At 74.7% G+C, this 55,782-nt stretch carries 32 protein-coding genes and 2 rRNA genes (1 of these 34 only partly in view); 21 read left to right on the top strand and 13 right to left on the bottom strand.

Features of this window, described 5'->3' with window-relative positions; genetic code table 11:
* From HDA31_RS14700 to HDA31_RS14690, 3 genes are all read left to right on the top strand, one after another.
* Window positions 1-2,900, top strand: a 23S ribosomal RNA gene (locus HDA31_RS14700) (it extends 210 nt beyond the left edge of the window).
* A 76-nt stretch (window positions 2,901-2,976) separates the two neighbouring features.
* Window positions 2,977-3,093 (top strand): 5S ribosomal RNA (gene rrf, locus HDA31_RS14695).
* Between the two features lie 233 nt (window positions 3,094-3,326).
* Window positions 3,327-4,142 carry a hypothetical protein gene (locus tag HDA31_RS14690; protein WP_178065509.1) on the top strand — a complete coding sequence of 272 codons (816 nt, stop codon included), beginning with the start codon at window positions 3,327-3,329 and terminating at the stop codon, window positions 4,140-4,142.
* Here HDA31_RS14690 and HDA31_RS14685 read toward each other — a convergent pair.
* The gene (locus tag HDA31_RS14685) at window positions 4,139-4,759 is read right to left on the bottom strand and encodes an L-threonylcarbamoyladenylate synthase (RefSeq protein ID WP_074476488.1); all 621 of its coding nucleotides are present in this window, start codon (window positions 4,757-4,759) and stop codon (window positions 4,139-4,141) included. The two genes, HDA31_RS14690 and HDA31_RS14685, sit on opposite strands and share 4 nt — an antisense overlap.
* A gap of 85 nt (window positions 4,760-4,844) precedes the next feature.
* On the opposite strand from HDA31_RS14685, the gene HDA31_RS14680 reads away from it, so the two are divergent.
* Window positions 4,845-5,246, top strand: coding sequence for a hypothetical protein (locus tag HDA31_RS14680; protein ID WP_178065508.1), 402 nt, complete (start codon window positions 4,845-4,847; stop codon window positions 5,244-5,246).
* Window positions 5,247-5,300: 54 nt separating this feature from the next.
* Here HDA31_RS14680 and HDA31_RS14675 read toward each other — a convergent pair whose 3' ends face one another.
* From HDA31_RS14675 to HDA31_RS14660, 4 genes are read right to left on the bottom strand one after another with little or no spacing between them, the layout of a single operon-like run.
* Window positions 5,301-5,543 (bottom strand): acyl carrier protein, encoded by a 243-nt coding sequence (locus HDA31_RS14675; protein ID WP_178065507.1) that lies wholly within the window; start codon window positions 5,541-5,543, stop codon window positions 5,301-5,303.
* A complete protein-coding gene (locus tag HDA31_RS14670; protein WP_178065506.1) occupies window positions 5,543-8,665 on the bottom strand; it encodes a non-ribosomal peptide synthetase in 3,123 nt (1,040 codons plus the stop codon). The genes HDA31_RS14675 and HDA31_RS14670 overlap by 1 nt, the downstream gene beginning before the upstream one ends.
* Window positions 8,666-8,684: 19 nt before the next feature.
* On the bottom strand, window positions 8,685-10,190 hold the full coding sequence (locus tag HDA31_RS14665; protein ID WP_246383981.1) for a class I adenylate-forming enzyme family protein: 1,506 nt from the start codon (window positions 10,188-10,190) through the stop codon (window positions 8,685-8,687).
* Entirely contained in the window at window positions 10,187-15,868 is a 5,682-nt protein-coding gene (locus tag HDA31_RS14660; RefSeq protein WP_219824927.1) for a non-ribosomal peptide synthetase/MFS transporter, read from the bottom strand. The genes HDA31_RS14665 and HDA31_RS14660 overlap by 4 nt, the downstream gene beginning before the upstream one ends.
* Window positions 15,869-16,008: 140 nt before the next feature.
* On the opposite strand from HDA31_RS14660, the gene HDA31_RS14655 reads away from it, so the two are divergent.
* Window positions 16,009-18,849 (top strand): condensation domain-containing protein, encoded by a 2,841-nt coding sequence (locus tag HDA31_RS14655; RefSeq protein WP_178065505.1) that lies wholly within the window; start codon window positions 16,009-16,011, stop codon window positions 18,847-18,849.
* Between the two features lie 160 nt (window positions 18,850-19,009).
* Window positions 19,010-24,463: an ATP-binding protein gene (locus HDA31_RS14650; protein ID WP_178065504.1), complete on the top strand. Its 5,454-nt coding sequence runs from the start codon at window positions 19,010-19,012 to the stop codon at window positions 24,461-24,463.
* A gap of 66 nt (window positions 24,464-24,529) precedes the next feature.
* On the opposite strand, the gene HDA31_RS14645 is transcribed toward HDA31_RS14650, so the two are convergent.
* From HDA31_RS14645 to HDA31_RS14635, 3 genes are read right to left on the bottom strand one after another with little or no spacing between them, the layout of a single operon-like run.
* Window positions 24,530-24,994, bottom strand: coding sequence for a hypothetical protein (locus tag HDA31_RS14645; protein ID WP_074476481.1), 465 nt, complete (start codon window positions 24,992-24,994; stop codon window positions 24,530-24,532).
* Window positions 24,969-25,601 carry an RNA polymerase sigma factor gene (locus tag HDA31_RS14640; protein ID WP_178065503.1) on the bottom strand — a complete coding sequence of 211 codons (633 nt, stop codon included), beginning with the start codon at window positions 25,599-25,601 and terminating at the stop codon, window positions 24,969-24,971. The genes HDA31_RS14645 and HDA31_RS14640 overlap by 26 nt, the downstream gene beginning before the upstream one ends.
* A gap of 28 nt (window positions 25,602-25,629) precedes the next feature.
* Entirely contained in the window at window positions 25,630-26,931 is a 1,302-nt protein-coding gene (locus HDA31_RS14635; protein ID WP_178065502.1) for a S8 family peptidase, read from the bottom strand.
* Window positions 26,932-27,118: 187 nt separating this feature from the next.
* Here HDA31_RS14635 and HDA31_RS14630 point away from each other — a divergent pair, with 187 nt between their 5' ends.
* Window positions 27,119-29,728: a CHAT domain-containing protein gene (locus HDA31_RS14630; protein WP_178065501.1), complete on the top strand. Its 2,610-nt coding sequence runs from the start codon at window positions 27,119-27,121 to the stop codon at window positions 29,726-29,728.
* Between the two features lie 126 nt (window positions 29,729-29,854).
* Window positions 29,855-30,649, top strand: a complete 795-nt coding sequence (locus HDA31_RS14625) for a S1 family peptidase (protein WP_178065500.1) — start codon at window positions 29,855-29,857, stop codon at window positions 30,647-30,649.
* 62 nt (window positions 30,650-30,711) lie between these two features.
* Here HDA31_RS14625 and HDA31_RS14620 read toward each other — a convergent pair whose 3' ends face one another.
* Window positions 30,712-32,004 carry a YncE family protein gene (locus tag HDA31_RS14620; RefSeq protein WP_178065499.1) on the bottom strand — a complete coding sequence of 431 codons (1,293 nt, stop codon included), beginning with the start codon at window positions 32,002-32,004 and terminating at the stop codon, window positions 30,712-30,714.
* Between the two features lie 179 nt (window positions 32,005-32,183).
* Between HDA31_RS14620 and HDA31_RS14615 the strand changes: the two genes are divergently transcribed.
* Window positions 32,184-33,428 carry a PucR family transcriptional regulator gene (locus tag HDA31_RS14615; RefSeq protein WP_219824926.1) on the top strand — a complete coding sequence of 415 codons (1,245 nt, stop codon included), beginning with the start codon at window positions 32,184-32,186 and terminating at the stop codon, window positions 33,426-33,428.
* A gap of 79 nt (window positions 33,429-33,507) precedes the next feature.
* Here HDA31_RS14615 and HDA31_RS14610 read toward each other — a convergent pair whose 3' ends face one another.
* Together HDA31_RS14610 and HDA31_RS14605 are read right to left on the bottom strand one after the other, a co-directional pair.
* Window positions 33,508-34,074 carry a GNAT family N-acetyltransferase gene (locus HDA31_RS14610; RefSeq protein WP_178065498.1) on the bottom strand — a complete coding sequence of 189 codons (567 nt, stop codon included), beginning with the start codon at window positions 34,072-34,074 and terminating at the stop codon, window positions 33,508-33,510.
* A complete protein-coding gene (locus tag HDA31_RS14605; RefSeq protein ID WP_178065497.1) occupies window positions 34,071-36,206 on the bottom strand; it encodes a penicillin acylase family protein in 2,136 nt (711 codons plus the stop codon). Before HDA31_RS14605 ends, HDA31_RS14610 begins: the two co-directional genes overlap by 4 nt.
* A gap of 46 nt (window positions 36,207-36,252) precedes the next feature.
* On the opposite strand from HDA31_RS14605, the gene HDA31_RS14600 reads away from it, so the two are divergent.
* The 6 genes from HDA31_RS14600 (at window position 36,253) to HDA31_RS14575 (ending at window position 44,066) form a co-directional block, all read left to right on the top strand.
* Window positions 36,253-36,963 (top strand): siderophore-interacting protein, encoded by a 711-nt coding sequence (locus tag HDA31_RS14600; protein ID WP_074476473.1) that lies wholly within the window; start codon window positions 36,253-36,255, stop codon window positions 36,961-36,963.
* Window positions 36,960-38,219, top strand: coding sequence for an MFS transporter (locus HDA31_RS14595; protein WP_178065496.1), 1,260 nt, complete (start codon window positions 36,960-36,962; stop codon window positions 38,217-38,219). The genes HDA31_RS14600 and HDA31_RS14595 overlap by 4 nt, the downstream gene beginning before the upstream one ends.
* Entirely contained in the window at window positions 38,216-39,718 is a 1,503-nt protein-coding gene (locus HDA31_RS14590; protein WP_178065495.1) for an MFS transporter, read from the top strand. The genes HDA31_RS14595 and HDA31_RS14590 overlap by 4 nt, the downstream gene beginning before the upstream one ends.
* A 335-nt stretch (window positions 39,719-40,053) precedes the next feature.
* Entirely contained in the window at window positions 40,054-42,270 is a 2,217-nt protein-coding gene (locus HDA31_RS14585; RefSeq protein ID WP_178065494.1) for a carbohydrate-binding module family 20 domain-containing protein, read from the top strand.
* A 178-nt stretch (window positions 42,271-42,448) separates the two neighbouring features.
* Window positions 42,449-43,027, top strand: a complete 579-nt coding sequence (locus HDA31_RS14580) for a GNAT family N-acetyltransferase (RefSeq protein WP_178065493.1) — start codon at window positions 42,449-42,451, stop codon at window positions 43,025-43,027.
* A gap of 139 nt (window positions 43,028-43,166) precedes the next feature.
* The gene (locus HDA31_RS14575; RefSeq protein WP_178065492.1) at window positions 43,167-44,066 is read left to right on the top strand and encodes a siderophore-interacting protein; all 900 of its coding nucleotides are present in this window, start codon (window positions 43,167-43,169) and stop codon (window positions 44,064-44,066) included.
* Window positions 44,067-44,109: 43 nt separating this feature from the next.
* Here HDA31_RS14575 and HDA31_RS14570 read toward each other — a convergent pair whose 3' ends face one another.
* A complete protein-coding gene (locus HDA31_RS14570; protein ID WP_178065491.1) occupies window positions 44,110-45,717 on the bottom strand; it encodes an RICIN domain-containing protein in 1,608 nt (535 codons plus the stop codon).
* Window positions 45,718-46,011: 294 nt separating this feature from the next.
* Between HDA31_RS14570 and HDA31_RS14565 the strand changes: the two genes are divergently transcribed.
* Together HDA31_RS14565 and HDA31_RS32975 are read left to right on the top strand one after the other, a co-directional pair.
* Window positions 46,012-46,356, top strand: coding sequence for a CU044_2847 family protein (locus HDA31_RS14565; RefSeq protein ID WP_178065490.1), 345 nt, complete (start codon window positions 46,012-46,014; stop codon window positions 46,354-46,356).
* Complete coding sequence (locus HDA31_RS32975) at window positions 46,335-51,353, top strand: RelA/SpoT family protein (protein ID WP_178065489.1); 5,019 nt, start codon at window positions 46,335-46,337, stop codon at window positions 51,351-51,353. The genes HDA31_RS14565 and HDA31_RS32975 overlap by 22 nt, the downstream gene beginning before the upstream one ends.
* A gap of 27 nt (window positions 51,354-51,380) precedes the next feature.
* Here HDA31_RS32975 and HDA31_RS14555 read toward each other — a convergent pair whose 3' ends face one another.
* Window positions 51,381-51,881, bottom strand: a complete 501-nt coding sequence (locus HDA31_RS14555; protein ID WP_178065488.1) for a septum formation initiator — start codon at window positions 51,879-51,881, stop codon at window positions 51,381-51,383.
* 149 nt (window positions 51,882-52,030) lie between these two features.
* Here HDA31_RS14555 and HDA31_RS14550 point away from each other — a divergent pair.
* The 4 genes from HDA31_RS14550 to HDA31_RS14535 all read left to right on the top strand — a co-directional run bounded on the left by HDA31_RS14550 (window position 52,031) and on the right by HDA31_RS14535 (window position 55,461).
* Window positions 52,031-52,830, top strand: a protein-coding gene (locus HDA31_RS14550) for an IS5 family transposase (protein ID WP_219825130.1) whose coding sequence is annotated in 2 segments (ribosomal slippage) — window positions 52,031-52,367 and window positions 52,367-52,830 — 801 coding nt in all. Because the reading frame shifts where the segments join, the coding sequence is not laid out codon by codon here.
* A 50-nt stretch (window positions 52,831-52,880) separates the two neighbouring features.
* Entirely contained in the window at window positions 52,881-53,573 is a 693-nt protein-coding gene (locus HDA31_RS14545) for a response regulator transcription factor (protein ID WP_074476467.1), read from the top strand.
* Entirely contained in the window at window positions 53,570-54,850 is a 1,281-nt protein-coding gene (locus HDA31_RS14540) for a sensor histidine kinase (protein WP_178065486.1), read from the top strand. Before HDA31_RS14545 ends, HDA31_RS14540 begins: the two co-directional genes overlap by 4 nt.
* A 101-nt stretch (window positions 54,851-54,951) precedes the next feature.
* Window positions 54,952-55,461 (top strand): PepSY domain-containing protein, encoded by a 510-nt coding sequence (locus HDA31_RS14535; RefSeq protein WP_178065485.1) that lies wholly within the window; start codon window positions 54,952-54,954, stop codon window positions 55,459-55,461.
* Window positions 55,462-55,782: the final 321 nt, after the last annotated feature.

The following is a 55,782-nucleotide window of genomic DNA, read 5'->3' as shown; positions in this document are numbered from 1 at the left end:
CCCGTAGGAAGAGAAAACAATAGTGATTCCGTGAGTAGTGGCGAGCGAAAGCGGATTGAGGCTAAACCGGTTGCGTGTGATACCTGTCAGGGGTTGCGTGGTCGGGGTTGTGGGACCCTGCTACACGAGCTGACACTCGTGTGAGGAGTGATAAAGCCAGTGGATAGCCGAATGGTCTGGAATGGCTGACCGTAGACGGTGAGAGTCCGGTAGGTGAAATTTGCTGGTCTTCTGTGGGTGTTCCCGAGTAGCGGCGGACTCCTGTAATCTGCCGTGAATCTGCCAGGACCACCTGGTAAGCCTAAATACTTCCTGGTGACCGATAGCGGACGAGTACCGTGAGGGAATGGTGAAAAGTACCCCGGGAGGGGAGTGAAATAGTACCTGAAACCGTTCGCCTACAATCCGTCGGAGCCTTGCGGGGTGACGGCGTGCCTTTTGAAGAATGAGCCTGCGAGTTAGTGGCATGTGGCGAGGTTAACCCGTGTGGGGGAGCCGTAGCGAAAGCGAGTCTGAATAGGGCGTTTGAGTCGCATGCTCTAGACCCGAAGCGGAGTGATCTAGCCATGGGCAGGCTGAAGCGTGGGTAAGACTACGTGGAGGGCCGAACCCACCAACGTTGAAAAGTTGGGGGATGACCTGTGGTTAGGGGTGAAAGGCCAATCAAACTCCGTGATAGCTGGTTCTCCCCGAAATGCATTTAGGTGCAGCGTCGCGTGTTTCTTGCCGGAGGTAGAGCACTGGATGGTCTAGGGGGCCCACAAGCTTACTGAAATCAGCCAAACTCCGAATGCCGGTAAGTGAGAGCGCGGCAGTGAGACTGCGGGGGATAAGCTTCGTAGTCGAGAGGGAAACAGCCCAGATCACCAGCTAAGGCCCCTAAGCGTGTGCTAAGTGGAAAAGGATGTGGGGTCGCATAGACAACCAGGAGGTTGGCTTAGAAGCAGCCACCCTTTAAAGAGTGCGTAATAGCTCACTGGTCAAGTGGTTCCGCGCCGACAATGTAGCGGGGCTCAAGCACACCGCCGAAGCTGTGGCACTCACATGATACTTCGCCAGGCCTTGATGTCTGGTGCAGGTGTGTGGGTGGGTAGGGGAGCGTCGTGCCGGGGGTGAAGCAGCGGGGTGACCTAGTTGTGGACGCGGCACGAGTGAGAATGCAGGCATGAGTAGCGAAAGAAGGGTGAGAAACCCTTCCGCCGGATGACCAAGGGTTCCAGGGCCAGGCTAATCCGCCCTGGGTGAGTCGGGACCTAAGGCGAGGCCGAGAGGCGTAGTCGATGGACAACGGGTTGATATTCCCGTACCCGCGAAGGAGCGCCCGTGATGAACCTCGTTGTGCTAACCACCCAAACCGCTGAGGCCTTCGGGTCAAGGTTGGGGAGCGTGGGAACCTGGCGGGTAGTAGTCAAGCGATGGGGTGACGCAGGAAGGTAGCTGATCCCGGCCGGTGGTTGTGCCGGGGTAAGCGTGTAGGCCGTGTTGTAGGCAAATCCGCAACACATGTGGCTGAGACGTGATGCCGAGCCGATTCAGGTGAAGTCAGTGATCCTATGCTGCCGAGAAAAGCCTCTAGCGAGTTCCGAGCGGCCCGTACCCCAAACCGACACAGGTGGTCAGGTAGAGAATACCGAGGCGATCGGGCGAACTGTGGTTAAGGAACTCGGCAAATTGCCCCCGTAACTTAGGGAGAAGGGGGGCCGGAGACGTGAAGCCCCTTGCGGGTGGAGCGTTGTATGGCCGCAGAGAGCAGGGGGAAGCGACTGTTTACTAAAAACACAGGTCCATGCGAAGAAGTAATTCGATGTATATGGACTGACGCCTGCCCGGTGCTGGAACGTTAAGGGGACCTGTTAGCTCCTTTCGGGGGGCGAAGCGGAGAACTTAAGCGCCAGTAAACGGCGGTGGTAACTATAACCATCCTAAGGTAGCGAAATTCCTTGTCGGGTAAGTTCCGACCTGCACGAATGGCGTAACGACTTCCCCACTGTCTCAACCACAGGCCCGGCGAAATTGCATTACGAGTAAAGATGCTCGTTACGCGCGGCAGGACGGAAAGACCCCGGGACCTTTACTATAGCTTGACATTGGTATCTGAGTTAGCTTGTGTAGGATAGGTGGGAGCCGGTGAAGCCTATACGCCAGTATGGGTGGAGGCAATCTTGAAATACCACTCTGGTTGATTCGGGTATCTAACTTCGGGCCGTTATCCGGTTCAGGGACAGTGTCTGGTGGGTAGTTTAACTGGGGCGGTTGCCTCCTAAAGGGTAACGGAGGCGCCCAAAGGTTCCCTCAGCCTGGTTGGCAATCAGGTGTTGAGTGCAAGTGCACAAGGGGGCTTGACTGTGAGACTGACAGGTCGAGCAGGGACGAAAGTCGGGACTAGTGATCCGGCACTTGCGTGTGGAAGCGGTGTCGCTCAACGGATAAAAGGTACCCCGGGGATAACAGGCTGATCTTCCCCAAGAGTCCATATCGACGGGATGGTTTGGCACCTCGATGTCGGCTCGTCGCATCCTGGGGCTGTAGCAGGTCCCAAGGGTTGGGCTGTTCGCCCATTAAAGCGGTACGCGAGCTGGGTTTAGAACGTCGTGAGACAGTTCGGTCCCTATCCGCCGTGCGCGTAGGATACTTGAGAAGGGCTGTCCCTAGTACGAGAGGACCGGGACGGACGAACCTCTGGTGTGCCAGTTGTCCCGCCAGGGGCACGGCTGGTTGGCTACGTTCGGAAGGGATAACCGCTGAAAGCATCTAAGCGGGAAGCCTGCTTCAAGATGAGGTATCCCACCCACCTTTGGTGGGGTAAGGCCCCCAGCTAGACGACTGGGTTGATAGGCCGGAGATGTAAGCTCGGTAACGGGTTGAGTTGACCGGTACTAATAGGCCGAGGACTTGACTACGAAGCTGCTACGCGTCCACTGTGCAACTCTGAACAAACAGGCGGCCCTGGGTGGTTGTTTGATATGTTCATAGAGTTACGGCGGTCATGGCGGAGGGGAAACGCCCGGTTACATTCCGAACCCGGAAGCTAAGCCCTCCAGCGCCGATGGTACTGCACTCGGGAGGGTGTGGGAGAGTAGGACACCGCCGGACATTCTTTCGTTTCAGGGCCACCCCGATCCGGGGTGGCCCTGAAACGCATACTGGCCCGAACTGCGTTGGCGGGGTGTCGCGTACCCAGGGTGGCGCCGCGTGGGGAGTTGCGGTGTGTGCGGCGCTGTCCGGCAGCCGACAGCGACCGGTCCCGTCTCTGGGACTCTCCTCGACTAGGGTCGATGTCGCAACGATGAGTGTCGATGGCCGGCTTGTTGTGGAAGGGGCGCCACATGAGGTTCCGGTCATGGTTGTCCGCAGTGGTCCTGGCGGTGGGCCTGGTGCCCGTGAGCCCGCCCGCCCCTGCGGCGTCGGCCCAGCTCGACCCCGCGCCGTCGGTCACGGCGCGCCCGGCGACAGGGCTGTCGGCCTCGTCGGTCGTCAGGGTCACGGCGACCGGCCTGCCCAGGAAGACCGAGGTCGACATCGTCCAGTGCGACCAGGAAACCTACGACGACGACGGCAGTCGCATCGGCTGCCCGGTCGTGCACACGACGACCACCAGCCGCCTGGGGCGGATCTCGGAGCGGGCGAACGCCAGCACCAGGGTCTACCGCAGCCGCCCCTACGGCGACGACGAACCGGTCTACTGCCGCGCGGACATCTGCCGGTTCTTCGTCGAATGGGTCGTCGACGGTGTTCGGCAGTCGGTCGCCACCGCGCCCCTGGAGTTCACCGGCGACCCCGCCACCATCACCGCGACCCCGAACAGCGGCCTGGTCGACGGGCAACCGGTCGAGGTCGCCGGCACCGCGAAGGGCTCACCCAGCCGGTACGTGGCCATCATTCAGACCGCCTGCTTCGACATCATCCAGGGCAGCGGCTGCTACGACGACACGCCGTTGGCCGCGGTGCCGCTCACCGAGGACGACACGTTCACGGCGTCCGTGAACGTCCAGTACTGGCCCAGCTGCGCGCCGGATGACTTCATGACGACGTGCGAGCTGCACGTGGTGGTGTACGACGCGCAGGGGCAGCCCGACGGCTCGTTCGGCTCCGGCTGGTCCGGCCCACACCGCGCCTACCTCGGCTTCGCCCCGGTCGGCTAGGCGAAGCGGGACGGGTCCCCGGCGCCGACGCGGACGATCTCGGGTTCCCCGTCGGAGAAGTCCACCACCGTGGTGGGCTCGGTGCCGCAGTCGCCGGAGTCGACGACCGCGTCGACGACGTGGTCGAGGCGTTCCTTGATCTCCCAGCCCTGGGTCATCGGCTCGTCGTCGCCGGGCAGCAGCAGGGTGCTCGACAGCAGCGGTTCGCCCAGCTCGGTGAGCAGGGCCTGGGCGACGGTGTGCGCGGGGATGCGGACGCCGACGGTCTTCTTCTTCGGGTGCAGCAGCCGGCGCGGCACCTCCTTCGTGGCGGGCAGGATGAAGGTGTAGCTGCCGGGGGTCGCCGCCTTGACGGCCCGGAAGACGGCGTTGCCGAGGTGCACGAACTGGCCGAGCTGCGCGAAGTCGCGGCACACCAGGGTGAAGTGGTGGCCGCTGTCGAGGTGGCGGATCTCCCGGATCCGGTCCATGCCGTCCTTGTTGCCGAGCCGGCAGCCCAGGGCGAAGCAGGAGTCCGTGGGGTAGGCGATCAGCCCGTCCCGGCGGATGAGGTCGGCCACCTGGCCGATGGTGCGGGGCTGCGGGTTGTCCGGGTGCACGTCGAGGTACTTCGCCATGGCGGGAAGCTTAGGCCCCCGCCCCGACCTGTCGTCTTCCTGACAGTGTTCAAGAGACGTAAAAGTAGACGGCCATCGTTGTCCCATGGCCGTTCGATCGTTTCGTGGGGGCGGATACGGGGACCTGCTGGGTTCCCCGCCGATGCCCGGCCCCGTGCGGATCACCGTGCTCGTGTTCGCGGTCCTGACGCTGCTGTTCGCCCTGGCGACGGTGCACCGGCTGCTGGTACAGGACGGCTCGCTGGGCGCCGCGGTGTTCTTCGCCGCCATGGCGGCGGCCTGCGCGCTGGTGGCCGGCACCCTGGCGGCCCGCCGGCCGTGGGCGGCCTACCCGGCGTACGCGCTGTCCGGGCTGTTCGCCGCAGCCTCGCTGGGCCTCTTCGGCGCGATCACGATCGTCGGGCTGGGGCTGCTGGCCTGGGTCCTCTGGTCGCTCAACACACGGCCCGCGCGGGAGTGGTTGAGCGGGCGTCGCCGGCTGCGGTGACGCCGGCAGGGGTGGCGGTGGCGCGGCCCGGGGGGCGCCACCGCCACCCGACGTTCAGCCCCGCGCGACGATCGCCACCAGGTCGTCGACCGTGTCCACCCGCTGACCGGGCGCGGTCAGCTCCACCTCGACGCCGTACTCCAGCTCGAGGGCGTCGACGAGGCGCAGCAGGCCGAGGGAGTCGACGCCCAGGGCCGTCAGCGAGCCGCCGTCGAGCACGTCGACGGCGGACACGTCGCCCCCGGTGGCCTCGCTGACCATCGCGGCGATCCGGGTACGTGGGTCGGTGACGCCCATCAGGGCTCCTCTCGGGACTGGCGGACGATCTCGGCGATCTCCGCGATCGTGGGGGTGTCGAAGAAGGCGTCGAGCGGCACCTCGACGCCGAGCCGCTGCTGGATCCGCCCGCTGATCCGGGTGATGGTCAGCGAGTGCCCGCCCAGGTCGAACAGGTCCTCGTGCAGCCCGATGTCGGGGATCTTCAACACGTCCTGCCAGATCTCGCGCAGCGTCTCCACCACCGGGTCGGCGGGGCCCTCCACCACCTGGTCGGCGGCGTCCTGCGGCGCGGCGGGCGTCGCCGCGGGGGCGTCGCGGCGCGTCGGCGCGGGCAGCGCGGCCCGGTCGACCTTGCCGGTGGGGCCGACGGGCAGCCGGTCCAGCAGCACCCAGTCGGTGGGCAGGACCGCCGCCGGGAGGCTGAGCGCCAGGTGCCGGCGCAGCTCCGCCGGGTCGACGACCGAGCCGGCGCGGGGCACCGCGTACGCGACGAGGCGGGCCTCGCCGTCGTCGTCGCGGTGCAGTGTCGCGGCCGCCCCGGACACTCCCGGGTGCTCCAGCAGGCGGGCGGTCACCTCGCCCAGTTCGAGGCGGTGCCCCCGCACCTTCACCTGGTCGTCGGCGCGGCCGAGGAAGTCGATCCGGCCGTCCGGCAGCCACCGGCAGCGGTCCCCGGTGCGGTACATGCGGCCGTCGGCCGCGCCGGACGGGTCCGGCACGAACCGCTCGGCGGTCAGGTCGTCGCGCCCCCGGTAGCCGTCGGCGAGCCCCGCCCCGGCCAGGTACAGCTCGCCGGGCACCCCGATCGGCACCGGCCGCCGCGCGGCGTCCAGCACGTACGCCCGCACGTTCGGCAGCGGCCGGCCGATGGTCACCGTGTCCGGGTCGGCGGGGACGTCCTCGACGGTGGCGTAGACGGTCGCCTCGGTCGGGCCGTACCCGTTGACCAGCCGGGCCGTGCGGGCCCGCAGCTCGCGGGCGAGGGCTACCGGCAGCGCCTCCCCGCCGCAGACCGCGACCAGCGGCCCGGCCGCGCCCGCCGCGTGGTCCGCGCCGAGGCCCGCGTCCAGCAGCACCCGCCAGCCCGCCGGGGTGGCCTGGGCGTGGGTCACCCCGGCGGCGCGGACCAGCCGCAGCACGGCCGCGCCGTCGAGCGCGTTGACACCCGAGGCGACGACCACCCGGCCGCCGGTGACCAGCGGCAGGAACACCTCCACGGCGGAGATGTCGAACGACGGCGAGGTCAGGTGCAGCCAGCGGTGCGCGGGCCCGGCGTCCAGCAGGTCCCGCAGGCCCAGCAGCAGGTTGGTCAGCGCGCCGTGACCGACCGCCACGCCCTTGGGGTGGCCGGTCGAGCCGGAGGTGTAGAGCACGTACGCGAGGTCGGCGGCCGTCGGGGCGTGGGCGTCCGGCCCCGGGCGCGCGCCGGCGAGCAGGTCCACCCCGTCGAGGGCGAGCACCGGCGGGCCGGCGTCCGGGCCGGCGTCCGGCGCGGCGGCGGTCACCACCAGCGCCGGGGCGGCGTCGGCGAGCACGAGCCGCTGCCGCGCTGCCGGGTGGCCCGGGTCGACGGGCAGGTACGCCGCCCCGCAGCGCAGCACCGCCAGCATCGTCGCCACCGTCCGCCAGGACCGGTCCAACGCCACCGCGACCAGCGAGCCCGGCCCGACGCCCCGCCCGCGCAGCAGCGCCGCGAGCCGGCCGGCGGCGGCGTCGAGCTGGGCGTAGCCGAGCCGCACGTCGCCGTCGACGACGGCCACCGCGTCCGGGTCGGCGGCGACCCGGGCGGCGAACAGCTCGGGCACGGTGGTGTCCGGGTACGCCCGCGTGACGCCGACGCCGGCCCGGACGACCCGGTCCCGCTCGTCGGCGGGCAGCACCGGCAGGTCGGCCACCGGCCGCCGGGGGTCGGCCACGACGGCGGCGAGCAGGGTGCGCAGGTGCCCGCCGATGCGGTCGACCGCATCGGTGTCGATGGCGGCCGGGCTGTGCTGGAGGCCGACGTCGATGCCCGTCGGGCCGTCCACGACCTGCACGTGCAGCGCGTTGCGGGCCGCGCCGCCGAACAGGGTCCACTCCACCTCGGCGGCCACCCCGGCGAACGCGGGGTCGTCGCCGCGCCGGCGGTAGCCGACCGACACCGCGGTGAGCGCGGGCGCGGGGCGCAGCCCCGACACGGCGTGGGCCAGCGGCACGTGCCGGAACCGGTACACCTCGCGCAGCCGGGCCCGCACCGCGCGGGCGTGCGCGGCGAACGAGCCGTCGGCGGGGTCGTCGGCGGTGACCGGCAGCTCGTTGACGAACAACCCGACCCGGTCGGCCTGCCCCGGCGTGCGGGTGGAGAGCGTGACGCCGACGGGCACGCCCCGGTTGCCGTAGCGGTGCAGCAGGGCGTGCACGGCGGCGAGCAGCAGCTCGAAGCGGGTCACCCCGAGGCTGGCGGCGGCCCGGCCCACGCCGTCGACCAGGTCGGCGGGCAGCGCCACGGCCACGACGCCGCCCGGCTCCGCGCCGGTGGGCACCCGGCGCAGCCCCGGCAGGACCACGTCGGCGGCGTCGGGCCGGTGCGCCGCCCAGAACTCGCGGGCGGCCGGCAGGTCGACGGCGACGCGGTCCCGTTCGGCCGCCGCGTCCCCGGCGTACCCATCGGGGCGGGGCGTGGCCTGCGCCGCCGTCCCGGCGAGCGCGGCGGCGTACGCGTCGGCCAGGTCGCGCGCCAGCACGTCCTTCGACATGCCGTCGAAGGCGAGGTGGTGGACGCAGACCAGCAGCAGGTGCCGCCCGTCGGCGGCGGTCAGCAGCGTGAACCGGGCCAGCGGGCCGACCCGCAGGTCGTGCGGGCGGGCCAGCTCCTCGGCGACCCGGGCGTCGGTCCACTCGCCGAAGGCCACCGAGGCGCGCCCGGCGGCGGGGGCCAGCCCCGGCGTGCCGTCGGCGTCGGTGACGACCCGGGCGCCCAGCACGGGGTGCCGGTCGGCCACGGCGGCGCACGCCTCGACCAGGGCCCGGCGGTCCAGGCCGGCGGCGAACCGGACGCCGAGCGCCATGTGGTACGCCGTGCCGGCGACCCCGGCCTGCTCGGTGAACCAGACGGCGTGCTGCGCGGATGTCGCCTCGGCGGTGCCCACATGCTCTCCCATGGCTCGGTGTCGGGGTGGATCAGTTGTCGAACAGGCCGGTGAGCTGCCGCTTGAGCACCTTGCCGCCCTCGTTGCGGGGCAGCTCGGCGAGCAGCAGCAGCCGGGCGGGAAGCTGGTAGTCGGCGAGCCGGTCGGCGAGGAAGGCGCGTAGCGCCGGCAGGGTCAGCCCGGCGGCGTCGGCGTGCGGCCGGGCCACCACGGCGGCGGCGACGGCCGAGCCGAGCACCGGGTGCGGCAGGCCGACGACGGCCGCCTCGGCGACGAGGGGGTGCTCGTGCAGCGCCGCCTCGACCTCCAGGCTGGAGACCTTGAACGCGCCGGACTTGATGACGTCCTGGTGCCGGTCGGTGAGGTAGAGGTAGCCGTCGGCGTCGACGCGGCCGACGTCGCCCATCCGCACCCACCCGGCCCGGAAGGTGGCCCGGTTGGCGTCGTCGTCGCGGTAGTAGGCGCGGGGGTACGGCGCGCGCAGCCACACGTCGCCGGTGACGCCGGGCGACAGCGGGTTGCCGTCGGCGTCGGCGACGCGCAGCTGCCCGCCGACCGGGCGGCCCACCGCGTCCCGGCGCGCCGGATCCCAGATCATCGTGGTCTGGGCGGGGGCGGCCTCGGTGGAGGTGTAGTAGTTGACGATGGTGGCCTCGGGGAAGGCCGCGGCGAGCCGGGCCGCCACGGCCGGCGGCAGCGCCGCCGCGGTCGACCCGATCAGGTGCACGCCGGAGGCGTCCCGGCCGCGCAGCGCCCCCGAGTCGAGCAGCTCGATGGCCATCGACGGGACGACGAACAGCGTCCCCGTGCCCGGGGTCTCCACCAGCCGGGCGAACCGGACCGGCGTGAACGTGGGCAGGGTGAGCGCGCCGGCCTTCGCGGTCAGCGCGTTGAACAGCATCGTCTGCCCGGCGTTGGTGCCGATGGCGAACGCGTGCAGGAACCGCTCGGAGTGGGCCAGCGCCAACCGGCGCGGGTGCGTCGGCGCGCCGGCGGTCAGGTTGGCGTGGCTGGCGGCGACGCCCTTCGGGCGGCCGGTCGTGCCGGAGGTGTAGAGGATCTGCGCGAGGTCGCCGGGGCGTACCGGCGGCGGGTCGGCCCCGTCGGCGGGCCCGGCGGCCAGGTCGGCGGCCCGCCACACCGGCAGCCCGGCGGGGGCGGGCGGCGCGGCCGTGGCGTCGCCGTGCACGACGGCGGCGGCCCCGCAGTGGGTCAGCGCGTGGCCGAGCTGCCCGGCGGCGAGCCGGTCCGACAGCGGCACCGCGACCGCGCCGGCCCGCAGCACCCCGCAGTACGCCACCGCGAAGCCGGTCCAGTCGCGGGCGCCGAACACCAGGCCGACCCGGTCGCCGGGGCGCACCCCCCGGCCGCGCAGGCCGGCGGCGACGGCTGCCGCGCCGGCCGACCAGTCGGCGAAGGTCAGCGCCCGCACCCCGGCCACCTCGACGGCGACCCGGTCGGGGTGCAGGGCGGTGCGCCAGGCCAGCAGCTCCGGCACGGTCCGGGCGGCCGGCGGGGCGGCCGTCGCCGCCGTCACCGCGACCCGCCCGAAGCGCCCTGGGCCTGCCCCGCGTCGGCGGCGGCGCGGGCCGGACGCCCGGCGGCGCGGGCCTCGCGTTCGGCGATGCCGACCAGGTCGTCCGGCGGCGCGTCGGGCACCTCGTCGTCGAACCGGGCCAGCACTGGCGTGGCCAGCGCCACGAGGGCGGTCAGCGCGATGCACACCCCGAACACGACGTAGAGCAGGCCGTGGCCCCGGCCGGGGCCGACGCCGATGACCGCGCCGACCGTGCCGGCCAGCGCGCCGCCGGGCAGCAGCAGCGGCTCGGCGACCCGCGCCGCGAACGGGGCGACGAGCCCCCAGCCCAGCGGCATCGTCGACCAGGCGATCATCTGGTTGAGCGCGAACACCCGGCCGTGGAAGCGCGGCGGCACCTTCGTCTGGATGATCGTGTTGTAGACGCCGTTGACGACGCCGAGGGCCAGGTACATGCCGAACGCGCCCGCCCCGACCACCAGCGGATCCGGCCGCAGCCCGGTCAGCACGGCCGCCGCCGCGATGCCGAGGGTGCCCAGCAGCACCGCCCGCATCCGGCGGCGGCTCGGGCCGCCCCAGACCAGCATCACCAGGCCGCCGACGGCCGCGCCGACGCCGCCGGTCAGCGCGATCCGCGCCACCTGGTCCAGGTCGGCGAAGCCCAGCACCAGCGGGGAGAGCAGGTACAGCGCCGGGAACAGGAACAGGTTGAGGGCGGCGAAGAACGCCAGCATGGCCCGGAACTCGCGGCGGCGCAGCGCGTACCGCAGGCCGGCGGCCATCTCCTCGCCGATGCCCTCGCGGCGGTGCAGGGCCAGGGTGCGGGGGAACCGCACCAGCGTCAGCACCCCGACCGCGAACACGTACGAGGCCACGTCGATGAGCAGGATGCCGCGCAGCCCGACGACGTCGAGCAGGGCCACCGCGACCAGCGGGACGGTGAACTGGGTCAGCCCCATCGCGGTCTGGGTGACGCCGTTGGCGTGGCCGAGGAAGCGCTTGGGCACGAGTTGCGGCACCGCCGAGACGAACGCCAGGCGTTGGAACGCCAGCGCCACCGACAGCCAGGCGACCAGCGGGTAGAAGTGCCACACCTGCGCCCGGTCGGCCAGCACGAGGGCGGCCAGCACGGCGTTCGCGCCCCCGGCGGCGAGGCCGGCGGCCAGCAGCACCCGCCGCCGGCTGCTCCGGTCGGTCACGGCCCCGGCCAGCGGCGCGACCAGCAGCCCCGGCAGTAGGCCGAGCACGGCGAACAGGGCGAACCGGGCCAGCGACCCGGTCTCCAGGTAGATCCACAGAGGGATCGCGAAGTTGGTCAGCGCGGTGCCCATGCCGGAGACCACCTGACCTGCGGCGACCAGGCCGAACCGGCGCATGCTCGGCTCCGGGGCGCGGTCCGCGCCGGCCGCCGGCCCCGGAGCCTGCGCCGACCCGGGCGGGCCGGCGGGCCGGCGGGAGATCCCGGCGAGCTGCCACGCGGGCTCCGCGCCGGCCGTCGCGCCGGGCCCGGCGGCCGCGGCCCCGGCCCGGGGGTCGGCTCGCGGCGCGTCGGCCGGCGACGGCGCGGTGGCCGGGGGCGCGGGCGGGGCCGGGGCGTCCACCTGCCGGTGCACGGTCGTGACGATCTCGGCCAGCTCGGCGGCCCGGTACTTCAGGAAGTAGTGCCCGGCCTCGTCGACCACGGCGAGGGCGGTGCGGTCGCTGAGGAAGTGCCACTCCCGGAACCGCTCGGCGTGGTAGTCGGTGCTGCGGTCCCGCTCGCCGACCACCGAGATCAGCGGGGCGCGCAGCGGGGTGACCCGCCGGCGCATCAGCTCGGTGAAGTACTCCTCGGAGACCCGGGCGTCGTGGCGCATCGCCCGGATCAGGAACGCCACCTCGTCCGGGGCGAGCGAGCCGACCGAGGTGCCCTGCGCCTGCAACCAGGTGCGATAGATCCGGTCGCTGCGGATCCGCTCGGCCAGCCGCAGCCGCAGCAGCGGCCCGAGCGGCCCCCCGGCGGGACGGCCGAACGGGAACACCGCGCCGAGGTACACGGCGTCGAGGTCGCGTCCCCGCGCCTCCAGCAGCCGGGCCACCTCCACGGCGAGGGCGCCGCCGGGGCCGCAGTGCCCGTACAGGATCACCGGGCCCGGCACCCGGGCCAGGATCTCCTCGGCGACCCCGGCGGCGACCTGGTCGATCGGCGCGGGGTCGTCGGCCAGCCCGATGTCGTGGCCCGGCATGGCCACCGACAGCAGCCGGTACCCGGCGGGCAGCGCGTCGGCCAGCGGCTGGTAGACCACGGCGCTGCCGCCGCCGTACGGGACGCAGACGAGCGTGGCCACGCGGTCGGCGGCGGCCACCGGCGGGGTCAGCTCGTGCAGCAGCCCCGCCGGTCCGGTGTCGCCCCCGGCGGCCAGGGCGGCCAGCTCGCGGACGGTCCGGTGCCGGAACAGGTCCATCACGCTGACCGTGCCCGTCGCGCCGCCGGCCACGGCGGGCAGCTCCCGGCGCAGCCGGGCCACCACCTGCGTGGCCAGCAGCGAGTGCCCGCCGAGGTCGAAGAAGTCGTCGGTCGCGCCGACCTCGGCCACCCCCAGCACGGCCTGCCAGATCGCGGCGACCAGCGTCTCCACCGGCCCCGCCGGCGGCACCCGCTCGCCGGCGGGGACGTCGTCGGTCGGCGCGGGCAGCGCCCGCCGGTCCACCTTGCCGTGCTCCTGCAACGGCAGCCGGTCCAGCACCACCCACCGGGAGGGCACCATGTGCTCGGGCAGCCGGTCGACCAGGACGCGGCGCAGCCGCGCCGGCTCCGGGGCGTCGGCGTCGGGCGTCGGCTCCAGGTAGGCGACGAGCCGGTCGTCGCGCAGCAGCACCGCCGCCTGGTGCACGCCGGGGCAGTCGCGCAGGGCGGCCTCGACCTCGCCGAGCTCCACCCGGTAGCCGCGGATCTTCACCTGGTGGTCGCGGCGGCCCAGGAACACGAGCTGCCCGTCGGCGCGCCACCGGCCCAGGTCACCGGTGCGGTACAGGCGCGCCCCCGGCGGCCCGTACGGGTCGGGCACGAACCGGTCGGCGGTCAGGCCGGGCCGGTGGAGGTAGCCGCGCGCCAGGCGGTCCCCGCCCAGGTACAGCTCGCCGGGCACCCCCACGGGCACCGGCCGCATCCGCTCGTCGAGCAGGTGGACCCGGGCATGCGGCAGCGGCCGGCCGGTCGGCACCGGGCCGTCGGCGGGCCCGTCGGCGGTCACCTCGTAGGTGGCGACGCCGACCGTGGCCTCGGTGGGGCCGTAGTGGTTGAACACCCGGGCCGTCCCGGCGGCGGCCAGCGGCGCGATCCGTTCCAGGTCGGACGCCTCGCCGCCGAGGATCAGCGCCCGGGCGGGCAGCAGGTCGCCCGGCCCGGCGTCGGCGGCCAGCGCCGCCAGGTGCGACGGGGTGATCTTGAGGTAGTCGATGCGGTGCGCGCGGAGCTGCTCGGCCAGCTCCGCGCCGGTGCACCGGCGCGGCACCAGGTGCACCGTCCCGCCGGTGGCCAGCGCCAGATAGAAGACGGTGACGGCGAAGTCGAACGATATCGACTGCAACAGCGCGTACCGGGCGGCCGGGGCGACGGCGAACCGGTCGGCCACCCCGTCGAGGTAGCGCAGCACCTGCCGGTGCGCGACGGCCACCCCCTTCGGGACGCCGGTGGACCCGGAGGTGTAGATCACGTACGCCAGGTCGCCGCCGCTGCCGGCCCCGGGCGGCGTGTCGGGCCGGGCGGCCACCTCGGCGGCGATCTGCTCCAGGCAGGCCACCGCGACGCCCGGGGCGTCCGGGTCGGCCGCCCGCGTGGCGACCGGTTCCGCCGGCAGCCGGTCGCGCAGCCCGGCGTTGGTCAGCACCACGGCGGGCCGGGCGTCGGCGAGCATCAGGCCCGTCCGGGCCGGCGGCTGCTCCGGGTCCAGCGGCAGGTACGCCCCGCCGGCCCGCAGCACCCCCAGCAGCGTCACGGCCAGCTCCACCGACTGTTCCAGCAGCACCCCGACCAGGACGTCGGGGCCGACCCCGCGCCCGCGCAGCCAGTGCGCCAGCCGATTGGCCCGCCGGTCCAGCTCCCGGTAGGTGATCGCGTCCGCGCCGCACACCACGGCGGGCGCGTCGGGGGTCGCGGCGGCGTGCGGGGCGACCAGGTCCGCCAGGGTGGCCGCCGCGCCGGTGACCCCGGGCCCGCCGTCGGCCGCCAGGTCGTCGCCGGGCGTCGGGTCGTCGCGGTCGGGGCGGGCGAGCGCCAGCACCCGGGCGCGTCCGGCGTCGCCGAGCAGGTCCAGGTCGACCACCGGCAGGTCCGGCCGGGCGACCGCCGCGCGCAGCAGGGCGTCGAGGCTCGCGGCCAGCCGGGCGACCGTGTCGGCGTCGAACAGGTCGCTGTTGTAGACGACCATGCCGCGCAGCCCGTCGGCGGCCTCGCTGACGTACAGCGACAGGTCGAACCGGGCCGCGGCGGCGTCCGCGCCGAGGCTCTCGCTGCTCAGCTCCCGTGGCCACCGGCCGCCGCCGCGGGCGTAGTTCTGCAACGTGAACAGGACCTGGAACACCGGGGAGCGGCTGACGTCGCGGGGCACGTTCAGCTCCCGGACCAGCCGCTCGAAGGGGATCTCCTGGTGGGCCAGGGCGCGCACGACGGTGCCGCGGGTGCGCCGCAGCAGGTCGGCGAAGCTCGGCTCGGCGGCGGGGGAGTCGGCGGTCGCGCCGATCGGGGCGAGGTCGGCGCGCAGCGCGAGGGTGTTGACGAACAGGCCGACCAGGTTCTCCAGCTCCGGCACCACCCGGCCGGCGACGGGGGAGCCGATGGCGAAGTCCCGCTGGCCGCTGTAGCGGAACAGCACCGCCTGGAGGCCGGTGAGCAGGGTCATGTAGAGGGTGGCCCGGTGCGCGCGGCTGAGCCGGCGCAGCCCGTCGGTCAGGTCGGCGTCGACGGTGAACCGGTGCGTGCCGCCCGCGTACGACTGCACGGCCGGTCGGGGCCGGTCGGTGGGCAGCTCCAGCGGGGGCACCCCGGCCAGCGCGCCGGCCCAGTACGCGAACCCGTCCCCGGACGCGGGACCGTCGAGGCGGGCGCGCTGCCAGGCGGCGTAGTCGACGTACCCCAGGGTGGGGGCCGGTGGCGGCGGCCCGCCGTCGCGCAGCGCGGCGTAGCCGGCGGCCACGTCGCCCAGCAGCAGGTCCAGCGACCAGCCGTCGCTGACGATGTGGTGCATGGCCAGGTGCAGCACGTGGTCGTCGTCGGCGAGGCGGATCACCAGCGCCCGCAGCAGGGGAGCGACGCCGAGGTCGAACGGGGTGCGCACGGAGGCGGCCACCAGCTCGCGGGCGTCGGCCAGCGACGGCGCGTCGACCACGGTGACCGGCACCCGCGCCTCGGGCAGCACCGCCACGACGGGCTCGCCGTCGGCGTTCTCGGCGAACCGCATGCGCAGGCTGTCGTGTCGCGCGGCGGCGCCGTCGAGGGCCGCGCGCAGCAGATCGACCGCCAGGGGGCCGCGCAGCCGGGTCGTCGACCAGACGAGGTACGCGGCGGTGCCGGGGGTCAGCTGCTCGGTGAACCAGATCCGCTCCTGCCCGAATGACAGCGACGGTTTCTCCGCAGAACGGTGGAACGTCGTTTTCGGCGGGGTGTATGTGGCCCGCGTCGGTACGTCAACATTGGTCACGCGGAAGCCTTCTCACACGCCGGGTCGGTCGGAAGCAGTAGTCTGCATGCTGCAAACGGAGCATCGCGTCGTCTGATCGGTCTACTGTGGAAAATCCGATCGACCGACCCGGCGCCCTACCGCCCGTCGTACGGTCGGGAATGCGATTCGTCGATGCGGTCGTGCCCGCCGAGTGGGCGCACGAGACGCTGCTGTCCGCGCCGTTCCGTGGCGTCGGCTCCCCGCCGGCCCCGCTGACCTGGGCGCAGCAGGTGACGTGGCGGGCGGACGCCCGGTACGGCTCCCACCACCGCTTCCTCAGCCTGCGCCGCACGGTGTCGCTGTCGGCCCGGGCCGGGGCGGATCCCGAGCGCGCCGTCCGGGCGCTCGGCGCGCTGGTGGGCCGGCACGCCTCGCTGCGTACCCGGGTCCGCGTGGTCGACGGCGGGCCGTGCCAGCAGGAGGCCGCGACGGGACACCTGCCGGTGCTGGTCGTGCCCGGCGCGGACGACGGCGCTGCCGCCGCCCGCGACGTCGCCGACCGGCTCGCCGACGTCGCGTTCGACCACGCGCAGGAGTGGCCGGTGCGGGCCGCGGTGGTCACCGTGGCCGACCGGGTACGCCAGGTCGTGCTGGTGTTCAGCCACTCGACGGTGGACGCCCACGCCGCCGAGGTGGTGCTGCGGGACCTGCGGCTGCTCCTGCTGCGCGGGCGTCTCGACACCCCGCCCGGTCCCCAGTCGGCGGACGTGGCCCGGCTCCAGCACACCGCCGACGGGCGGCGCTCCGCCCGGACGGTGGCGTACTGGCTGCGGGAGTTCGACCGGCTGCCGGCCGGGCCGCTGCCGGACGGCGGCCCCGGCCTGACCCCCCGGCTGCGCCGGGGCGTGCTGGTCTCCTCGGCCGTCGACGTGGCGTCCCGGATGATCGCCGCCCGGCACCGGGTCAGCACCTCGGCGGTGCTGCTCGCCGGGGTGAGCACCCTGGCCGCCGCCCGCTCCGGCCGGGAACTCTGCGGCGTTTTCCCGATGGCGCACAATCGGTTCCCGGCCGGTTACGCGAATGCCGTGGCCAACCTCGGCCAGATCGGATTCTGCGTGCTGGACCTGAGCGGCCGGCCGGCATTCCCGGAGGTGCTCTCCCGCGTCTGGCGGGCGTCGCTGAACGGCCTGCGGCACGCCTATTACGATCCGGCCGCGCTGCGCGCCGCATTCGCCGCGGCCGGGCGCGATTACGACTCGGCATTCCTGCCCCACTACTATTTCAACGACGTCCGGCTGCCCGTCGGCGGCCCCGCCGCCGTGCCGGAGGCGACCCGGGGCGAGCTGCGGGCCGCCGCGGCGCGCAGCGGCTTCTCCTGGACGGCCGGGCTGAGCCGGTCCTCCTGGCACCTGTTGACCCACGTGGTCGACGCACCGGGCGGGGTGGGGCTCACCCTGAGCGCCGACACCCGGCACGTCGCCCTCGACGCGGTCGAGGTGTTCCTGCGCGAGTTGGAGGAGTTGCTGGTGGACGCCGCGTTCGCCGAGGTGCCCTGGCCGTCGCCCGCCCCGGCGACGCCCCCGCCGCCGCCGCCCGCCCTGCTCCCGGCCGCCGCCGGCGAGGAGCTGGCGTACGCGGAGTTCACCGGCGGCCGGGACGCGACCGGCCCGCTCACCTGGGGCCAGCGGGCGATGTGGCGGGCCGTCGAGGTGTTCGAGTCGCCGCGCCACAGCGTGCTCAACCTGCGCCGCACGCTGGCCGTGTCCCGGCGCGCCGACGTCGACGTGGCGCGGGCCGTGCGGGCCGTCGCGGCCCTGGCGCGGCGGCACGAGTCGCTGCGCACCCGGGTCCGCTCGGTCGACGGCGAGCTGTTCCAGTCGGCCACCGGGGCGGGCCGGTTGCCCGTGCTGGTGCACCCGGTGGCCGACGCCGTGGCGGATCCCGACGGCCGGGTCGCCGCCTCGGCGCTGGCCGCGCGGCTGGGCGACCCCCGCTTCGACCACGCCGCCGAGTGGCCGGTGCGGGCCGCCCTGGTCACCGTGGCCGACCGGGTGCGCCAGGTCGTGCTGGTCTTCAGCCACTCCACCGTCGACTTCCACGCCACCGAGACGGTCCTGCGCGACCTGCGGATGCTCCTGCTGCGGGGGTCGGTGCCCGCCCCGGCGGGCCCGCAGTCGCTCGACGTCGCCGAGCGGGAGGGCGCCGGCGAGCGCCGCCGCGGCGACCGAGCGGTGGCGTACTGGACGCGGCACTTCCCCGACCTCGCCGTCGGCCTGTTCGACCCGGTCGGCCCCGGCCTGACCCCCCGCTACCGCCGGGGCTCGCTGGTCTCGCCGGCCGTGCGGCACGCGGCCCGGCTCGTCGCCGCCCGGCACGGGGTCAGCAACGCCACGGTGCTGCTCGCGGCCACCGCCGCCGTGCTCGCCGCCGGTGGCGGCGGCGACGTCTGCGGCGTGTTCACGATGGTCAACAACCGCTTCCAGCCCGGGTACGACGGCGCGGTCAGCAAGCTCAACCAGATCGGGCTCTGCCGGATCGACCTGGCCGGCCGGCCCGCCTTCGCCGAGCTGCTCACCCGGGCCCGCGCGGCGTCGCTGGACGCCTACCGGCACGCCTACTACGACCCGAGGGAGCTGGAACGCGCGTTCGCCGCGCGGGGCCTCGACTACCACACCGCCCTGGCCCCGTTCTGCTACCTCAACGACATCCGGCTGCCGCCCGCCGTCGACGCCGACCCCGCCGGCTGGGACGAGGCGACGCTGCGGGCGGCGGCGGAGCGCAGCGCGTTCCGCTGGGTGGAGGAGCTGGACGCGTTCAGCTGGCGCTGCCGCCTCCAGGTCGTCGACGCCCCCGGCGCGGTCGAGCTCTCCGTGACCGTGGACACCCGCTACCTGCCGCCGGAGCGGGCCGAGGGGTTCCTGCGCGCCGTCGAGGCCCTGCTCGTCGAGGCGGCCTACCGGGACGTCCCGTGGCCGTGGTCGCCGCCGCCCGCCGGCCCCGGCGACGAGTGCCCTGGTTAGGCGTGTGCGGCCAACGGTCTTTGGTGGTTTCCTACAACGTCGGCCGCGCAGCCTGCGCTGTCTGCGACATGGCGCTGCCCGCCGGTAGAGGGAAGGGTGAACACTGCCGGGGTCGCAGTGTCGCGTGCGCCCGTCGTCGGTCTACAGGAGGGCTGGGTCGGTGTTCAGTCGTGTCGCCATCGTCAACCGTGGAGAGGCCGCGATGCGCCTCATCCACGCCGTCCGGGACCTGGCCGCCGAGACCGGGACACGGATCGAGACCGTCGCCCTGCACACCGACGTCGACCGCACGGCCACCTTCGTCCGCGAGGCCGACCTGTCGTACGACCTGGGTCCCGCCTCGGCGCGGCCGTACCTCGACCTGAAGGCCCTGGAGCGCGCCCTGGTGGAGACCGGGGCCGACGCCGCGTGGGTCGGCTGGGGCTTCGTCGCGGAGGACCCGGCGTTCGCGGAGCTGTGCGAGCGGGTCGGCGTCACCTTCGTCGGGCCGAGCGCGGACGCCATGCGCAAGCTCGGCGACAAGATCGGCGCGAAGCTGATCGCCGAGGAGGTCGGCGTGCCGGTCGCGCCGTGGAGCCGGGGCGCGGTGGAGACCCTCGACGACGCCCTGGCCGCCGCCGAGCGGATCGGCTACCCGCTGATGCTCAAGGCCACGGCGGGCGGGGGCGGGCGCGGCATCCGGGTGGTCACCAGCTCCGCCGAGCTGGCCGACGCCTACGAGCGCACCAGCCAGGAGGCGGCCCGCGCGTTCGGCAGCGGCGTCGTGTTCCTGGAGCGCCTCGTCACCGGCGCCCGGCACGTCGAGGTGCAGGTGATCGCCGACGGCGGCACCGCGTGGGCGCTGGGCGTGCGCGACTGCTCCGTGCAGCGGCGCAACCAGAAGGTCATCGAGGAGTCGGCGTCGCCGGTGCTCAGCCCCGAGCAGGCCGCCGAGCTCAAGGCGTCGGCCGAGCGGCTCGCCGTCGCCGTCGGCTACCGGGGCGCCGCCACCGTCGAGTTCCTCTACCACCCCGGCGACCGGCTGTTCGCGTTCCTGGAGGTCAACACCCGGTTGCAGGTCGAGCACCCGATCACCGAGGTGACCTGCGGGTTCGACCTGGTCAAGGCGCAGCTGCACGTGGCCTCCGGCGGCCGGCTCGACGGCGCGCCGCCGGTCGAGCGCGGGCACGCCATCGAGGCCCGGCTCAACGCCGAGGACCCGGACCGCGACTTCGCCCCCTCCCCGGGCCGCATCGCCCGGCTCGACCTGCCCGCCGGGCCCGGCATCCGGGTCGACACCGGCGTCAGCGCGGGCGACACCATCCCCGCCGACTTCGACTCCATGATCGCCAAGATCATCGCGTACGGCCGCGACCGCCACGAGGCGCTCGGCCGGCTGCGCCGCGCCATGGCGGAGACCACCGTGATCATCGAGGGCGGCGCGACGAACAAGAGCTTCGTGCTCGACCTGCTCGACCAGCCCGAGGTGATCGACGCCAGCGCCGACACCGGCTGGATCGACCGCGTCCGGGGCGAGGGCCGGCTCGTGACGCACCGGCACTCCGCCGTCGCGCTGGCCGCCGCCGCCATCGAGGCGTACGAGGAGGAGGAGCGCGCCGAGCGGCAGCGGCTGCTGTCGACGGCGTTCGGCGGGCGTCCGCAGGTGCAGCACGCCAGCGGCCGGCCGCTGGACCTGAAGCTGCGCGGCGTCGGCTACCGGGTCCGGGTGGCGCGCGTCGGCGCGCACCGGTTCCGCGTCGGCATCGAGGCCGGCGACGGCGTGCGCACCGCCGACGTCGAGCTCGACCGCTTCGACCGGCACACCGGGCAGATCGCCGTCAACGGCACGCGCTACCGCCTGCTCACCGGCACCCACGGGCCGGTGCACCTGGTCGAGGTCGACGGGGTGACCCACCGGGTCAGCCGCGACGAGGGCGGCGTCGTCCGCTCGCCCGCGCCCGCGCTGGTCGTCGCCACGCCGCTGGAGGTCGGCGCGGAGGTAGAGGCGGGCGCGCCGGTGCTGGTGTTGGAGAGCATGAAGATGGAGACGGTGCTGCGCGCGCCGTTCCGGGCGCGGCTCAAGGAGTGCGCCGTCTCCGTCGGCAGCCAGGTCGAGACGGGCGCGCCGCTGCTGCGCCTGGAGCCCCTCGCCGACGACGCCGCCGCCGAGGACACCTCGTCCGGCCCGGCCGTCGAGCTGGACCTGCCCGCCGCCCCCGCGACGGTCCCGGCGCGCGAGCGCGCCACGCGCGGCCAGGAGGACCTGCGCAGCCTGCTGCTGGGCTTCGACGTCGACCCGCACGACGACCGGCGGGTCCTCGACGACTACCTGGTCGCCCGCCGGGCCGCCGCCGAGGCCGGCTACCGGCCGCTGGCCGAGGAGTTCGGGCTCGTCGACGTGTTCGCCGACCTCGCCGAGCTGAGCCGCAACCGGCCGGCCGGCGAGGACGGCGACGGCCACGTCTTCAGCGCCCGCGAGTACTTCCACACCTACCTGCAGTGCCTCGACGTCGAGCGCGCCGGCCTGCCGGACACGTTCCAGGCCAAGCTGGCCAAGGCCCTCGGGCACTACGGCGTCACCGAGCTGGAGCGCACGCCCGCCCTCGAGGCCGCCGTGTTCCGGATCTTCCTCGCCCAGCAGCGCGCCGCCGCCGACGCCACGGTCGTCGCGACGCTGCTGCGCGAGTGGCTGCGCGAGCCCCCGCCGGACGACGTGCTGCGCGAGCCCGCCGGCCTCGCGCTGGAGCGGCTGGTGGCCGCCACGCAGGTCCGCTTCCCCGTCGTCGCCGACCTCGCGCGCGGGGTGGTGTTCGCGTGGCTGGGCCAGCCGCTGCTGCGCCGCAACCGGGCCCGCGTCTACGCCGCCGTGCGCCGGCACCTGCGCCACCTCGACGCCCAGCCCGACGCGCCGGACCGCGCCGAGCGCGTCGCCGAGATGGTCCGCAGCACCGAGCCGCTGGTGCGGCTGCTCGGCCAGCGGCTGGTCCGCGACCACCTCGACAACGCGGTGATGCTGGAGGTGCTGACCCGCCGTTACTACGGCAACAAGGGCCTCACCGACGTACGCACCAGCTCCGTCGCCGGCTGCACGTTCGTCGTCGCCGACCGGGCCGACTCGCGGGTGGTCTCCGCCGCGGTGCGGTTCGAGGCGCTGGGCGACGCGCTGCGCGGGCTGGCGGAGCTGGCCGGCGGCGAGGAGGCCGTCGACGCCGACGTCTACCTCGCCTGGGAGCGGCAGCCGGAGGACTCCGACGCGATGGCGGCGGCGCTGCACGAGGTCATCGGGGCCTACCCGCTGCCCGCCCAGGTCCGCCGGATCACCGCCACCGTCGCCGGCCGCAGCGGCGCGGTGATGCACCACCACTTCACGTTCCGCCCGTCGACCACCGGGATGGCCGAGGAGCGGCTGGTCCGCTTCCTGCACCCGTACATCGCGCAGCGGATGCAGCTGGAGCGGCTGCGCAAGTTCGACCTGACCCGGCTGCCGTCGTCGGACGAGGAGGTCTACCTCTTCCGGTGCGTGGCCCGGGAGAACCCGTCCGACGAGCGCCTCGTCGCGTTCGCCCAGGTGCGCGACCTGACCGAGTTGCGCGAGCACGACGGTCGGCTGGTGTCGCTGCCGACGGCCGAGGACACCGTCGCCACCTGCCTGGACTCGATCCGGCGCGCGCAGTCGCGGCGGCCGTCGAACAAGCGGGCCAACACCAACCGGATCGTGGTCTACGTCTGGCCGCCGAGCGACATCACCCGCGCCGAGCTGGAGACGATCGCCGGTCGGGTGCTGCCGACGACCGCCGGCGCGGGGCTGGAGGAGATCCTGTTCATCGCGCGGCAGCGCGACCGGGAGAGCGGCGAGCTGACCAAGATCGCCGTGCGGGTCTCCTTCGACGCCACCGGCGCGGCCGAGCTGACCGTCGGCGAGCCGTCGGACGAGCCGGTCGAGCCGCTCGACGACTACCGGCAGAAGGTGCTGCGGGCCGCCAGCCGCAACACGGTCTACCCGTACGAGCTGACCGGCCTGCTCGGCGAGTTCGTCGAGCACGACCTCGACGAGCGGCACGCGCTGGTGCCGGTCGACCGGCCCCGGGGCCGCAACCGCGCGGCGCTCGTCGCGGGCGTGGTCACCACCCGCACGACGCGCCACCCGGAGGGCGTCACCCGGGTCGTGCTGCTCGGCGACCCGACGAAGTCGCTCGGCGCGCTGTCGGAGCCGGAGTGCCGGCGGGTGATCGCCGCGCTGGACCTGGCCGAGTCGATGCGGGTGCCGCTGGAGTGGTACGCGCTGTCCTCCGGCGCGCGGATCTCCATGGAGTCCGGCACGGAGAACATGGACTGGGTGGCCGCGGCGCTCAAGCGGATCGTCGAGTTCACCCAGGACGGCGGCGAGATCAACATCGTGGTCGCGGGCATCAACGTCGGCGCGCAGCCGTACTGGAACGCCGAGGCGACGATGCTCATGCACACCAAGGGTGTCCTGGTGATGACGCCGGACTCGGCGATGGTGCTCACCGGCAAGCAGTCGCTCGACTTCTCCGGCGGCGTCTCGGCGGAGGACAACTTCGGCATCGGCGGCTACGACCGGGTGATGGGTCCCAACGGGCAGGCGCAGTACTGGGCGCCGAACCTGACCGCCGCGCGGGACGTGCTGATGGCGCACTACGACCACACGTACGTCGTCCCCGGCGAGTCCGGGCCGCGCCGGGCGACCACGACCGACCCCGTCGACCGCGACGTCTCCGACTTCCCGCACATCATGGCGGGCAGCGACTTCGCCACGGTCGGCGAGATCTTCTCCGCCGAGGCCAACCCCGACCGCAAGAAGCCGTTCGACATCCGCAGCGTCATGCGGGCCCTGTCCGACCAGGACCACCCGGTGCTGGAGCGCTGGGCGGGGATGGCCGACGCGGAGACCGCGGTGGTGCAGGACGTGCACCTGGGCGGCATGCCGGTGTGCCTGCTCGGCATCGAGTCGCGGTCGGTGCCCCGGCGCGGCTTCCCGCCCACCGACGGCCCGGACACCTACACGGCGGGCACGCTGTTCCCGCGTTCGTCGAAGAAGGCCGCGCGGGCGATCAACACGGCCAGCGGCAACCGGCCCCTGGTCGTGCTGGCGAACCTGTCCGGCTTCGACGGCTCGCCGGAGTCGATGCGCAAGCTCCAGCTGGAGTACGGCGCGGAGATCGGCCGGGCGATCGTCAACTTCCGCGGCCCGATCGTGTTCTGCGTGATCTCCCGATACCACGGCGGCGCGTTCGTGGTCTTCTCGAAGGCGCTGAACCCGAACATGACCGTGCTGGCGCTGGAGGGCTCGTTCGCGTCGGTGCTGGGCGGCGCGCCCGCCGCCGCCGTGGTCTTCTCCGGCGACGTCAACGCGCGCACCGCCGCCGACCCGCGGGTGCGGGACCTGGAGGCCCGCGTCGCGGCGGCCGCCGGCACCGACCGGGCCGCCCTGACCGCCGAGCTGGACGAGCTGCGCTCGTCGGTGCGGGCCGAGAAGCTGGGCGAGGTCGCCGCCGAGTTCGACCGGGTGCACAACATCCAGCGCGCGGTCGAGGTCGGCTCCGTCGACGCCGTCATCCGCGCCGCCGAGCTGCGGCCCCGGATCATCGAGGCCATCGAGTCCGGCCTGCGCTGAGCCGTGCTCCGGCCGGCCGACGCCCTCGGGCGCCGGCCGGCCGGGGCGGTTCCGGCGGGGGGCTGCTCAGCCCAGGCTGACCCAGTCGGTGGCGACGGCGTACCCGTCGGCGCGGGCCGACAGCCGGACCGGGCCCGACGGGGGAGCGCCCAGCGAGAAGAAGCCCACCTCGTCGACCGCCGACTCGTCGTAGGGGCCGGTGGCCGTGCGGGCGGTGACCCGGCCGCCCCGGGGCGGGGAGAGCTGGCCGACTATCCCGGCCTCGGTCACCTCGATCTCCAGCACCACCTGCCCGCTGCGGAACGACAGCGTGCGGGCCGAGCCGCCCGAGCGGGTCAGGCCGGCCGGTTCGGCGTCGCACGCCGAGTCGAACATCAGCTCGGCGACCGCCAGTTCGGCGTCGACCGTCCGCCAGGCGAACGCGGCCCGCGCCGCGGTGAGGAACTCCTCCGGGACGGGCCCGGTGTCCCACAGCGCGGCGCCCAGCTCCACGGTCAGGGCGTCGTCATCGGCCGGCGGCCACGGCGCCATCGCGTTCACCCCCGCTCGTGTCCAGGCCACGGCGCACCCCGAGGAACGGGGCGAGCGCCGGGCAGGCGCGCAGCTTGCGCAGGCAGCGCGCCTGGGTCGGGCCGATGCTACCCACCGGCATGCCCAGCCGTTCGCCGATCTCCCGGTAGCTGGCCGGCGGGTCGGCCGTCAGCAGCGCCAGCAGGTCCTGGCAGCGGGGCGGGAGCTGCGCGAAGCCCTCCCGCAGCGCCTGCCGCCGCTCGGCGCGCAGCAGCTCCTCGTCGGGCGTCACCGCGTCCACCAGCGACCCGTGCCGGGCGTCGAGCGCGTCGTCGTAGGGGTCGACGGGCCGCATGCGGCGGTCGAGGCGGGACAGCCGGTAGCACTCGCGCCGGGTCGTGGTCGCCAGCCAGGCGGCCAGCGCCTCCGGGTCGCGCAGTTGACCGAGCCGCTCCACCAGGCGCAGCCACACCGTCTGGTTGACGTCGGCGGCGTCGGCGCGGCTCATCCCGTGGGCCCGGATCACCGCCACCACCAGCGGCGTGTAGCGGCGCACCAGCTCCGCCCAGGCCGCCTCGTCGCCGCCGGAGGCCGCCGCCACCAGGCGGGTCGCCGTCGTGTCGGTCACCGCGCCTCCCCGTGGCCCGTCGCGCGGCTCATGCGACGAACACCCCGTAGTCGGGATGCCAGCGGGGATTCGTCAGCAGCGCGAGCCGCGCCGCGTCGGCGCTCAGGCCACCGGCGGTCATCATCGCGGCGAGCCTACCGGAGACGTGGCCCGTGGCGAAGGAGCTGCCGGCCCACGTCGCGAAGCCGTGGAACACCAGGGTCGGTCGCCCGGGCAGCGGCAGTTGGCCCTCGACGTACGTGCTGTCGCGCTCGCCGAGCGCGCAGGCGTCGACCCACGGGCCGAAGCCGCTGTAGGGCGCCGGCGCGAGGACCCCGCCGTCGCGGCGCACCGCGGCCACGGCGAGCACCCGTTCCAGGGCGGCCGGCCAGGCGGGACGGCTGCTTCCGGCGTTGCCGGCGGCGGCCACCACGGCGGTCTGCGCCGGCAGCGCGGCCACGGCGTTGACCAGCGGCAGCGGGGGCACGTCGTCCTGGGTGAAACCGCCGAGGGACAGGTTGATCACGGTCACCTGCGAGCCGAGGCGGGACATGGCGGCCACCAGCATCGCCTCGTCGCCGACGCCGGTGGGGTTCAACGCCTGCTCGGGGTCCACCCGCACCCCCGGCGCGGCCTGCCGGACGACCCCGGCGACGAAGGTGCCGTGCCCGCCCTGCGGGGCCAGCGTGGTGCCGGAGACGTAGAGCGCGTCCAGGTCGTCGGCCTCCGGCAGGTAGCTGCCGCCGAGCCACTGGGGGTGCCAGGCGCCGGCCTGCTGCCAGATCCCGGTGTCGCAGACCCCGACGGTGACGCCGGCCCCCTCGCCGAGGCGGGACGGGTCCGGCGGCGGCAGCGCCGCCGCGGCGCGGGGCGGGCTGCCGGGGTTGCCCATGATGTTGCCCAGGCCCAGCAGCACGTGGTGCGGCTGCACCCGGGGGACCTGCTGGCCGGGCCACTGCCTCGGGTCGCGCAGCGCCGTCACCACCGCCGGCACGTCGGTCTCCTTGGCGAACAGCAGGCGGGTGACCCCGGCGAAGCCGGCCCCGGCGTTCACCTGGTGCCCGCGCGAGCGCAGCCAGGACAGCACCCGTTGGACGTCGGCGTTGGCGGCGAGCAGCTGCCGGGGGCGGTAGAGGAACTCCCGGCCCTGCGTGGTGAAGCGCCGCACGTCGGGGTCAGCGGCCAACGCCGTGGAGAACGCCTTCTGGTACGCCTCGTCGTCCGTGCCCTCGGCGGCGGCCGGTCGCGCCCCGCCGAGCGGCACCGCCGCGGCGCACGCGGCGAGGGCGAGCAGCCCTCGCCGGGACAGTCGACCGGCGGGAAATGGCGTGCGGGGGCGGTCAGGAAGCACCGGTCCTCCAGGCGGTCGCGACGTGCGCGGTCGGCGGTGTCCCGGTGCGACAGCACGTCGGGGCGCTGTCGATTCTTCCAAAGCATAGTTGAAAGTCAATTGGAGGAATGGGCGGTCCAATGCCGGCAATTTCCACTGTCGGACCCCGGATTGACGGTGGCCGGGTCCATCGGGAACGCTGTCTGCCATGGCCGACAGCGCCGGTTCCGCCGGCGCGGCCCAGTCCGCGCTCGACGCCGTGCAGCGCTATCCCCGCGAGGCGATCGCGACCGCGCAGCGGGTGCTCGCCGGGGGCCGCGCCGTCGTGGGTGACGAGCGGTCCACCGCCGAACGGGCGATCGGCCTGGCCCTGCGGGAGCTCAACGACCTGCCCGGGGCGCTGCGTCACCTGCGCCGGGCGGAACGGGCCGCCACGACGCCCCGGGCGCGTGCCCTGGCCCGGATGAGCCTCGGCTACGTGCTGGCCAACGCCGGCCGCACCGCCGCGGCGCTGCGGGCGGTGACCGCCGCCCTGCCGCAGCTCACCGGCGCCGACGCCGGGCGCGCCCGGATGCAGCGGGGCGTGGTGCTGCACTACCGGGGCCGCTACGACGAGGCGGTGCGCGACTACTCCCTCGCCGTCGACATCGCCCAGCGCGAGGGCGACCGGCTGCTGGAGGCCCGGGCCCGCAACAACCGGGGCCTGCTCAACGCCCACCGGGGCGCGCGGGGCCGCGACGACGACCTCGCCCGGTCGGCGGCGATCTTCGAGGGGCTGGGGCTGGACCTGGCCGCCGCCGACGCCCGCTGGAACCTGGGCATCGCGGTCGGCCAGCGCGGCGACACGGTGGGGGCGCTGCGCTGCTTCGCCGAGGTCGAGCAGGATTACGACCGGCTGGCCGTGCCCCGGCCGGCGCTGCTGCTGGACCGCTTCGAGCTGCTGCTGTCGGTGCCCCTGCTCGACGAGGCGGTCGAGGTCGCCGCCGTGGCCGTGCGGGAGCTGAACCGCCGGGGCATGGCCTCCGACCTCGCCGAGGCGCTGCTGGCCCGGGCCCGGGCCGCGCTGCTCGCCGGCGACCTGGACACCGCCATCGGCACGGCCGCGCAGGCGCGGGCCCGGTTCCGCCGCCAGGGTCGCCGCACCTGGGCGGCCTTCGCCCGGCACGTCGAGTTGCGCGCGGAGTTCCGCCGGGGCACCCGGTCGGCGGCCCTGTTGACGGCGCTGGTGCGTACCGCCGGTCAGCTCGACGCGACCGGCTGGCCCGGCCCCGCGCTGACCACCCGGATCGACGCCGGCCGGCTGGCCGCCGCGCTGGGCCGCGTCGACCGCGCGGCGGAGCTGCTGGCGGCGGCGGCCCGCGCCCGCCGGTGGGGCACCGCGCCCGGCCGGGCCCAGGGGTGGTACGCCCTGGCGTTGTCGCACCGCCTCGCCGGGGACGACCGGGCCGCGGCGCGGGCGCTGCGGCGCGGGCTGGCCGTGCTGGACAGCCACCGGGCCTCGCTCGGCGCCACCGAGCTGCGGGCGCACAGCGGGGCGTACGGGCAGGAGCTGGCCGCCGAGGGCCTCGACATCGCGGTCCGCTCGGGCGCGCCGGCGCGGGTGCTGGCCTGGGCGGAGCGGTGGCGGGCCAGCGCGGTGCGCACCCGGGCGGCGCTGCCGCCGGCCGACCCGGACCTGCTCGCCGCGCTCACCGAGCTGCGACTGGTCAGCAGCCTGCTGGAGGACGACCTGCTGGCCGGTCGGCCGGCGCACGCGCTGCGGGGCCGGCAGGCGCGGCTGGAGCAGCACATCCGCGACCTGTCCCGCCGGGTGCCCGGCGGCGGCGCCGTGGCGGCCCCGCCCGGCGTGTCGACGCTGGCCGGGCGGCTCGGCCCGCGCGTGCTGGTCGAGCTGGTGGCGCATGGGGAGCGGCTGCGGGCGGTGCTGGTCCGCGACGGCCGGGCGACGCTGCACGACCTCGGCCCGCTCGCGGAGGCGGCGAACCGGGCCCGGCTGCTGCGGTTCGGCCTGCGCCGGCTGGTCACCACCGGCGACTCGGCGGGTGTGCGGGCCGGGGTGGCGCACGCGGCGACGGCGCTGGACCGGCAGCTGTTCGACCCGCTGCGCCGGCACCTGGGCGACCGTCCCCTGGTCGTCGTCCCGATCGGGGCGCTGCACGCCGTGCCGTGGGCGGGCCTGCCCAGCTGCGCCGGCCGGCCGGTCACCGTCGCTCCCTCGGCGACGGCCTGGCTGGCCGCGGACCGCCGGGACGCGCCGGACGGGCCCCCGGTGCTGGCGGCGGGTCCGCGCCTGCCGGCCGCGCAGACCGAGGTGCGCCAGCTCGCCGGCGTGCTGCCCGGCGCGCGGGTGTTCACCGGTGCGGACGCCACCGCCGGCGCGCTGACCGCCGCGCTGGACGGTGCGGCGCTGGCCCACATCGCCGCGCACGGCACGTTCCGGGCCGACAACCCGCTCTTCTCCCGCCTGGAGCTGGCCGACGGCCCGCTGCTGGCCTACGAGCTGGAGCGGCTGCCCCGGCCGCCCGGCTGCGTCGTGCTGTCCGCGTGCGACTCGGGGCTGTCCGGGGTGCGCCCCGGCGACGAGGTCATGGGCTTCACGGCGGTGCTGCTGGCCCGGGGCGCCCGCTGCCTGGTGGCCACCGTGCTGCCGGTGCCGGCCGAGCCCACCACCGCGCTGATGCTCGACCTGCACCGGAGGATGCGGGGCGGCGCGCGGCCGGCGCGGGCCCTGGCCGACGCCCAGGCCGCGTTCGTGGCGACGGGCGACGCCGCCGCCCTGGCCACGGCGGCGGCCTTCGTCTGCTTCGGCGCCGGCTGAGCGCGGCGATAGCACCGTCGTATGACCAGGTGAGGATGATTGGTAATCGACTGTCGTAAATATGATTCCCGTCATCCGAAGGCGGCGCGTCACCCCCGGCGCACCGCAGATGATGCGGAGGAACACATGGTTCGCTGGCGCACCCTCACCGGCCTGTTGGCCGCCGCGCTGGCCGCGGTGACCGCGGGCAGCCTCACCCTCGCCGCACCCGCCGCCGCGGGCGACGCCACGGTCACCCCGAACGTGGTCGGCGGCACGCCCGCCGCCCAGGGCGAGTTCCCCTTCATGGTGCGGCTCTCCATGGGCTGCGGCGGCGCGCTCTACAGCCCCACCCTGGTCCTCACCGCCGCGCACTGCGTCAGCCGCACCGGCGCCAACACCAGCATCACCGCCACGCTCGGCGTGGTCGACCTCCAGTCGGCCAGCCGGATCACCGTCCGGTCCAACTACGTCTACCGCGCGCCCGGCTACAACGGCTCCGGCAAGGACTGGGCGCTGATCCGCCTGGCCACCCCGGTCACCGGCCTGGCCACCCTGCCCATCGCCACCTCCGGCGCGTACGACAGCGGCACCTTCACCGTCGCCGGCTGGGGCGCGGCGCGCGAGGGCGGCGCGCAGCAGCGCTACCTGCTCAAGGCCACCGTGCCGTTCGTCAGCGACTCCGTCTGCAGCGCCAACTACGGCGGTGACATCATCCCGGCCGAGGAGATCTGCGCCGGCTACGCCTCCGGCGGCACCGACACCTGCCAGGGCGACTCGGGCGGCCCGATGTTCCGCCGCGACGCCGCCAACGCCTGGATCCAGGTCGGCATCGTCAGCTGGGGCAACGGCTGCGCCCGCCCCAACTACCCGGGCGTCTACACGCAGGTGAGCTACTTCGCCTCCGCGATCGCCTCGGCCGCCGCCAGCCTCGGCGGCTGACCACCCCGACAGACGGGCGCGGCCCGGCCGGTGATCCGGCCGGGCCGCGCCCGCGCGGGGGACTACCGGGCAGCCGGCGGGGTCCAGCCGGCGGGGAGGTGCCCGATCCGCACCCGCTGCGGGTGGTCGCCGACCGGCACGCTGACCACCTTCTGGCCCGTGGCGAAGCTGATCGCGGTGACCTGGTCGGCGCCCGACTCCGAGATGACGCAGTCGCGGCCGTCGCCGCTCACCGTCGCCCAGTACGGCTTGCTGGCGGTGACCAGCGGACCCGGCGTGAGGGTGGAACGGTCGACGATCGTGGTGTAGTCGTCCATCGTCCCGGCGACGCAGAGCTTCGCCCCGTCCGGGCTGATCGACATGCCGTGGTGCCGCGAGTCGTTGACCCACTTCGTGCGGTCCTCGGTGGTGTTCGGGTTCTTCGGCAGCGTGGCGACCCGGGTGACCCGGTCGCCGGCCACGTCGTACTCGACGAAGCCGTTGAAGAACGACACCTGGAAGTAGAGCCTGCTCTCGTCCGGGGTGAAGACCGCCGGCCGGACGGCGTCGGAGAGGTCGCTGCGGCCGTACGCGTCGAGGCGGGGCCGCATGTCGATCTCCTTCACCTTCGCGAAGGTGCCCGCGTCGGCGATGGTGATCTTCCGGTCACCCTTGGTCCAGTCCTGCGACGGGGCGTCGAAGGAGCTGTTGACGTCCCCGATGGACATGTTCCAGATGTACCGGCCGCCGCCGGTGAAGATGTTCTCGTGCGGGGTGTCGCCGGTGCCGAACGAGCCGAGCTGCTTGCCGGTGTCGATGTCGAGCACGTGCACGGTGTCCGAGGTGGACGCCGACACCGCGACGCGGGTGCCGTCCGGGGAGACGGCCATGTGGTCGGAGCGGAACCCGGAGACGGGGAACCGCCAGCGCACCGCGCCCGTGCGCAGGTCGATCGAGACGACGTCGGCGAAGCTGGGCCGGGACGCCACCAGCGCGGTGCCGTCCGGCGTGGTGTACATGTCGTCGACGAGCTGGTCGTGCCCCTCGCCGGGGCCCTGCTGGATGCCCAGGTAGAAGGCGAGCTTGATCGGGTTGAGGTAGATCTCCCAGAGCCGCTGCTGCTTGTCGGGCACGACGTTGACCCGGCCGAGGCGGGCGTAGTCGCCCCGGGAGCGGATGACGTCGACGGTGCCCTCCCAGTTGTTGCCGACGAACATCACCTCCTCCAGGGCGGCGGCGCCCACCGGGGCGGCGGGGGCGGCGACGGCCGGGGCCGGCGCGGCGACGGCCACGACGGCGAGGGCGGCGGCGACGGCCCCGTACCGCCGGGCGCGGGGACGGCGGACGGGCGGGGACGACGGTGCTGCTGCGGGCATGGGCTGCTCCTGCCGGTGGGGCGACCGATGGTGGCGTTCCGCGTGCGCTGGTGCGGTGTTACTTTGCGGTAACAGAAGGAAACCAACCGAAGCCGGACTCCCGGTAGGGCACGGGGGCCAAAACCCGGCCAGGTCGTTGTGGACGGGCCACAGTGGCCCGGGCGGAGGGAAGCGGGCCGATGACGATGCCGGAGCGGGCCGGGGCCCTCGGCGCGCTGCTGCGCGACCTGGCGACCGACCGGCGGGTGGTGGACGAGATGGTCGAGGCGGCCCGGGTGCACTCGCCCGAGGTGGCCCGGCTGCCGACGGCCGAGAACCGCCGGCACGTGGCGGCGCTGCTGGCCGCCGGGCTGGCGTCGTTCGAGCGGCTGACGGAGCCCAGCGAGCGGGACTTCGCCGAGGCCCGCCGCCTCGGCGCCGACCGGGCGGCGCAGGGCGTCTCGGTCGCCGGCCTGCTGCGCGGGGTGCAGGCCGGCCGGCAGCGCGTGGTCGAGATCGCACTGGACCGGGGACGGGCCGCCGGGATACCCGACACCGCGCTGCTGGACGCCCTGCTGGAGCTCGGCCGGTACGCCAGCGCGCTGGAACGCGCCCTGGTCGACGGCCACCACACGGCGGAGCTGGAGCTGGCCCGCTCCCGCCGCGACGCCCGCAACCGGCTGCTGCGGCGGCTGCTGCTCGACGAGGCGGGCGACGCGCGCCCCGGGGACGCCCTCGGGCCGCGCCCCGACGACCTGGCCGCCTTCGGGCTGCGCCCCGACGGCCGCTACCACTGCGTCGTCACCGAGCTGACCGACCCGGCCCGGATCGCGGCGGTGGAGCGGCAGCTCTGCGGCGGCGGCGCGCTCTTCGGCGCCGTCGACGACCGGCTCGCCGGCCTGTGCGTACGACTGCCGCCCGCCGACCTCGCCGACGCGGCCGGGCTCGTGGTGGCCGCCCCGGCGCGGCCCCTGGCGCAGGCCCCGGCCCTGCACCGGCTCTGCGTGGCCGCCCTGCGCGCCGCGTCCCGGGCCGGGCTGCGTGGCCTGCACCGGGTGGTCGACCTCGCCGGGGAGACCGCGCTGGCCGCCCAGCCGGCCCTGGCCGACCTGGTCAGCGGGGAGCTGCTGGCGGCCCTCGACGCGGCCGACGAGTTCCACCGGCAGCTCGCCTCGACCGCGCTGACCTACCTCGACCACGGCCAGCGGCTGGACCGCACGGCCGAGGCCCTGCACCTGCACCCGAACACCGTGCGCTACCGGCTGCGCCGGTTGCAGGAGCTGACCGGGATGCCGCCGACCCTCGCCGAGCCGGGCGGCCGGTGGCCGGTGCCGCAGACGGTGCGCTGGTGGTGGGCGCTGCGCACCTGGCTCGCCGGCGACCCGCTGGGCGAGGCGGCCGCCGGCCGTCCCGGGGCCGCCCGGTCGCACCGCCCGGCGAGGTGACGCCCCCCTAGTAGGCAGCTGAGTCGAACACGACATCGTCGCGCCCGGCCCCGGCCGCCCCGGCGGCCCCCGGCGTCGGTCAGCCGGGCAGCGGGGCGGGGAAGAGGGTCTCGAAGCGGTCCCGGGTCAGGAACGCCAGCCGCGCCCGCTTGTCCGGCATGTCGATCTCGTCGTCGAGGGTGAACCCGGAGCGCGCCAGCCGGCGCAGCGCCAGCTCGTTGCGCACGTCCGGCTCGACCACGACCCGCTGCCGGGTCGGGTCCCGGAACAGGAACCGCACCAGCGCCGGCCCCACCGCGCCGGTGAAGTCGCGCGGCGGGCGTCGGCCGGGGGACAGCAGCAGGTGCATGCCGATGTCGCCGGGCAGCACCGCGTACCGCTCGCCGACCGGGTCGGCCTCCGGCCGGTAGGTCTGGAACAGGCCGACCGGCGCGCCGTCGAGCAGGATCAGGTACGCGTGGTGCGTCGCCAGCCCGTCGACGAAGGCGTAGACCTCGCGGACCTCCTCGACGGTGTAGCCGCCCATGCCCCAGTACACGGCCCGGGGCTGGGTGACCCAGCCGTGCAGCAGCTCGGCGTGGGCCTGCGGGTCGACCTCGACGAGGGACAGCTCGCCGAGGCCGGGCAGGGTCTCCTGGTACGTCACGTGTCCCTCTTCTCGGATTCACGGGTCAGCAGCCGCCAGTCGGTCTCCACCGGGACGAGGTCGCCGGTGGCCCACAGCGGCAACTGGTCGGCGAAGTGCGGGTCGTCGGGGCGACCCGACGCGCCGAAGGGCACCACCCACCGGCTCGCCGCCCGGTCGGTCAGATCCCACACGTAGCGGGCGACCGGGCCGCGCCAGCAGGCGTCCGACAGGCCGGGGACGCTGCTGGTGGCGAGCACGCAGTCGCTGTCGCCGGCCAGCGCGACGCGGTCGCGCATCGCCGCCACCGCCGCGTCGACCTCGGGGCAGACCGGCAGGTGGACGGGGTGCAGGGCGTGCCGCTGACCCCAGGTGCCGGGCGGGTCGCCGTGCGCGACCTCCTCCAGGGCGGCGGCGGCCACGGGCCCGACGTCGACGCCGAGGCCGGGCAGCCCCGCCACCACGGCGTCGAGGGCGTGGCCGATCCGCCCGAGGGGGTTCGTCCACGGCCGGAACAGCTCGTCGTACGCGCCCGGGGCGCGCAGCGGGCGCAGCGCCGGGTGCTCGTGCAGCCCCCGGGCGAGGGCCGCCCGCCAGGCGGCGTAGGCGGCGGCGTCGCCGCTGTCGGCGGCCATCCGCCCGTCCCAGGCGGCCAGCCGCTTCCACAGGTCGCGGGCCGGGCCGGTGCGGGCGTCGGGGTCGAGCCGGCCGAGGACGCCGCGCAGCACGCCCACGTCGAGCCGGGTGTCCATGTGCACGGCCGCCGGCGCGGCGCCCTCGGCGAGCAGGGCGCGGATGCGGCGGGCCCGGTGCGGCGGGGCGAAGTCGCGGCCCAGCGCCGCCACGTCGGGCCGGCGGTCGTTGGCGCAGGCCGTGGACCCGGTGACCGTCGTGCGGGGCAGCGCCGCGTACCGGCCGCTCCAGCGGTAGCGGGGCTCCCAGGCGGGCACCGGCTCGCGGCGGCACCGGTCGTCGCGCACCGGCACCAGGCCGGCGACGAGCTGGGTGACCGCGCCCGACCGGTCGGCGACGAGCACGCTGTTGACCGGCTCGACCCAGTCCTTGAGCGCGGTGGCGACGTCGTCGACGGTCCGCGACCGCAGCAGTGGCAGCAGCGCGTCGAAGCCGCAGCGCTGCTCGACCCGGCTGGGCGCGCGCAGGCTCAGCGCCTCGCCGGTGTCCCGGTCGTGGTCGACCACCGGCCCCCGGGCCGTCTCGATCACCTCGACGGGGACGGGCTCGCCGTCGCGTACCACGACGTGTTCGACCCGGCGGCGGGCCGGCGCCCAGCCGTCGGCCTCGCGGACCAGGACCACGTCGCCGTCGCGGCGCAGCCGCTCGCGGTAGACATCCTGGTAGTCGGCCATCGCGTTGGTGACCGCCCAGGCCACGTCGCCGGCGTGGCCGAAGTGGGGCAGGCCCGGCACCCCCGGGAACGCGAAGCCGAGCACGTCGAACTCGGGGCAGGCCAGGCGGACCTGCTGGTAGACGCCGGGCAGTTCGAGGATCCGGTGCGGGTCGCCGGCGACGACCGGGCCGCGGCCGGTGGCCGGGTCGGCCGGCGTCACCCAGGCGTTGCTGCCCGAGCCGCCGGGGGCCTCGACGTCGAACAGGGCGGTGGCCGCCGGCCCGAGCGTGGCGGCGACGTGGGCCCGCCACAGTTTGTTGGGGAACGTCGAGAAGAGCACGTGCTGCACCAGGAAGACGCCGAGCGGCGACCACGGCCGCCACCGGCCGGGGGCGCAGCCGGCCGCCGCGAACTCCGGGGCCGCGGCGGCGCCCTCGGCGAGCCCGTCGTTGATCCCCTGCGCGTACGCGGCGACCCAGCGCCGGGTGGCCGGGTCGAGCCGGGCGTAGCAGCGCCGGGCGGTGTCGTCGAGGCGGGCCCGGCGGGCGAAGCGGTCCCAGCCCACCTCGGCGGGGCCGACGTGCTCGGCGAGCCGCCCCTCGCAGCGCCACCGCTCCACCTCGATCTGCCAGGCCCGGTCGAGCGCGGTGGCCCGGCCCTGGAGCCGGGCGAGGTCGTCCACGGTGTCGGCCCACAGGTGCGGCACGCCCCAGGTGTCGCGGTGGATGCCGGCGGCGCGGACCGGCGGCCCGACGGGCGGCGCGAGCGACGCCGGCGGTGGCGTCGACTCCCGTAACAGCGTCATTTAGGTTACCCTCCCCTAACTTAGGCAGACCTTACTGGAGGGGTGCGTGAAACGGAACTGGGAAGCCCTGGTGCTGCGCGCGATGGGCGGCCGGACCTTCCGGCTCACGGTGCGGGGGACGGAGTCGGTGGGCGGGCGCTACCAGCGGCTCCACGTCGACGACGGCGGCCTGCTCGCCGAGTGCGGCGTCCACCCCACCATGTGGATCCGGCTGTGGTTCGACAACGACGGCCGGCCCCACCAGCGCGCCTACACCCTCGTGGACCCGGACCCGGCGGCCGGGCGGTTCAGCCTGGAGTTCGCCCTGCACGACGGGGTCGCGGCCCGCTGGGCGAGCGCCGCCCGCGTCGGCGACACCATCGAGGCCACCGTGCAGGGCAGCGGGTTCCGCCTGCCCGACCCCGCCCCGCGCCACCTCTACCTGGTCGGCGACGCCGCGTCGCTGCCGGCCGTGAACAGCCTGCTCGACGCCGCCCCCGACGTGCCGGCGACGGTCTGGGTCGAGTACGCCCACGACGACGAGAAGGCGCTGCCGCCCCGGGCCCGCGAGCACCACGAGGTCGTCTGGGTGCCGCGCCGCGACGAGGGCCGGCACCTCGTCGACACCGTCCGCTCGGCGCTGCCCGGCGTCGACGACGCGCACTACTGGGTGGCCTGCGAGGCCGCCAGCACCCGGGACATCACCCGGCACCTGCGCCGCACCCTCGGCGTCGGCCGGCACCAGCTCACCGCGCTGGGCTACTGGAGCGCCCGGTGAGGTCACCGCTGGGCACCCTCACCACCCTCTACGTCACCCAGTACCTCGGCATCGGGTTCATCACCGTCGGCCTGACCGCGATCCTGCGCGACGGCGGCACCTCGCTGGACACCCTCGCCCTGTTGCAGTTCGTCGGCCTGATCTGGCCGATCAAGTTCCTCTGGGCGCCGCTGCTCGACCGGTTCGGCTCCCGCCGCCTGGGCCACTACCGGTCCTGGCTGCTGGCGTTGCAGGGCGGCCTCGTGCTCGCGCTGCTCGCCCTGCTGCCGTACCCCCGGCCCGCCGGGCAGCTCGGGCCGATCGTGGCGATCTGCGCCGCGTACGTGCTGCTGTCGGCCACCCAGGACATCGCCGTCGACGCCGTCGCCGTCCGGGTGCTCTCCGAGCGCGCCCGGGGCGTCGGCAACGGCGTCCAGGTGTCCGCCAGCTACGTGGGCAACCTGCTCGGCGGGGGCGCCTGCGTGGTCGTCTACGACCGGTACGGCTGGGTGCCGGCGATCCTGCTGCTGGCCGGGCTGACCGCCGTCGGGCTGCTGGTGGTGTGGCGCTTCCGGGAGCCCCCGCGCGTCGCCCGTCCCGCCGGCGTCGGGCCGGCGTACCGGGCGCTGTGGTCGGTGTTCGGGCAGCCCGGGTGCCGCTGGTGGACCTTCGGCGTCGTGCCGCTGGTCTACACCGGAGCGGGCGCGGCGTACGCCCTCGTGTCGCCCGCCCTGGTCGACGCGGGCTGGTCGCTGGAGCGGATCGGCGTCGTCACCGGCGTCGTCACCAGCGTGCCGGCCGTCGTGGCGGGGCTGGCCGCCGGAGCCCTGGTCGGCCGGCTCGGCCGCGCCGGGGTGCTCGTCGCCGCCGGGGTGGCCCTGGCGGCGTCCACGGCGGCGCTGCTGCCGCTGCTGACCGGTCGCGCCCCGCTCGCGCCGACGGTGCTGGCGCTGTCGGCCTTCATGGCCGCGTACACGGCCGCGAACGTCGTGCTCTACACCGTCAACATGGACTACTCCCGGCCGGGCAGCGGCGGCACCGACTTCACGGTGCTGTCGTCGTTCGGGCTGGTCTGCTCCTTCGCCGCAGCCTCCGTGGGGCTCGCCGCCGCCGACCGGGTCGGCTACCCGGCCGTCGCGGTCGGCTCGGTCGTGCTGGTCGCGGCCGGCGTCGCCGTGGGCGTGGCGCACCAGCGCCGCCACCCGCGCCCCGCGCCGGCCCCCGCCGCCGGGCCCGCTGCGCCCGTGGCCCCGGCGACCGTGCGGACCGGCCCGTGAGCCTGCCCGCCCCGGCCGCCGAGGTGCCCCCGGCCGCCCCCGCCCGCCCGCTGCGCACCCGGTGGCTGATCCTCGCGGTGCTCTGCCTCGCCCAGGTCACCGTGGTGCTCGACAACACCGTGCTGACCGTGGCGGTGCCCGTGCTCACCGCCGAGCTGGGGGCCAGCACCGCCGACGTGCAGTGGACCATCAACGCGTACGCGCTGGTGCAGTCCGGGCTGCTGATCACCGCCGGCGGCGTCGTCGACCGGTACGGCCGCCGCCGGATGCTGCTCGCCGGCCTCGTCCTGTTCGGACTGGGCTCGCTGCTGGCCGCGCTCGCCGGGTCCACCGGCCAGCTCGTCGCCGCCCGCGCCGGGATGGGCGTCGGCGGGGCCCTGCTGGTCACCTCCACCCTGGCGGTGGCGATGCAGGTCTTCGACGCCGCCGAGCGCCCCCGGGCCATCGGCGTGTGGGCGGCGGCGAGCGCGCTGGGCTTCGCGGCCGGGCCGCCCGTCGGCGGCGCCATCCTCGCCCACTTCCCGTGGGAGGCGATCTTCCTGGTCAACATCCCGATCGTGCTGCTCTGCCTGGCGGCGGGCGCGGTCCTGGTGCCGGAGTCCCGGGACCCGGCCGGCGGGCGGTTCGACCTGGCCGGGGTGGCGCTGTCCACCGCCGGCCTGACCGCGGTGGTGTACGCCATCATCGCGGGCCCGGAGCGGGGCTGGTTCTCCGCACCGGTGCTCGGCGCGGCCGTCGGCGGCGCGCTGCTGCTCGCCGCCTTCGTCCGGTGGGAGCTGCGGGTCGCCCACCCCATGCTGGACATGGGCCTGTTCCGCAACCGCCGCTTCGTCGGCGCGATCTCCGGGGTCGTCCTGATCACCTTCGGCGCGACCGGCGCGCTGTTCCTGCTCACCCAGCACCTCCAGTTCGTCCGCGGCTACCCCGCCTGGGAGGCCGGGCTGCGGATGGTCCCGTTCGCGCTGTCCATCGTCGTGCTCAACCTCGCCGGGGTGGCCGCGCGGCTGATCCACCGGCTCGGGACGGCCGCCGCCATCGCCGTCGGCATGACGCTGCTCGCCGGCGGCCTCCTGCTGGTCACCCACGCCCCGTCCGACGGCTACGGCGTGCTGCTGGCCGGGCTGCTCACGATGGGCACCGGCTGCGCCCTGGCCAACCCGGCGATCGTGGAGGCGGTGATGAGCGCGATCCCGCCGGAGAAGGCCGGCTCGGGCGCCGGCGTGGACGGCACGATGACGGAGGTCGGCAGCAGCCTCGGCGTGGCCGTGCTGGGGGCGGTGCTCAACGCCCGGTTCGCCGCCCTCCTGCCCGCCGCGCTCGCCGGGGCCGGTTCGTTCCCCGCGGCGCTGGCGGCCGCCGCCACGGACGCCGAGCGTGGCCAGGTCACCGCCGCCTTCCGCGCCGCGTCGGAGACCGGGCAGACCGTCGGGGCCGGCGCGGTCCTCGCCGGCGGGCTGCTCGCCGCGTGGCTGCTGCGCCGCGCCCAGCGGGCCGGCTGAGCCGGGACGCGACGCGGCGACGCCGGGTCTGAAAGCCGCTGGAACCTCTTGCGGAGGAAGCTACGGCGGGCCGGCTGGCGCGTCAACGCCGTCCCAGTTTTCGAGGCACGCCGCGTGCCCCTTCGGTGACCCATCGGAGCGGGCGCGCGGCGGCTGGCCTGCTTCTTTCCGGGGCAGTGCGATCGTCCGCGCGGCGGTCATGTTGCCGCCGAGTTTCAAGAATCTTGCCGCAAGGTCTTGCAATCTCTTTCAGGTATGCCGCATCGTTTCGCTACCCGGACGGCCGTCCACACGCGTCAGTGCCTCTTCGACCCCGGAAGAAGGTCCCCCCTGTCATGGAACCCGTAGGGCCACACCCCCGTGGCCGCGCCGGTCGCCTGCTGCTCGCCGCCGCGATCGTCGCGGCCGGGGCGACGCCGGCGATCGTCGCTGCCGCCACCACCACCGCCACCCCCGCCCGCGCCGCCGTCGCCCTCAACGACAGCGAGGTGACGGCGAACCTGTGGGAGTGGAACTGGACCTCCGTCTCCGCCGCCTGCACCAACCACCTCGGCCCCGCCGGCTACGGCGCGGTCCAGGTCGCGCCGCCCCAGGAGTCGGTCAGCCTGCCCACCAGCGCCGACGGCGTGCACCCCTGGTACGAGGTGTACCAGCCGGTGTCGTACAAGCTGGAGAGCCGCTTCGGCACCCGCGCGCAGTTCGCGGCGATGGTCACCGCCTGTCACGACGCCGGCGTGCGGGTCTACGTCGACGCGGTCGTCAACCACATGGCCGGCGCGAACAACCCGGAGTCCGTCGTCGGCTACGCCGGCACCGACTTCTCCGGCCCCGGCTACAGCTTCCCCGCCGTGCCCTACGGCGCCGGCGACTTCCACCGGCCGGGCGACAACTGCCCGACCAACGGCACCATCACCGACTGGAACAACGAGGCCCAGGTCACCAGCTGCGAGCTGCTGTCCCTGACGGACCTGTACACCGAGAAGGACAGCGTCCGCACCAAGATCGCCGCCTTCCTCAACGACCTGATCGGCCTCGGCGTCGACGGGTTCCGGGTGGACGCCGTCAAGCACGTCAAGAAGGAGGACTTCGCGGCGATCCTCGGCAAGCTGGACAACACCGTCGCCGAGAACAAGCGCCCGTACGTCGCCCAGGAGATCTTCGACGGCGCGAGCAACGACGCCCTCAAGGCCCGGGCCTTCACCGGCAACGGCGACGTGCTCGACTTCGCGTACGCGAAGGGCCTGAAGTCAGCCTTCCAGGGCTCGATCTCCACGCTCGCCAACGTCGGCAGCTGGAACCTCGACGCGCCCAGCGCCAACGTCTTCGCCATGGTCACCAACCACGACCTGGAGCGCGACGGGGTCGTGCTGTCCTACAAGAACGGCAGCGACTACACCCTGGCCACCTACTTCGCCCTGGCCTACCCGCACGGCAAGCCGTCGGTCTACGACAGCTTCTCCTGGTCCGACCGCAACCAGTCCCCGCCTGCCGACGGCACCGGCTACGTCACCGACACCGTCTGCGGCAGCTCCTGGAACTGCCTGACCCAGTCCACCGGCATCAAGGGCATGGTCGGCTGGGCCAACGCCGCGCGGTCGGTCAGGACCGTCTCGGACTTCACGGCGGTGAACAGCAACGTCATCGGCTTCCACCGCGGCGACCGCGCCTGGATCGGCATCAACGACTCCGGCAGCGCCGCCACCGCCACGTTCGCCACCGGCCTCGCCGACGGCCGCTACTGCGACGTCGTCTCCGGCCCCGCCACCGCGTCCGGCTGCGCCGGCGCCACGGTGACCGTCTCCGGCGGCCGGGCGTCGGTGACGATCCCCGCCAACGACGCGGTCGCGATCCACGTGAACGCCCGCCCCGGCGCGACCCCGTCGCCGACGGCCAGCCCCACGGTGTCCCCGACCGCGTCGCCGACGGCCACCCCGACGACGAACCCGACCGACAGGATCGCCACGACCTTCACCGTCGGCGCGACCCCGGCCGCCGGCCAGGACGTCTACGTGGTCGGCAGCGTCGCCGAGCTGGGCTCGTGGGCCCCGGCCGGCGCCGTCAAGCTGACCGCGCAGGGCGGCGGCAGCTACCGGGCCGTGGTCGACCTGCCCCGGTCCACGGCGGTGGAGTACAAGTTCGTCAAGAAGACCGCCGCCGGCGCGGTCACCTGGGAGTCCGGGGCGAACCGCGCGTTCACCACCCCCGCCGGCGGCACCTACGCGGTCACCGAGACGTTCCGCGGCGACACCGTCACGAGCGGGCAGGTCGCCACCTCGTTCCACGCCACCGTCACGACCAGCTACGGCCAGAACGTCTACGTCGTCGGCAACGTCGCGGCCCTCGGCGGGTGGAACCCGGCCAACGCCGTGGCGCTCTCCCCGGCCGACTACCCGGTCTGGCGGGCGACGGTCGACCTGCCCCCGAACACCGCCGTCGAGTACAAGTACGTGAAGAAGAACCCCGACGGCACCGTCACCTGGGAGTCCGGGGGCAACCGCACCTTCACCACCCCGGCCGGCGGCGTCCGGACCAACACCGACACCTGGAGGTAGCCGCCGCGCCACGCGGCGAGGCGGGCGGCCGGCCCCGACACCGACGGGGGCCGGCCGCCCGGCCGCGTGCGTGCCCGGACGTCGCGGGTGGACGGGGCGGCGGGTACGCCCGTCGATGTGCCGGTTAAGCTACCCCTACGTGACTGTCCGTCACGGTGTCGGTCCACCGAGGAGTCCCATGACGACCGCAACGACCACCTGCCGGCGACGCGTCGAGGGGTTCGGCGAGGTGCTCATCCGCCCCGTCGAGCCGGCCCGCGACGTCGACGTGATCCACGACTGGGTCACCCGGGAGCGGTCGCGGTTCTGGGGCATGCGCGAGGCCAGCCGCGAGCGGGTGCGCGAGATCTACGAGTACCTCGACTCGCTCGCCACCCACCACGCCTACCTGGTGCACCGCGACGGCCGGCCGGCGGCGCTGTTCCAGACCTACGAGCCGGCGGCCGACCCGGTCGGGGAATGCTACGACGTGCGCCCCGGCGACTTCGGCGTCCACCTGCTGATCGGTCCGCCCGACGGCGGCGTCGAGCCCGGCTTCACCGGAGCCCTCCTCGACGCGTTCCTCGCCTTCGTGCTGGCCGACCCGGCCCGGCTGCGCATCGTCGCCGAGCCGGACGCGCGCAACGACCGGGCGGTCGCCCGGCTGGTCCGTGCCGGGTTCGTGCCCGGGCCGCGGATCGACCTGCCGGAGAAGCGGGCCCAGCTGCTCTTCCTGGACCGGTCGGTCTTCCTCGACCGGGTCGCCGCCCAAGGCTGATCCGGTCGCCGGGTCGCCCGGTGGGGGGACGACGCCCCACCCCTGCGCGCGCTCGTGTAAGGGTAGGCTAACCTGACCGGTGTCCGATGATCGACGCCGGGTGCCGTGGGACGGAACCCGCCCACGTCCGAGAGGCGCCATGACCCAGACCCTGCCCATCGCGCCGTGGCGGCTGTTCGACGTCGAGGTCCGCGCCGTGCGGCGGCTCAGCCCGTCGTTCGTCCGCGTCACCTTCACCGGCGTCGACCTCGACCGCTTCGCCGACAACGGCTACGACCAGCGGATCAAGCTGGCGCTGCCGTTGCCCGGGCGGGCCGAGGTCGACCTGCCCGGGGGCCCCGACTGGTACATCCGCTACCGGGCCCTGCCCGAGCACCTGCGCAACCCGGTCCGCACGTACACCGTCCGGGCGGCCCGCCCGCACCTGGCCGAGGTGGACGTCGACCTCGTCCTGCACGGCGACGGCGGCCCCGCGACCCGGTGGGCCCGCCGGGTGTGCCCCGGCGACCGGGCGGCCCTGCTCGGCCCCGACGCCGGCTTCGACGGCGAGCACGGCGGCATCGAGTTCCGGCCGCCGCCGGCGGGCCGGCTGCTGCTGGCCGGCGACGAGACCGCCGTGCCGGCGATCACCGCCATCCTGGAGCGGCTCCCGGCCGACGCCCGGGGGCGGGCGCTGCTGGAGGTGCCCGAGCCCGCCGACGCGCTCGGCGTCGCCGCGCCGCCCGGCGTGCGGGTCACCTGGCTGCCCCGGGCCGGTGGGCGGCACGGCAGCCGCCTCGTGCCCGCCGTCGCGGCGGCGGCCGGCGAGCTCTGTGGCCCCACGCCGGCCGCCGGCCCGGTCACCGACGTCGACGTGGACCGGGAACTCCTCTGGGAGGTGCCGGTCCCGGCGGCGCCGGTGCCGCTGTACGCGTGGCTCGCGGGGGAGGCCGGCGTCATCCGGACGCTGCGCCGGCACCTGGTGGCCGAGCGGGGGCTGGACCGGCGGGCGGTGGCGTTCATGGGGTACTGGCGGCTGGGCCGGGCCGACCCCGCCTGAGCCGCCGCCGGCGCGCCCGCGCCGGCCCCCGTGCGCCGCCCGGTCAGCAGCGGCTGATCGACGAGTTGTTCAGCGTGACGTTGCTGATGGTCAGGTTGTCCACGCACGGGTTCTCCACGATCCGGTTGTTGACCAGCGTGAAGTTGCGCAGCGTGATGTCGCGGGTGCCGGGGAACTCGGTGCGCTCGGCGAGCCGCACCTCGCCGCCGCCGCTGATCGTGCCGCCGCCGGAGGCGATGTTCACCCCGTAGCAGTTCTCGATCAGGATGGCGTTGTTGCCGGTGTTGGCGATGTCGACCCGGTCGATCGCCGCGCCGCCGGACTCGGAGACGCAGAAGATCCCCCGGCCACCGCCCCGGGCCCGCACGGTGCCGACCCGGACGTTGGTCGGGTAGCTGTCGCCGATGCGGCCGTTGCGGTTGGCCATGCGGAACGCCGCGTAGCCGGTGCCGGCGCCGGCGTTCTCCGCGTCCACGGTGGTGACGGTGGCGTTGATCGTCTGGTTGAGCAGCAGCCCCGACTCGCCGACGTTGCGGGCGGTGACGGTGCCGATGGTCAGGCCGTCGACGCCGTAGGTCTCGACGGCGTGCGAGCTGGCCCCGGAGACGTAGACGTTGTCGATGCGCACGTTGCGGGTCCACTGGCTGGTGTCGCCGCGGTTGTCGATGCGGACGCCCAGGCCGGCGGTCAGCCGCATGTCGATCTGCCCGAGGACCACGTTGGTGACGTTGCGCAGGAAGATCCCGTACAGCGGGTTGCCCGTGACGGTGAGGTGCTGCACCTCCACCTGCGTGGTGCCCCGCGAGTAGATCGGCGCCTGGTCGCCGGAGCCGGTGCCGGTCACGTTGATCGTGCCGCAGACGTCGATGGCGGTGTAGCTGGGCAGCGAGATCCGGGAACCGGCGCTCATCGAGCCGGAGCCGCGCACCACGACCCGCTGCTTGCTGGTGCGCCCGGCGGTCAGGCTGTTCACGGCGGCCTGCACGGCGGCGCGCAGGTCGGTGCCGGTGTGGACGGTGCTGCCGCCGTTGCGGACCGTCCAGGTGCCGCCGCTGAGCACCGCCTCGGCCTGGAACGAGCCCGATCCGCAGTCGGCGGCGGCGCCGCCCACCCGGACGAGCTGCCACTGCTGGTTGGCCCCGCCCAGGTCCTGGTACTGCGAGATCATGCCACCGTCGGCGGTGGACCAGCCCCACACGTCGAGGGCCTTGCCGGAGTGCCGGTTGACGAACCGGACGTGTCCGCCGTCGGAGTCGGCCAGGCCGAAGTGCTGGCGGGTGTTGCCGCTGACCGCCGGGTTCTGCACGAGCGGCGTGCCGTCGACGGCGTTGGGCAGTTCGAGCACCTTGCCGCTGTGCACGGAGCGGATCTGGTAGTAGCCGCCGCCCACGTCCACGAAGCGCCACTGCTGCACGGCGAGGTCGTTGCGGGCGTACTGGTTTACCGGCGCGCCGTCGGCGGTGGACCAGTTGTAGAGGTCCATGGCCTTGCCGCTGTGCCGGTTGACGAACACGTACGTCGCGCCGGTGTCGACGGTGGCGGCGGAGGCGGCCTGCGGGCTGATCGCCACTGCCGCGCCGACCAGGGCGAGGATCGTCGTGACCAGCAGGACCAGGCGCGGCGACCTGCCGCGCGCGCTCACGGTCGGCATCGGGCCTCCTTCTCGGGACGGTGGCGGTGCCCGCGGGCCGCCCACGAGGACGCGCCCGGGTGGACGTCGGTGGCGCTCGCCCGGCCGGCGGTGGTGGTGGCCGGGCGACGGCGACGCCCATCATCGGCTCAGGTCGATGTCTTGCCACGATGCTGTCGAGGGCGTCGGCGGATGTCAAGGGCGTCGCGGCGGGCGGGAAAGGGCTTGCCCGGCCTGGCGGGCCCCGGACGTTGCGCCGAGCGACTACCGTTCGAATCTCCTTCGTCACCCGACGAGCGACGTGAGGTGGGTTGCGTGAACGAGGACGGCGCTGCCGTGGACGGGCCGGAGAGCCTGGTGCCGTTGCGGGTCGACGGGCATGTCGTCTACCTGTCCACCGGGGTCCTGCGGGCGGGGGCGTCCAGCGACGAGGCCGAGGTCGCCGGCCGTCCGGCCAGCCTGGACGAGGCGCTCGCCGGGCTGGCGGCCTTCGCCGGCAAGGTCGCCGACTCGCTGCGCGGGGCGGACGTGACCCGGCTGTCGGTCGAGTTCAGCTGCGAGTTCGCCGTCGAGTCTGGCAAGTTCGTGGCGATCCTGGGCAAGGCCTCGGCCAAGTCCGGCGTCAAGGTGGGCCTCGAGTGGGAAAAGCCGACGACCTAGCGACCGCGGTCGACGCGAGCTGGGAGGAACTGCTCCACGCCGCCACGGTGGCCATCGAGGTGCCGTCGCCGTCCGGGGGCGCGCCGAGCCGCGGCACCGGCTTCCTCGTCGCCCCGGCGACCGTGGCGACCTGCGCGCACGTGCTCGCCGCCGACGGGCAGCCGACACCGGAGACCGCGTTGGGGCGGGTGGTCGCCGCCGGGGTCAGCCTGACCCTGCGGGTCGTCCCGGACGCCGTCCACCGCAGCCGGGCCGGGCTGGACCTCGCCCTGCTGGCCGTCGACCAGTCGGTGCCGTCGGCCGAGCTGACGCCCGTCCTGTCCAGCCCCGTGATCAGCGTCGGCGACGCGCTCTGGGCGTACGGGCACCCCGACGGCATGTTCCGCAGCGGCCAGCCGGCGACGTTCGTCTACGAGGGCCAGTCGCGGCGCAGCGAGGACGACCCGCTGCGCCTGCTCCGGCTGCGCGGCACCCCGGTCACGGCGGGGTTCAGCGGCAGCCCCGTGGTCAACCACCGCACCGGCGCGGTGTGCGGCATGATCTGCACGTCGAGCACCACCGGCAGCGCCCACATGCTGCCCGTCGGCGAGATCGTCGCCCGCTGCGGGCACGCCGACCCGCACCTCGCCGCCGTCCAGCCCCACCACCGGCACTGGCTGAGCCTGCTGACCGACCGGCAGCTCGCCGCCGGCCGGTGGCGCTTCCCCGGCCCCCAGCTACGGGCCTACCTGGCGCTGGCGGAGCGGGCGTCGGCCCGGCACCCGTACCGGATGCCCGCGACCACCCAGCTGCCGCCCCTGTCCGCCGTCTACGTCCGGCAGACGACCCGGCTACACGAGACACCCACGGCGGCGTGGTCGGTCCCCGCGCCGATCCGCCCCGCCGAGGTCGTCTTCGACGGTGACCGGGACGCGTTTCTCGTGGGCGGCGCCGGCGCGGGCAAGTCCAGCCTCTTCCACGTCGTGACGCGCGACCTGGTCCGGCGTCAGCAGAGCACCGACGTCACCGACGTCCCGGTCCGGGTGCAGGCCACCGACCTGCTCGAAGCGGACAGCCTCGGTGCGGCGGTCGCCCGGAGCGTGCGGGCCGACTTCGGGTTGGCGGGTAACGGCGGGTCCTGGCCCCCGGGCTTCTTCGACGCCCCGCCCATGTCGGACGGGACCTGGCTGGTCCTGGTCGACGGCCTCGACGAGATCATGGACTCCGGCCGGCGGCAGGACGTCCTCGCCTTCCTCGCCGCCCACCGGGCGACGCCGCGCAGCGCGCACCGGTTCGTCATCGCCACCCGGCCGGCCGCCGACCTGCACGCCACTTCGGGGGCGGACTGGGAGCCGCTGCGGTTCGAGCTGCTCGCCTTCGACGAGGAGCAGCGCCGCCGGTTCACCGAGGGCTGGTTCAGCCGCCTCGCGGTCGATCGCCCCGGCGACACCGCCGACGAGTTCGACCGGGAGCTCGACCGGCTCGGGCTGGGGGAGCTGGCCCGCAACCCGCTGATGGCCACCATGCTGTGCCAGCTGTTCGTGGCGAGCGCGCCGCGTCGCCTGCCGCGCGGGCGCAGCAGGATCTTCCACGACTTCGTGCAACTGCTCTGCGAACGCCAGTACAGCGACGCCGACGGCGGCATCCGCCAGCAGGTGCTGCGGCGGCTGCGCCGCTACGGCCGGCAGGCGGAGGAGGCGGGGGAGCGGCTCATCGTCGAGCGCGACGACCTCATCGGCCGCCTCGCCGCGGACCGGCTGGCCGGCGACGCGCAACCGGCCGTCGACAGGCTCGCCCGGTGGACCCGCCACCTGCCCCCGCCGTCGGTGCCGACGGGCACCTGGCGGGACCTGCTCGCCGATCTCCTGCGCCGCAGCGGGGTGCTGCTGGAGCGGGGCGACGACTTCGTCTTCCTGCACCAGACCATCCAGGAGTATCTGGCCGCGCAGGTCGTCGCCCACGACGCCGACCGGGCCGGGCCGGCGTTCCGCGACCTGCTGCTGCGCACCGTGTCGGGCCGGGCGGTGCCCCCGCCCGCCTGGCGGCAGTCCTTCGCCCGGTTCCTGGTCGCGGCGTGGCCGCAGCCCGACGCCGTCGCCTCGGCCCTGCGGGCCATGACGGCCACCGGCGGCCTCGGCGCGGCCCTGTTCGTCGGCGCGCTCGTCGACGACGGCCACGACCTGACCGTGGAGGTCGTGGACAACGCCGTCCGGGCGCTGCGTGCCATCGCCCACGACGAGCGCGTATCCGTCGACGACCGGCAGGTGGCCGTCGACACCTGCGTCCACCTCAGCCGGCCCGCCGGAGCCGACCTGGCCCGGGCCGTCGTGACCGACCCGAGGATCGACCGCCGGCTGCGGGTCGGCGCCCTGCGCACGCTGGCCGACCTCGCGCCGCACCCGACGCCGCCCCGCCCCGTCGACCCGGACGGGACGGTCGGCGACGGCGGCGACAAATGGATCATGGAACAGGTGGCGCGTCTCGTCGACGTCGACGGTCCCGCCCTGCTCGCCGTGGTCGGCCAGGACGAGGCGTTCGAGGGCGGGCAGCGCGTCTGGGCCGCCGACGCGCTCGCCCGCGCGGGCGATGGGCGGGGCCGCGAGCTGCTTGTCCGCCTCGCGCGACAGGCGGGCCTGGCGCCGTTGCAGCGCCGCGTGGCCGTCACCGCGCTCGCCCACCTCGACGGCGTCGAGGCAGCGCCCCCGCCCGGTGACCTCGTCCCCGACGCGGCCGCGCCCGGTCCGACGCGGGCCGGCGGCGCGGAGCCGCACCGTGTCTCGTCGGTGCGGCGGCTGGCCCGCCGGATGGGCATCGACGGCCTCCTGGGCGGCGACACCCCCCAGGTCAGCGAGGCGCTCGAACCGGTGGTGGCCGCCCACCGGCGGAGCCATCCCGACGCCGACGTCCTGCTGTTGCAGCGCGCGTTCGACACCGCGTCGTGGTGGCACTCCGGCCAGTACCGCAAGTCCGGCGACCCCTACATCACCCACCCGCTCTCGGTGGCCACCATCCTGGCCGAACTGGGCATGGACACCACGACCCTGGTCGCGGGGCTGCTCGGCGACACGGTCGAGGACGCCGCGTACCCCCTGCACCAGCTTCGGGTCGAGTTCGGCGACGAGGTGGCGGCGCTCGTCGACGGGGTGACCAAGCTCGACCGGGTCACGTTCGGCGACGTCGCCGAGGCGGAGTCGATCCGCAAGATGGTCGTGGCGATGGCGAAGGACCCGCGGGTCCTGGTGATCAAGCTGGCCGACCGGCTGCACAACATGCGCACCCTGTCCTTCCTGCCCCGGCCCAAGCAGGAGCAGAAGGCGACCGAGACGCTGGAGATCCTCGCGCCCCTGGCGCAGCGGCTCGGCATGAACACGATCAAGTGGGAGCTGGAGGACCTCGCGTTCAGCACGCTGTTCCCCAAGCGGTACGAGGAGATCGCCCGCCTGGTGGAAGCGCGCCGGCCCCGGCGGGAGGCGCTGCTGCGCCAGGTCACCGTCAAGGTGGACGCGGACCTGAGGGCCGCCAGGATCCGGGCGGAGGCGACGGGCCAGCCGAGGCACATGTATGCGATCTACCAGAAGATGATCGTGCAGGGCCGCGACTTCGCTGAGGTCTACGACCTGGCTGGGGTGCGGATCCTGGTCGACACGGTGCGCGACTGCTACGCGGCCCTGGGCGTGGTGCACGCCAACTGGCCGCCGGTGCCGGGCCGGATCAAGGACTACGTCGCGCTGCCCAAGTCCAACATGTACCAGTCGCTGCACACGACGGTCGTCGGGCCCACGGGGCGGCACCTGGAGGTGCAGATCCGCACCCACGCGATGCACCGCGTCGCCGAGTACGGGATCATGGCCCGGTGGCGGCACGGCGCGCAGGCGGGGGGCGGCCCCGCGCACGTCGACGAGATGACGTGGCTGCGCCTGCTGCTCGACTGGCAGCGGGAGGCGGCGGATCCGAGCGAGTTCCTCGACGCGTTGCGGTTCGACCTGTCGAGCCAGGAGGTGTACGTCTTCACCCCCAAGGGTGACGTCATCCCGTTGCCGACGGGGTCGACGCCGGTGGACTTCGCGTACGCGGTGCACACCGAGGTCGGGCACAAGTGCATCGGGGCGCGGGTCAACGGCAAGCTGGTGCCCCTGGAGTCGACGCTGTCCAACGGCGACGTGATCGAGATCTTCACGTCGAGGTCCGACACGGCGGGGCCGTCACGGGGCTGGCTGGGCTTCGTCAAGAGCCCCCGCGCCCAGACCAAGATCCGCCAGTTCTTCAGCGTCGAGGGCCGGGAGGAGGCGATCGAGGCCGGCAAGGAGGCGCTGGTCGCGGCCATGCGCCGGCAGGGGGTCCCCGTGCAGCGGATGCTCACCCCCGAGGCGTTGCTGGCGGTCGCGCGGGACCTGCACCTGGCCGACGTGGCGTCGCTGTACGCGGCGGTCGGCGACAGCCGGGTCTCCGCGCAGTCGGTGGTGCAGAAGCTGATGGCCGCGTACGGGGGCGAGGAGGGCGCGGCGGAGGACATGTCCGAGACGGCCGTGGCCACCCGGCCGCCCCGGGTCCGGATGAACGGCCACGACTCGGGCGTGGTGGTGCGGGGCGCCGGCGACGTGTGGATCAAGCTGGCCCGCTGCTGCACGCCGGTGCCGCCCGACTCGGTCTTCGGGTTCGTCACCCGCAACAACGGTGTGAGTGTGCACCGCGACGACTGCGCCAAGGCCACGGAGCTGCGGGCCCAGGCCGAGCGGGTGGTCGAGGTGAGCTGGAAGCTCACCTCCGCCTCGGCGTTCCTGGTGGCCATCCAGGTGGAGGCACTCAACCGGCAGCGGCTCCTGGCGGACGTCAGCCGGGTGCTCTCCGACGAGCGGGTCGACATCCTCTCCGTGACGCTCACCACCACCCGCGACCGGGTGGCGGTGAGCCGGTTCAGCTTCGAGTTGGCCGACCCGTTGCACCTGGGGCACCTGCTGGCCGCGGTCCGCAGGGTCGACGGGGTGTTCGACGCCTACCGGGTCACCTCGGGCGTCTGAGCCGCCCCGGTGCGGGGCCGGCCCGCCTCAGTCGTCGGCGACGGCGACCGGCTCGCCGCCGACGCAGCGCACCTTCAGCTCGTGCTCCCCGCCCGGCCCGACGAAGGTGACCTCGACGTCGTCGTCCGGCCCCCGGTCGACGTCGGCGACCCGGTGGTCCTGCGCGGGGGCCCAGGAGACCAGCCGCACCCCGCCCGGGACGCACTCGGCCACGGCCGTGCCACCGGTGGTCGCCAGGACCCGCCGCGCGCCCGACCCGGTCGGCTCCGGCCCGCCCGACCCGCCCGGCTCCGGCGGATTGGATCCGGTCGGCACCGGCGCGCCGGGAGAGGGGACCCCCGTCGGGGAGGCGGCTGCGGTGGACGCCGGGGCGGCCAGCGCCCGCTCGACCTCCTCCTGGCTGCGCACCCCGCCCGGGGTGCCGGTGATGCTCTCCCCGACCAGCCGGATCGCGGCCAGCCCGATCACGGTGGCGAGCACGGCGGTGGCCAGCCACCCCGCGACCGCCAACAACGAACGACGACGCATGCCCCGACTATCCCCGATCGAATGTTGGCCCCGGCGTGGGACGACGCTAAGGGACGGTTAAGAGGTCCTAACTTAATGAGTTGGGCGTAACCGACTGGATGTGAGGGTCGTTCCGTCTGAACGTGAGGAGGGGTGAGCAGCCGCCGTGGATCGTCTCGGACGAGTTGTGGGCCGAGATCGCGCCGCTGTTGCCACCCCGCCCACCACGCCGCAGCCGGTACCCGGGGCGTAAGCCGTTGGATGACCGGAAGGTGTTGTGCGGGATCCTGTTCGTGCTCTACACCGCGATCCCCTGGGAGTACCTGCCCCAGGAACTCGGGTTCGGCTGCGGGATGACCTGCTGGCGCCGGTTGCGGGACTGGAACCAGGCTGGGGTGTGGCAGCGGTTGCACGAGCTGCTGCTGGCCCGGCTGCGCGGCGCGGGGCAGTTGGACCTGTCGAGGGCGGTGATCGACGGCTCCCACATCCGGGCGCTCAAGGGCGGCCCAAAACCGGTCCGAGCCCGGTCGACCGCCGCAAGCCTGGCTCGAAACACCACGTCATCACCGACGCCGGCGGCATCCCCCTCGCGGTCACACTGACCAGCGGGAACAGGCACGACTCCACCCAGACCACCGCCCTGCTCGACGCCATCCCCGCGATCGGCGGCCGGCCAGGGCCACCGAGGCGTCGCCCCGACCGGCTGTACGCCGATCGGGGCTACGACTACGACAGCCACCGCCAACAAGTCCGGGCCCGCGGCGTCACCCCGGTCATCGCCCGACGCGGCACACCCCACGGCTCCGGCCTCGGCACCCAACGCTGGGTCGTGGAACGCACCATCGCCTGGCTGCACTGGTTCCGCCGCCTGCGCATCCGCTGGGAAATCCGCGACGACATCCACGAAGCCTTCCTCAGCCTCGCCTGCGCCCTCATCTGCTGGCGCCAACTCCAACGCACCCAGAGTTAGGAGTTCTAAGAACGCCGGCCGCCGCCGGCCGGTGCGGCTAGCCTCGTCGTGTGCCCCGCCTGCTGCTGATCGAGGACGACCTGACCATCCGCACGCCGCTGGTGCGGGCGCTGCGGGACCGGGGTCACGCGGTGGCCGCCGCGTCGACCGCGATGGACGGGCTGCGCGACGCCCTGGACAACCGGCCGGACCTGGTCGTGCTCGACCTGGGCCTGCCCGACCTGGACGGGCGGGAGCTGCTGCGGATGCTGCGGGCGGTCAGCGCGGTGCCGGTCATCGTGGCCACCGCCCGGGACGACGAGACGGAGATCGTCCGGGTCCTCGACGCCGGCGCCGACGACTACGTGGTGAAGCCGTTCACCGCCGCCCAGCTCGACGCGCGGGTCCGCGCGGTGCTGCGCCGCGGCGCGGCCGCCGGGGCGGCGGATCCCACGCTCGTGGTGGGTGGCCTGCGCGTCGACCCGCGGGCCCGGCAGGTGACCCTCGACGGCGTCGCGGTCGAGCTCACCCCGCGCGAGTTCGACCTGCTGCACCACCTCGCCGCCCGGCCCGGCGAGGTGGTCACCAAGCGGGAGCTGCTCACCGAGGTCTGGCAGATCCCGTACGGCGGCGCGGACAAGACCGTCGACGTGCACCTGTCGTGGCTGCGCCGCAAGCTGGGCGAGAGCGCCCAGGAGCCCCGCTACCTGCACACCGTGCGGGGCGTGGGCGTGCGGCTGGAGCCGCCGGGCGGCGCGGCGTGAGGGCCCGCCTGGCGCTGCTGGCCGCCGCCGTCAGCGTGCTCACCCTCGTGGCGTTCCTCGTGCCGCTGGCGCTGCTGGTGCGCGCCGTGGCCGAGGACCGGGCCACCGTCCGGGCCACCGCCGACGCGCAGAGCCTGGTGCCCGTGGTGGGCACCGCCGACGCCGAGACCATCCGGCTGACCGTCGAGCAGCTCGCCGCCGAGTCGGGCCGCCCGGTCAGCGTCTACCTGCCCGGCGACACCGTGCTCGGCACGCCCGTCCCGCGTACCCCCGCGGTGGCCCTGGCCGAACGCGGGCAGAGCCTCACCGCGGAGTCCGACGCGGGCCGCGAGGTGGTGATCGCCGTGCAGGGCCGGCCGGACGGCACCGGGGTGATCCGCACGGTCGTGCCCCACGCCGAGCTGACGGCCGGGGTGACCCGGTCCTGGCTCGTGCTGGCCCTGCTCGGCGTGCTGCTCGTGCTGGTGGGGCTGGCCGTGGCCGACCGGCTGGCCCGCACCCTGGTCCGGCCGATCACCGAGCTGTCGGCGGTGTCGCACCGGCTCGCCAACGCCGAGCTGGACGCGCGGGTCACCCCCGCCGGCCCGGCCGAGCTGCGCGAGGTGGCCGGCGCGCTCAACCACCTGGCCGGCCGCATCCAGGTGCTCCTGGCGCAGGAACGCGAGCAGGTGGCCGACCTGTCACACCGGCTGCGCACCCCGCTCACCGCCCTGCGGCTGGAGGCCGAGTCGCTGCCCGACCCGCAGGACGCGGCCCGGATCGCCGCCGCGACGGACGCGCTGGAGCGGGCCGTGACCGGCCTGATCCGCCAGGCCCGCCGTGACCGGTCGCCGGCCGCCGCCCCGGCCGCCTGCGACGCGGCCGCCGTGGTCGCCGACCGGGTGGCCTTCTGGTCGGTGCTGGCCGAGGACACCGGGCGGGAGGTCCACCGTGACCTGGCCGGTGGGCCGCTGCCGGTCGGGGTGCCCGCCGACGAGCTGGCCGCCGCGGTCGACGCGCTGCTCGGCAACGTCTTCGCGCACACCCCGGACGGCACCGCGTTCACCGTCCGGCTCGCCCGGCGGGACGGGCGGGTGCTGCTCGCCGTGGCCGACTCCGGCCCCGGCATGCCCGCGGCCACCGTGGCCCGGGGCGCGAGCCCGGCCGGGTCGACCGGCCTGGGCCTGGACATCGCCCGGCGGGCGGCGGAGGCCGCCGGGGGCCGGCTGGAGCTGCGCACCGCCCCCGGCGGCGGTGCGGAGGTGCGGCTCTGGCTCGGCGCGCCGCCGCGCTCCTAGCGCCGGCGCGGCCTTAACCGGGCCTTAGCGTCGGTGCAGCGCGCCGCTATCGCGCCGGGACCGATCCTTCTTGGCAGGAACCACGAGGAAAGGTGCCCGAGATGAAGCGCAACTCCCTGATCATGGCGTCCCTGGGCGGCGCGGCGATGCTGGCGGCGGCCGGGGTGGCCGTCGGCGTCACCGCCGCCGACGACCGGGTGGCCCGCACCACCCTGACCGCCGCCACCGCCGCCCCGGCGGCCACCACGACCCCGGGCGATGGCGCGACCGGCACCCCGACCGGTGCTCCCCCGGCCACCGGCGTGCCGTCGGCCACCGGCGCCCCGGCGGAGACCGGCACCCCGGCCGCCAAGGTCGACCGGCAGCGGGCCGGCGAGATCGCCCTCGCGCGGGCCGGCGGCGGGCGGATCGTCGAGATCGAGGCCGACGACGAGAACGGCCGGGCGGTGTGGAGCGTCGAGATCGTCGACGGGCAGACCGAGCACGAGATCGACGTCGACCGCAACGACGGCACCGTGGTCGACGCCGAGCGGGAGCCCGTCGACGCCGACGACGACCGGGACGACGTCGACGACCACGACGACGACGCCGACGACCGGGACGACGACTGAGCCGGCCGGCTCCGGCGCACCCGTGCGGGCCGCCCCTGACCGGGGGCGGCCCGCACGGGCGTGTCCGGACCGCTACTCGGGCATAGGAACCCCGGACCTGCCCGAGCGGATTCCGGGAACTTTTCCGCCCCGGCCACCGACCAACCAGGGTGCGGCGCTTCCGGGCGGCGTATCGAGATCGGTCCTCCGCCCCGGCGGGGGGTGCCAACCGCCGGAGCTGGGCCGGGAGACAGACCACGTGAACCGAGCAGCGTCACGGACCGTACCGGTCCAGGTGAGCGCCCGACGGCACCGCCCGTCGCGGCCGCCGGTCGGCACCGG

Origin of the sequence: Micromonospora carbonacea, from assembly GCF_014205165.1 — a bacterium.
Classification (GTDB): domain Bacteria; phylum Actinomycetota; class Actinomycetes; order Mycobacteriales; family Micromonosporaceae; genus Micromonospora; species Micromonospora carbonacea.
This window is presented reverse-complemented; position numbering and strand designations above follow the sequence as displayed.

Coding starts and splice junctions, on each gene's coding strand:
- HDA31_RS14690 (WP_178065509.1), top strand. CDS start 3,327: ATGAGGTTCCGGTCATGGTTGTCCGCAGTGGTCCTGGCGGTGGGCCTG.
- HDA31_RS14685 (WP_074476488.1), bottom strand. CDS start 4,759: ATGGCGAAGTACCTCGACGTGCACCCGGACAACCCGCAGCCCCGCACC.
- HDA31_RS14680 (WP_178065508.1), top strand. CDS start 4,845: ATGGCCGTTCGATCGTTTCGTGGGGGCGGATACGGGGACCTGCTGGGT.
- HDA31_RS14675 (WP_178065507.1), bottom strand. CDS start 5,543: ATGGGCGTCACCGACCCACGTACCCGGATCGCCGCGATGGTCAGCGAG.
- HDA31_RS14670 (WP_178065506.1), bottom strand. CDS start 8,665: ATGGGAGAGCATGTGGGCACCGCCGAGGCGACATCCGCGCAGCACGCC.
- HDA31_RS14655 (WP_178065505.1), top strand. CDS start 16,009: ATGCGATTCGTCGATGCGGTCGTGCCCGCCGAGTGGGCGCACGAGACG.
- HDA31_RS14645 (WP_074476481.1), bottom strand. CDS start 24,994: ATGGCGCCGTGGCCGCCGGCCGATGACGACGCCCTGACCGTGGAGCTG.
- HDA31_RS14630 (WP_178065501.1), top strand. CDS start 27,119: ATGGCCGACAGCGCCGGTTCCGCCGGCGCGGCCCAGTCCGCGCTCGAC.
- HDA31_RS14625 (WP_178065500.1), top strand. CDS start 29,855: ATGGTTCGCTGGCGCACCCTCACCGGCCTGTTGGCCGCCGCGCTGGCC.
- HDA31_RS14620 (WP_178065499.1), bottom strand. CDS start 32,004: ATGCCCGCAGCAGCACCGTCGTCCCCGCCCGTCCGCCGTCCCCGCGCC.
- HDA31_RS14615 (WP_219824926.1), top strand. CDS start 32,184: ATGACGATGCCGGAGCGGGCCGGGGCCCTCGGCGCGCTGCTGCGCGAC.
- HDA31_RS14605 (WP_178065497.1), bottom strand. CDS start 36,206: ATGACGCTGTTACGGGAGTCGACGCCACCGCCGGCGTCGCTCGCGCCG.
- HDA31_RS14585 (WP_178065494.1), top strand. CDS start 40,054: ATGGAACCCGTAGGGCCACACCCCCGTGGCCGCGCCGGTCGCCTGCTG.
- HDA31_RS14580 (WP_178065493.1), top strand. CDS start 42,449: ATGACGACCGCAACGACCACCTGCCGGCGACGCGTCGAGGGGTTCGGC.
- HDA31_RS14575 (WP_178065492.1), top strand. CDS start 43,167: ATGACCCAGACCCTGCCCATCGCGCCGTGGCGGCTGTTCGACGTCGAG.
- HDA31_RS14570 (WP_178065491.1), bottom strand. CDS start 45,717: ATGCCGACCGTGAGCGCGCGCGGCAGGTCGCCGCGCCTGGTCCTGCTG.
- HDA31_RS14555 (WP_178065488.1), bottom strand. CDS start 51,881: ATGCGTCGTCGTTCGTTGTTGGCGGTCGCGGGGTGGCTGGCCACCGCC.
- HDA31_RS14535 (WP_178065485.1), top strand. CDS start 54,952: ATGAAGCGCAACTCCCTGATCATGGCGTCCCTGGGCGGCGCGGCGATG.